Source organism: Corallococcus sicarius (assembly GCF_003611735.1).
Taxonomy (GTDB): Bacteria; Myxococcota; Myxococcia; order Myxococcales; family Myxococcaceae; genus Corallococcus; species Corallococcus sicarius.
Window position 1 is genome coordinate 1 of the sequence record NZ_RAWG01000043.1, and the last position, 43,901, is coordinate 43,901.

Genomic DNA, 43,901 nt, shown 5'->3' on the forward strand with positions numbered 1-43,901 from the left:
AGATGTGTATAAGAGAACAGGAACAGGTGCGCAAGGGCCGCTCTCGCGAGGAGATGTACGCGTACGGCTTCCGCGAGGTGAAGGCGTTCGCGACGTCCGGGGACCTGTTCGTCGTGAACCTGGAGTGCCCGTACACGGACAGCGAGGAGAAGCTGCCCAAGAACTTCAACTTCCGCGCGCGGCCGGAGCTGGTGAACGTGCTGACGGCGGGCGGCGTGGGGGTGGTGAGCCTCGCGAACAACCACATGATGGACTACGGGGCGCAGGGGCTGCTGGACACGCTCACCACCCTGGAGGCCGCGCGCATCCCCTACTTCGGCGCGGGGCGGAACCTCGCCGAGGCGCGCCGCCCGGCCATCGTCACCGCGGGCGGCCTGCGCATCGCGTTCCTGGGCTACTTCTTCCTGGGCACGCGCAACATCGAGCCGCCCCAGGTCTACGCCACGGACACCACGCCGGGCGTGGCCGGGCACTTCTCCGACGTGGAGGTGATGGAGCGGATGCTGCGCGAGGACATCGCCGCCGCGAAGGCCCAGGCGGATCTGGTGCTGCCCTTCTTCCACTGGGGCATCGAGGGCACCACCACCCCGGAGCCGTACCAGGTGCGGCTGGCGCACGCGGCCATCGACGCGGGCGCGGCGGGGGTGCTCGGCAGCCACCCCCACGTGCTCCAGTCCATGGAGCTGTACCGGGGCGCGCCGGTGGTCTACTCGCTGGGCAACTTCGTGTTCGGGGGCAACTGGAACCCCCGGGACAAGCGCAGCGCCCTGTGGAGGGCGCGCTTCTCACCGACGGGCTATCTGTCCAGTGACGTGCTGCCGCTCAGGACCGACCGCTATCCGGAGTTTCCCGTCCAGCCGGTGCCCGTGACGGGTGCCGAGGCCGAAGGGGTGATGACGCTGCTGCGGACCGCGTCGCAGGCGCCGGACCGGGGGCTGGAGCGGATGCTGCCGGCCCTGGAGCCCGGGGAGCCTGGGGCCACCGAAGCACCGGGGGAGGCAGGGGCCCGGCCGCTCCCCTCCTCCAATGTCCGAGGGGGGGAGTAGCCTGGGTGCTACTTGTTGTTGCGCTGGCCGCGCTTGAAACGGTTGCGGCGGCGCTTCAGCTGCGTCTTCCGCGTCTTGGCGCGGTTGGCGAGCTTCTTCTTGGAACGATTTCCCTTCTGTGCAGGCATGATCGAAGGCTCCGTGTTTGGGCGTGAATCGGGCCGCACCGGGCGGCGACGGGGGGCGTTCTTACATGCCCATGCCCAGACGGCCAAGGTTTTCCTTGACGCCCACGGCCCTTGCCACGGGGCGGCCAAAGGGGCAAGACGCCCCGGGACCCACGCATGATTGACAAATTGGAAGAGGTCGAGCGCCGTTTCGAGCGGCTCACGGCCGACCTGTCGAACCCTGAAATCCTCGCCGACACGGCGAAGCTCCAGAAAGTGTCCAAGGAGCGCGCCGCGCTGGAACGGCTCGTGGAGACCTTCCGGGCCTACCGCAAGGTGCTGGCGGACCTGTCCGAGGTGGAGGCCTGGCTGTCCAGCTCCGACCCGGACGAGAAGGCCTACGCGCGCGAGTCCCTGCCCGCCCTCAAGGAGCAGCGGGACGTGCAGGAAGCGGCGCTCAAAATCCTGCTGCTGCCCAAGGACCCCAATGACGAGAAGAACGTCATCCTGGAGATCCGCGCGGGCGCCGGCGGCGACGAGGCGGCCCTCTTCGCCGAAGAGGTGATGCAGATGTACCTGCGCTACGCCGACCGCAAGGGCTGGAAGGCGGACATCCTGGACATGAGCTCCGGCAACGCAGGCGGCGTGAAGGACGCCACCGTGACGCTCTCCGGGGACGCGGTGTTCAGCCAGCTCAAGTACGAGTCCGGCGTCCACCGTGTCCAGCGCGTACCGGCCACGGAGACGCAGGGGCGCATCCACACCTCCACCATCACCGTGTCGGTGATGCCGGAGGCGGAGGACGTGGACGTGCAGATCAACCCGGCGGACATCGAGATGCAGGTGATGCGCTCCACGGGCGCCGGTGGCCAGAGCGTCAACACCACGGACTCCGCGGTGCGCCTCATCCACAAGCCATCCGGCATCGTGGTGAAGTGCCAGCAGGAGAAGAGCCAGGGGAAGAACCGGGCCATGGCCCTGCGCATGCTGCGCGCGAAGCTCTACGACATGGAGCAGGAGCGCATCCGCAACGAGCGCGACTCCATGCGCCGGGGCCAGGTGGGCACGGGCGACCGCAGCGAGAAGATCCGCACCTACAACTTCCCGCAGGACCGGCTCACCGACCACCGCATCGGCCTCACCGTGCACAACCTGCCGGCCATCATGGTGGGCAACGTGGACGAGGTGATCACCGCCTGCCGCACGCACTACCAGGCGGAGGCCCTCAAGGCTCAGACGGGCAGCGGGCGCCCCTCCGGCGAAGCATGAGCGACGTCTGGACCATCCGGCGGGTCCTCACCTGGACGACGCAGCACTTCGAGAAGCGCCAGGTGGACGCCCCCCGCCTCACGACGGAGATCCTCCTCGCGCACGTGCTGAAGACGGGCCGCGTGCGCCTGTACGTGGACCTGGACCGGCCCCTGGCGAAGGAGGAGCTCACCGCGTTCCGTGCGCTGATTGAACGCCGGCTCGCCGGCGAGCCCACCAACTACCTGACGGGCACGAAGGAGTTCTACAACCGCCCCTTCAAGGTGGACGCCCGCGTGCTCATCCCCCGGCCGGAGACGGAGCTGCTGGTGGAGGCAATCCTGCACGCGGTGCCCAAGGACGCGCCTGGCCGGGTGCTGGACGTGTGCACGGGCTCCGGCTGCATCGCCATCAGCGTGGCGGCCGAGCGCCCCCAGGCCACCGTGTTCGCCACCGATTTGTCCCCGGACGCGTGCGCGCTGGCGAAGGAGAACGCCCAGGCGCTGGGCGTGGGCGACCGCGTCACCGTGCTCCAGGGCGACCTGTTCAGCCCCCTGCCCCCGGACGCGCGCTTCCAGGTGGTGGTGTCGAACCCGCCGTACATCGACTCGGGCGACATCGCCGGGCTGTCCCCGGAGGTGCGGCGCGAGCCCCGGCTGGCGCTGGATGGCGGGCCGGATGGCCTGACCGCGCTCAGGAGGGTCATCCAGGGGGCCCGGAAGGTGCTGGAGCCTGGCGGACTGCTTGCATTGGAGATGGGGGAGACCCAGGGAAGCGCCGTCCTGGAGCTCCTGCGTGCCGCGGGGTACGCGGACGCGCGCGTGGAGAAGGACCTGGAGCGGCGCGAACGCATGGCGTTCGGGACACAGCCCGCGGCCTGAGGGCCGCAGGGGTGAGGCACACAAGACATGGACAAGATCGTCATGAAGGGCGGCACCCCGCTGCACGGTGAGGTGGAGGTGTCCGGCGCGAAGAACGCGGCGCTGCCCATCCTCGCCTCCGCGCTGCTGGCGGATGGGACGACCACCTTCCGCAACGTGCCGGACCTGGCGGACGTCACCACGATGCTGGCGGTGCTGCGCACCATGGGGTGCGAGGCGGCGCGGCTGTCCGGCAAGAAGGCGGACACGTGTGAAATCAGCATCACCGGGACCATCACCCCGGAGGCCCCCTACGACCTGGTGAAGACCATGCGCGCCAGCGTCCTGGTGCTGGGGCCGCTCGTGGCGCGCTTCGGCCGGGCGCGCGTGTCCATGCCGGGCGGGTGCGCCATTGGCGCGCGCCCCATCGATCAGCACCTGAAGGGCTTGAAGGCGCTGGGCGCGGAGATCCACCTCACCGAAGGGTACGTGGAGGCCCGGGCGAAGCAGCTCAAGGGCGGGATGATCAACTTCGACGTCATCACCGTCACGGGCACGGAGAACGTGATGATGGCGGCGGTGCTCGCGAAGGGCCGCACGGTGATGGAGAACTGCGCGCGCGAGCCGGAGGTGGAGGAGCTGGCGCGGGTGCTCAACAAGATGGGCGCCAAGGTGGAGGGCGCGGGCTCGTCCGTCATCACGATTGAAGGCGTGGAGTCCCTCAACCCGGTGGACCACGCCATCCTCCCGGACCGCATCGAAGCGGGCACGCTGCTGGTGGCGGCGGCCATCAGCGGGGGCAACGTGCTGGTGAAGCACGCCCGGCCGGAGCACCTGGACGCGGTCATCGACAAGCTGCGCGAGGCGGGCTGCACGATTACGGCCGAGGGCGGCGGCCTGCGCTGCAAGGCGCCGAAGACGCTCAAGTCGGTGAACATCACCACCACGGAGCACCCGGGCTTCCCCACGGACATGCAGGCGCAGTTGATGGCGCTGATGACGGTGAGCCACGGCACGTCGGTCATCTCCGAGAACATCTTCGAGAACCGCTTCATGCACGTGCCGGAGCTGCACCGGCTGGGCGCGGACATCACCATCCAGGGGCACACGGCGGTGGTGAAGGGCGTGAAGGGCTTGAGCGGGGCGCCGGTGATGGCCACCGACCTGCGCGCCAGCGCGTCGCTCATCCTGGCCGGCCTGCGGGCGGAGGGACAGACCGAGGTCAGCCGCGTGTACCACCTGGACCGTGGGTACGAGCGCCTGGAGCGCAAGCTGCGGGGGCTGGGCGCGGACATCCGCCGTGTGAAGGAACGGGCCTGAGAACCCAAGCCCAGGGGGCTGGTTGACGGCACGTTGCCAACAGAAGCGGCGGGATGGGTTGCATCCGAATTTTTGGGCGACCTATCATTCTCCATTCACCGGGGAGCACCGCTCCCCTTTTCAGGAGAATGAGCCGCCCCATGAATTGCCCCGGTTGCAGCGTCGAGATGACTGATCTCGAGGGAGATCACGAGACGTTGCGGGAATGTAAAGAGTGCGGCGGTCTGTGGATCAACGTCGCGGACCTGAACCGGGTCCTGCTCCACAACAACCTGGGCATCCTGGAGAAGCAGGGAGGCAAGGTGGACGCCGAAGCGCTGACGGGCCAGTGCCCGGAGTGCCAGGTCGACCTGGTTCGCGTGGACGGCGGAGACCGGCAGCACCCCCTGCACTACGACACCTGCGAATCCTGCGGCGGCATCTTCCTGGAGTCGGAGTTCGCGGACGCGAACAGCGCCGAGGAAGCCGAGAAGAAGATCATCGACTTCTTCCGCGCCTTCGGTGGGAAGCAGAAGACCCGGGCCGCCATCTAGGCCGCCGCCCGGGCCCCTCCCCGGGGGGCTCAGGGATGGTTGCGGAAGTCGCTCCCCCACTCGGCGGGGAGCGCTCCGTTCAACGTCAGCGAGGCGGACGCCTTCGGTCCGTCGCTGGCGGGGCTCCGCTCGAAGGTCGCCGGCACCCGGCCCTTCTTGGGGATGTCCAGCGTCACGCGCTGGCCGGACACCGTGTAGGTGCCCGTGACGACCGTGGTGGGCTCGCGCGTCTCCAGGGGCTCCAGCGAGAAGCGCCAGGTGCCATCCACGAAGAAGGACAGGAAGCGCTCGGGGGCGCCCTCGTGGCCACCGAACCAGGTGCCCAGGAGCGGCGCCACCTTGGCGTCGTACTTGTACCGGGTGGCGAGCGAGGGAGCGTTGAGCGGCTTGCCCCCCGAGTAGAGGATGAGGTCGGTGAGGCACACCGGCGCGTCCTCCTGGGTGCCGGGGAAGCGGTCGGCGACCTCCAGGACGAAGCGCGCGCCGAACAGCGGCTGGGACAGGGGCACGGCCTGCAGGCCGCGCTTGTCCTGCACGGTGACGCTGCGGGAGGCCTCCACGCTGGTGAGGGTGAACTTGCGCACCCGGCCCTTCGCCTTGAAGGCGTCGCGGGACGTGCCGTCGCCCGTGTAGACGCGCACCTCGTCCAGCGTGACGGGGTCCTTGAAGCCGATGATGATGTTCGTGGGCTTCTCCCCTTCCGCGCACCACGCGGTGGTGTCGCGGCCATCCAGCAGGTTCAGGGGCGCATGGCGCTCCGGGCGCGAGTCCTTGTCCACGTAGGCTTCCGCCTGGGCATACCCGGGCGCGGCCGGCGCGGCGGCGAGGACGGAGGGGGAGACGAGCAGCAGGGAGGCCACGGACAGGCTTCGCATGGGGCGCATCTTGGATCGTCCCCGGGTCGGGGCTCCAGTCCGGCTGCGCACCTTCCGTCGCCACCGGACGCTGGCGCCGCTCCAGGGGCCCCGGGACGCCTCGGGAGAGGGGCCGGATGAAAGCGCCCGGGCGGGGGTTGGGGGTGCTTGACACCCGGACACCCCCGGGCCGACAAGGCGATGCGACCGAGGAGGAAGACGTGATGCGACGTTGGGGCTGGGTCTGTGTGCTGGGGCTGGGGCTGGCGGCGTGCAAGAAGGACGTGCCGCCGGAGCCGGATGCGGGCGTGGTGGAGACGGGCCCCTCGGCGCTCACCGAACAGGAGCCCAACGAGCGCCCGGACCAGGCGCAGGCCCTCACGCGCGCCAGCGTGGTGACGGCGGGGCTGACGGCGGAGCCCAACAAGCTGGACGAGGACTGGTACCGGCTGGCCCCTGGCACCCCGCGCATCGCGGACGTGACGGTGACGGGCCTGCCCGGCGGGGACATCAAGCTGGACGTCTACGACCAGGACCGCAACCGGCTGGTGGGCGTCAACAGCGACGGCGAAGGCAAGGGCGAGCGCATCCCCAACCTCTACGTGGAGAAGGAGCGCTGGGTGGTGGTGTCGCCCGTGCGCAAGGGCATGGGCGGGGCCTACACCCTGGAGGTGAAGTTCCGCGAGCCCAACGACGGCGAGGAGCGCGAGCCGAACGACCGCGCCGTGGACGCCGCCGCCCTGCCGCTGGGGCAGACGGTGACGGCGTTCCTGGGGCACTCGGGGGATGAGGACTGGTACCGGGTGGAGCTGCCCGGCGCGGGTGCACCGGAGGGTGAGGTCCCCGCGCAGGACAGCGGAGCAGCGCCGGCCCCAGGCTCGACGCCCGCGGCTCCCACGGGTGCGGCGACTCCGCCGCCGTCGGTGCCGGACGAGACGCCCGTTGTCGTCGACGATGGTGCAGCGCCCTCCCCTGCCCCGGAGGGCACGTTCGCGGGAGGGGAGCCGCCCGCCGCGCCCCCGGAGACGCCGACCACGCCTGCTGGAGAGATTGGTGGGGCGGTGGCCGCCCAGGTGGTGGACGCGGGCGCGCCGCTGCCGCCCGAGGTGCCGTCGGTCGCGCTGAAGATTGAATTGTCCGCCATCGAAGGGGTGCGTCCGGAGATCTCCGTGCTGTCCGCCGCGGAGGCGCCGCTGTTCACCCTGCAGGGCAAGGAGGGCGAGCCGCTGGCGCTGCGCAACATCGGCGTGCGGGCGACGGACCGGGTCGTCTACCTGGTGGTGAAGGGCGGCTGGGTGGGCACGGGCAAGGCGCAGCGGCGCACCTTCAACGCGCAGGTGCCGTACACGCTGACGGTGTCGCAGGAGGAGGCGGGCGCGCACGCGGAGCTGGAGCCCAACGACGAGCTGCTCAAGGCCACGCCGCTGACGGCGGCCGGCTACCGCGAGGGCTTCCTGTCGCCGAAGTCGGACGTGGACCACTTCATGCTGACGACGCGCGAGCCGGTGCTGGCCAAGGTGGAGCTGACCGGCGTGGACCGGTTGGATTTGACGCTCTCCATGGTGGAGCCGCCGCAGGGTGACGGGCAGAAGGAGACGGTGCTCCTGAAGGCCAACGACGGCGCGCTCAAGGAGCCCGAGCGGCTGAACAACGTGGCGTGCAGCGGCACCTGCTACTTCCGGGTGGAGGGGTCCTTCCGCAAGGTGGGCGGCAAGTTCGTGAAGGACTTCGAGAACGCGGACCAGCCCTACCGCATCACCGTGACGACGGTGCCGGACAACGGCAGCGAAGAGCGCGAGCCCAACAACAGCGCCGAGCGCGCGCAGGACCTGACGTTGGGCAAGGCGGTGCGCGGCACGGTGTACCCGGCGAAGGACGTGGACTACTTCCGGGTGGACCTGTCCGACCGGCCGGTGCGCACGTCGCTGACGGCCACCCTGCTGGGCATCCTCAAGGTGGACGTGGGGCTGTACCTGCACCGCGTGCAGCCGGACGGGAAGCTGACCCTCGTGCAGACGTCCGACCGGGCCAAGGGTGACCAGCCGGAGACCATCCGCTTCAGCGCCGAGCCGGGCGTGTACCTCTTCGAGGTGCGCGACGCGCGCAACCGCGAGGCCAACTTCCAGGACTCCTACCAGCTCACGGTCGAAGAGGGTGAGTAACAGCTCCTTCTCGCCATGAGCGAGAAGGGCAATCGATAGGAGCGTGGCGTCGAGCACGCCAGAAACAACATCAGGGCATCGCTCAAACACCCACTTCAATCAGGCTGGATTGGGGTGTGCCCCCTTGCCTTGCCTTGGCAAGCGAGGTGTCATAAGGCGACCTGATGCATTCTAGCCAGCGTTTGCAACTCCCTTCAGTGAAGATTGTCTTCACGTTCATAGTGGTGCTGTTGCCTCTACATTCGCGAGCAGCACCGCCGGAAGCTCCCGAAGTCCGCGTCGCAAGGGATCTATTGGCGCTGCCCGAGGAGAAGCTCAACATCGGAGAGGCTGCGCTGAAGCTTGGCGCGACGGTGGATGGGGACACAGACCTGGCCGAGGGATTGCGCATCGTGGATGCACTGGCAACCCGGGTCCAAGTGCTTGTCAGCAACCGCACCGACGCCGACTACCGCATCCGAGCCACCAATCAGGTCCTTTTCCGTGTCGCTGGCTACACCTACGACAAAGAAGACCCACTAGGGGCACGGCTGGATGCATCGTCCCTCTGGCGCCTCCTGCGCACGAAGAAGGGCAACTGCGTCAGCCTGCCCATCCTCTGGTACGCCGTCGCCGAGCGACTGGGATATCCGGTAAAAATGGTGGAGGCGCCGCAGCATTTCTTCCTGCGCTACGAATCCGGGGACGACCGCTCCAACATCGAAGCCACCTCGAATGGTGCCGAAGCCAGCGACGAACGCATTGTCCGTGAGCTGAGCGTGACGCCCAAAGCACTGAAGACTGGCGCGATGATGCGCTCGCTGACAAAGCGCGAACTGCTTGGCGCGCTCATCGCGGAAACCGCAGCCCGCCAGCTCCGTGACTGGAACATAGGACTGGGCGCGCAGTTGTCTGAACTGGCGCTCAAGGCGTATCCCAACAGCATCGCAGCTCACTGGAATCTGGCCATTGCCTACAACCACCGAGCCTCCATGCGCAACGCGTTGCGCACTCCCGGCGAAGTGGATGTACCCGGTGGGAAAGTCCAGGCGAAGGAAGACACGCGTGCGGCCCTGGCCCATGCGGAAGAGGCTACGCGCCTTGGGGCACCAGCGCCGTTGACCAGGGACTACTGGACACGCGTTTCGTCAATAGGAGGAACTGAGGTGGGCGGTACTCGGCCCACACCCAAGCCATTCGACGTAGCTTCCCTCTTGCGTCCCGGAGGGCAATCCATCCAGCTGACCCTGGACGCGCCTCCTGCTCTTTTGGAGAGTGCGCGAAGGGATCCCGGGAGCTGTATGCGCATCTGCGCGAATCTCTGTGGTCCGTCCCCAGGCAACCGCTGTGCGAATTTCTAGGATTGGAGCTTCGCCGAGGAGAAGCCGGTCATGTATCCCTTGAAACTCCGATTCCTCGCGGTCGCGCTCCTCGCGCTCCTCCCGCTGACAACCCATGCACGATGGTACCATGTAGGCACTGGCAGATTCCTGTCAGAGGACCCGCTGGGAGCGCAGTCCTTCATCTCCACTCCCACTGAACTGAACCCCTGGTCGTACGCCCGAGGCAATCCGCTTCGATACATCGACCCGACGGGCGAAGGCGTCACTCTCTTCGGGGACAATCAGGAGCAGGTAGCGCGCGAGCACCAGACAGCGCTTGAAGTCGTCAACAATTGTCAGCATGGAAGTTATGCCGAATGCGCGCTGCTTGCTTTCTATGGCGCGACACCCGTCAGCATCGTGGGCGTTCCCGTTCTCTTCGCGACCGAGAGCGGCGCCGCGCTACTGGCGGGTGGAGGGATTGTCGGTAGTGCCATCGCAGTGGACAACGCGATGGAGTGCGTCGGCGGCAATGGAGCGCTGGGTTTCACCAATAACAACGACCATTCCTGCATCGACACCCTGTTCGTCGCGGTGTCAGCGCCACAGGGGCTTTCAGGGAGCGTAGAGGTCCCACTGGGGGCCCCTGGCGTCCAGTCCACGCAAGTCATCCAGCAGAGTCGGGTGATGGCGCTCATGGACGGTTTCGGGCGCAAGGCCTCCCCCCAGCACCGTCAGTTTCTTGCCGCATTGGAAGCGCGATATCCGAGTCGTCCTGGCGGCCTGGAATTGCTGGCATCCATCCGTTCCCCAACGTCTCCTCCTGAGGCTCCAGCGACAACCCAGGAGGAAGCGGTTGCAGCCGCGCGAGCCGCATTCGCCCGTATCGTAGGACAAAGTTGGGCAAAAGAAGACAACAGCCGCAATCCCTGACGGTACAAAAACGCTCAGCGGCTGGAGTGAGAAGCCCGGATACACCCAAACAACCGAGGGGGTGCTAGAACTGTCGGACGCGATGAAGTTCCCTCTCCGAGCAAACAAGCTGCTCGATCAAGGTGTTCCTGGTCGCTATGCCGCATCCCACGCCGAGCCACAAATGAGCGTGGCGAGACCCAACGAGCCCATCGGCGTATCGAAAGAAATGTGCACGAGCTGCCAAGCCTACTTTAAAGTACTCGCAAGCCAGCGCAATGCGACACAGGTTGTCGAGGATCCAGCCGTCGTACGGATCTTCATGCCTAACGGGTCCGTAGTCGTCCTCCCAAAACCTACACTTCCATGAGCGATTTGGAATCATCCAAGACATTGGATCAGTTATTGGCGGAAGCAGACAGCTTCGTCTCCAACGCCATGGATCATGACCTGCCACTGTGGCTGCGCCGACGTATCTGGAGAGCACTGGGCCCTCCGGCGCTTCACGGCCCTGGTCATCGCCGACGGGTTGCACTGGCGCATGTGACAGCACTCAAAGTGCTTGCCTTTTGGGATGCCAGATACCCGACGGACCAAACACCGCAACGCGCCCTCGCGGCGATCCCAGCGCTCATGGAAGGAGCGTTGAGCGCGACGGAAGCGCAGAAACGATGGAACGCATCATGGGAACACATCGCCGAGCTTTCCTATGAGGAGGGCAACGATCAAACAGCATCAGCCGCAGCGTTCAGTGCTGTCCAAGCGCTTAAAACAGCGATTGAGGATGAGCTCGGACTGGATGCACCGGCAGGAGACAAGGCACAGGACAACAGCGTGGAGGCCACTGACATGGACTCCACCTTGTTCGCGGCGACCGCCGTGGCAGGAGGCCCCCCTGGGATGTGGCGGCAAGCGCCGAACGTCGCAAGCAGTTCTGGCAGTGGTGGCTGACATCCGCCGTGCCCTCAGTAGCCGGGATTACATAGAGTTCCTTGACCCTACGGGCAGCAGGCGAGGGACCGTCCTACGCGTGCCACCTGCGGAAAGCCCGTGTCGGCCTCCGGGCACGTGACCACAGCAGGCCCTGTCCGCCTGGCGACGGACAGGCCCGCGCCCGGGGCCGCTTCTTCCCGTTGACAAGGCCGGGCCTCGCCCCTACTTTGGGCCTCGCTTCGCCTGCGGTGGTAGCTCAGTTGGTAGAGCACGAGCTTCCCAAGCTCGGGGTCGAGGGTTCGAATCCCTTCCGCCGCTCACTCGTAAAGGCCGGTAGTCCTTGAGGAAACTCGGGACTACCGGCCTTCGTGTTTCCAGGGCTGGAACGCCGCCGACTGGAAGCGCGCCTCCGGGCGTCTGGCCAGCTGTCGGAGCAGCGCGTGGACCTGGTCGATGAACGGGCCGTCCGGGTCGGATTCAATGTCCGCGAGCGACCAGCGGCGGAAGCCCAGCCGGCCTCCTCGGATGCAAAGCTCGTCCGCGTGCGCGTGGTTGATGTCGCGGAGCATGAACCACACGTCCCCGCTGTGCGGCGCCAGCGCGCGCAGGGTTCCGAGCACGTCCCGGTCATAGCGGCCCAGGCGGTCCGCTGGAGACAGCTCGACGCGGAAGGGGGGCTCCGGCGGTCGTTTGACCCAGAGGGTGAACGGGCCCACCGCGTCGTGCAGGGAGAAGAGCGGGTCGCTGTCGAAATCGTACGGCTCGGGGCAGTAGACGCCCAGCGGGATGGCGGCGCCGCTGTCCCCTGGCTCGGGTGAGAGCTCGAGGATGTTCGAGAGCTGCATCTTCTCGTCCAGCAGCGCCGGCAGCACCGGCGTCTCGGGGCGAGGCGGAGCCACGAAGGGCTGGAAGAGCGGGTCCAGCGTGAGGACGTTCCACAGCTCCGGCCACTCCCGGGTGGCGACCTCCAGCGCGTCCGCCACCGTGTCCCTCACCGGGGCGCCACCGCGGACCGCGAGCACCGCCGTCCACAGCGCCACTGAAGGCTCATACGGGAAGTACCGTGGACCCACGTCGAGGTCCGGCACCGACGCCTGCTTCCGGTCCTCCTCGAAGAGCCAGTTGGACTCCGCCCACCGGGCCGCGTCCAGGGGCGCCGGCCGCGCGTCGAACCTCGCGGCGAGCAACCAGTCGAAGTCGTCCCGGGGCGGCAGGGCCACCAGCTCCCAGCCTCGCAGCTTCGCCATCCAGGAGAACTCGAAGGCGAGCAGCGGGTCCTCACTCCGGCCCCACGCGTCGACGAGCGTGTGCCGGGCCTCGGCGTCCCGTCCGAGGTGACAGAGACACACGGCCCGCCGCACCGCCCACTCCCGTGCCGGCAGCCCGGGAGCCGCGCTGTCGAGCAGCGCGAGCACGCGCTCATACCGGCGGAACGAGGACAGCACGTCGAGCAGCTCGAAGTCCTTCTCCTCGCGCAGCGCCGTCAGCAGCACCACGTCCTTCAGCCAGGAGTGTTCGACATGCAGGGTCCCCGGATACAGCGCCCCCACGGCGCGACGGCGCGTCTTGCGAGTCCAGGCGCGGGTCTCGAAGATCCTCATTGCGCGCAAGCCTACAAGGATCGGGACCTGTAGGAGACGCAGCGGCGTGTCCGCGGCCAGGGTGAGTGCCCGCCTCGTCCTGGAGCCTTCCCTGGCATTGCGTCGGCCGACGTGGCCCCTGCGGCTCGATCAGTGGCAGCTGAAGATGAGCGGGGCGAGCGCGCCCTCCACCTTGTAGGAGAAGGAGTGGCCGCTCTCCTCGGCCGAGGCGTATTCGAGGTCGCTCTGGGCCTGGAGCCACTTCATCGTCGCGGGGAGGTCCACACAGGGGTCGTTGAACTGCTCGGCGAAGCGCTTCTCGAAGGCATCCATCTTCGCGCGGCCTTCGACGACCCGCCGGGTCCGCGCGTCCACCTGCTCCTGGGTGCGGATCTCCCGTGTCTCCGGGGCGCCCAGCCAGGTGGTTCCATCAGCGAAGCGCGCCTCGATGGCCAGTCGCACGGTGTGGGAGGTCGTCGTGTCCAGCGGGACCTGGAACGTCTGCCTCTCGCGCGGATCCGCCGGGATGGGGATCTCCATGATGCGCTTCAACACCTTGCCCCCGGCATCCAGCTCCACGAGGGCGGCTTTCGCGGGACGGGGCATGAGCCGTTCGAGCCATACCTGCACCGTCAGGGGTTCCTTGTCGCCCACGAGGAACTCGTAGGGCTTCTCCAGGAACAGCACTTTCCGCTCGTAGGAGAGGGTCGCCGGCAGCGTGTCCGAACAGCTCACCGTCAGCTTCACGGGGACGTCGCGCTCCAGCGCGGGTCTGCCCTGGCAGGACATGCGGACATGCAGGGTGCGCTCCAGGGACGTCCGGGCGCGGGCACAGGCCTGGACGACGTCCCCGGCCTTCCAGAGCGGAAGGTCCAGGACGAAGCGCTTCCCCGTGCGGTCCGGGGCGTCAGGGCGCAGCGTGAGGGCCTTGAACCCCGCACCACCGCGCAGCTCCACCTTCTCCAGGGGGCTTTGGCATTCGGCATCCAGGATGAGTCGCGGGTGGACCTGGAGGCTCGTGTAGCCGCCGCCCTCCACCCCTTCGAGTCGGCCCTTCACCACATGGGCTGTCGTCTCCTGCTCGGTCTTGAGGACCGGTTGGTTCCGCGCTTCGCTGGCGAACTGCGAGAGCCGCGCGAAGTAGAGGTTCATCTGCAGCGGGGTCAGCCGCTCCAGCTGCTCCTTCGCGAGGGGGACGACGGGAAACGGGTTGTCGGGAAACGGCTCCCGACTCTGGAGGAGGACACTGCCCGGCCCGTCCGACGCCACCCTCAGCTCGAGGAGTTCCCCCGGCGGGGGCGTCAACGCGTCCTGCAGCTCGGCTTTGTTGAGCTGGGCCAGGGGCGTATTGGAGGTGAAGGGGCGGATCGGCATGGTGATGCTCAGCAGCGTCATCCCCTTCTTGAGCCCCGCCTTGTCGGCGAGGCCCTTCTTGATCACCTGGGACACGGTGACCGTCTCTCCATCGGAGCGGGCGGAGTAGCCCGCGGACTTCACCGTGACGGTGAACGGCGCCGCAGCTAGCAGCCAGGCGCCAGCGAATACGGACAGCAGGGAGTTGAGAAACATTCGAGGTACTCCTCAGAGGTTGCGTTCCAGCCGCTCCCGCGCCTTCACGATGGCCGCGGTGCGCGTCGTCACGTCGAGCTTCGCGAACACGTTGCGCAGGTGCCACTTCGTGGTGGAGAGCGCCACGTTGGAGCGCTCGCTGATCTCCTGGTTGCTCAGCCCCTGGGCCAGCAGCTTGATCATCTGGAGCTCCCGCTCGGTGAGCGGCTCCAGCGGCGCGCGGGGCAGTGCCGCGAACCCGGCCGGCCCGCCGCTGCCCAGGGACAGCAGGTCCTGGTACCGCTCGGTGTACCGGGCCGGCAGCACGTGGCTCAGCTTGCGCTGCGTGGCGGCCGCGACGATGACCTCCTGCAGCCCCGGCGTCTCGTCGAACACGCCCCGGGTGAAGCCGAACCGTGGCACCAGCGCGAACCCCCGGTTCACCGCGGCGAACGCCGCCGTGGGGTCTCCGGCGCGCCAGTGACACACCGCCAGCGCGGCCTGCAGCGCCGTCTCCCGGGCAACGCAGCCCGCGTCATGCGCGCTGGCCCGCAGCGTCTCCAGCAGCCCGTGCGCCCGGTCATGCCGCCCGCGCGCCATCAACACCCAGGCCTGCGCCACCCCCAGCTGCTCCCAGGTCTCGTCGTAGAAGCGCCGCTCGCTCCACTCGCCCCGGCGCATGCGCTCGCCCAGGCCGAACTCCTGCGCCACCGCCTTCATCCGCGCGGGGGATTGCTCCAGCAGGCCGAGGCGGATCTTCTCGCCGCAGACATGGGCCAGGAAGCGCGTCTGGTGCCCACACTCGAGCACGCTGTGCAGGTAGTCCAGCAACTGCGAGGCCTCCGCGTACTGGCCTCGAATCGACTTGATGCGGGCCAGCACCAGGTAGGCCATCGCGAAGGTCTCGAACACCGTCGCCTGGGACAGCAGCGGCAGGACCTCCATGCAGAGCGCCTCGGCCTCGGCCAGCCGGTTCTGATCGTAGCGGGTGGTGGCCAGCGCCGTCGCCGCGTTCACCCACACCGGGTTGCGCCGTCCGCGGCTCGCGCGCTCGAACGCCGCCTCGCACCGGTCCGACGCGTCCTTCATGTGGCCCTGCGCCCGGTCCGCCAGCGCGATGAGGACGTCCGTGTAGCCCACCATGTACGGGTTGTTCAGCCCCAGCGTCTCGCGCGCATTCAACGCGAACCGGCGCATCGCATTGAACCGGTTCAGCCGGAGCGCCTGGTACGCCTTCGCCGCCAGCGCCGCGCCCGCCATGAAGACGTCCGGGTCCTCGTCCCCCGGGGCCGCCTCCAGTTCGATGCCGGAGCCCGCGGCCGAGTCCGACAGGACGGCGTGCAGCAGCGCGAGCCGGGAGAGCTGCCGCGACAGCCGCTCGCGCTCCGGGTCGGGCGGCGCCGTCTGGAGCCGCCCCTGCGCGCCCCGCAGGGCCAGGGAGGCAGGCCCGAAGCCGCGGGACAGGATGAGGCACGCGATGTGCGCCACGCAGATGGCCGGTGAGCGGAGGGTCTCCTCCTCCGTCAGCTTCGTCGTCCAATGGAGCACGGAGGCGATCTCACCCTCGCGCATCCACGCCTCCACGCAGCGGACCGTGAGCTCCAGGCACCAGCCCCGGTCCCCCGAGGCGAACGCGTGCGGCAGGGCCTCGTCGGGCATCCCGTGCTCGGCGAACCACGCGCTCGCCGCGCGGTGCAGCCGGGGGATGCGGTCGCCATACGTGCACGCGAGCTGGGTGCGCAGGAAGTCGAGGAACAGCGGGTGGTAGCGGTACCACTGGTGCTGCGTGTCGAGCGACTGGATGAACAACTGCGCCCGCTCCAGCTCCGCCAGCAGCGCCGCCCCGTGGGTGATGCCCAGCAGCGCGTTGCACAACTCCCCGTTGAGCCGATCCACCACCGAGCTCAGCACCAGGAACGCGTGCACCTCCTCCGTCTGCTCGCGCAGCACCACGTCCGCGAGGTACCTCGCCACGTCGTGGTTGGAGCCGACGGCCTTGCGGAGCGCGTCGCTCACGCTGGCGTGCTCGCCCGCCGTCAGCAGGGCCAGCTTCACGCCGGCCACCCAGCCCTCGGTGCGCGCGCGCAGGTACTCGACGTCCTCGGGCGCGAGCGCGGCGCTGCACAGGCGCTGGCCCAGCTCCTGGATGGCCTCCCCATCCAGGCTCAGGTCGCGGCTGTCGAGCGTCACCAGCTGCTCGGTGAGCTTCAGCTTCGCCAGGTCCAGTTCGGGCGGGCTGCGCGACGAGACCATCCAGTGGACGTGCGGCGGAGCGTGGTCCAGCAGGTACGAGAAGGCCCGCACCAACGCGCGCTCCCGCAGCACGTGGAAGTCGTCAATCACCACGACGAGCTCGCGCCCCAGGTTCCACAGACTCCGCAGCACCACCGTCGTCGCGTGGTCGAGCGGGAGCGCCACCTGCGCATCCAGCTGGCTCGCGATGTACGCGTCGAACTCCGGGGCCGTGCGGCGGATGGCCCCGACGAGGTACGAGAAGAAGCGCTCGGGCGCGTTGTCCTGCTCGTCGAGCGACAGCCACGCGAGCAACCGCGACCCGTGCACCTCGCGGTACCACTGCGTCAGCAGCGTCGTCTTGCCCGAACCCAGCGGCGCGGTCACCAGCACGAGCTTGCCGCCGACACCCCGGTCGATCTTCCGCAGCGGCGCGCTCCGCGACACGAGCACCGACGCCGTCTGCGGCGGCGACAGCTTCGTCGGCAGCAGGTGCGAGAGCGGGTCGCCCAGCGGCGCCGGGCGCTCCACGGCCCGCACCAGGGCGGGCGCTGGCGCGTAAGTGCTCCCCGGAGCATTTCGAGAGCTCGGCATGGGCACGTCCCCCCTGCGACTGATTGCAGAATCAAGTAGACCACGGGCGACGCACACGGAGACCGGGACTTTGACGCACGCAGCGTCAGGCAACGGACGACGCGACGCGCCACGGCTGGGCATCAACGCGCCGCGTCAACGCACGCGGGGTGGGTGCGCCCCCCGCCTCTCCCCTCTTTTCCCCTCCCTTCGGTGGGGGCGATGTCGCGGCGCGCCCTGGTAATTCCGGGTGCGCAGTGATTCCCCGTTCCCCCAGGAGGTCCCGATGGTCTGCACCCCGCAAGTGGGCACGAGCAAGAACCGGTGGCGCGCACGAGCCGGTCTGCTGTGCGCCGCCTTGGCGTTGTTCGTCTCAGCCCGTGCCGCTGCGCAGGCGCCCTCGTTCATCGAGTTCGAGAGCGCGCACGTGCGCCCGTTGGCCCTCTCTCCGGACGGGACGAAGCTGTTCGCCGTCAACACGCCGGACAACCGCCTGGAGGTCTTCAACGTCACCAGCGGGGGCCTGTCGCTCGTCGCCGAGGTGCCGGTGGGTCTGGAGCCGGTGTCGGTCGCCGCGCGCAGCAACACCGAGGTCTGGGTGGTCAACCACCTGTCGGACAGCATCAGCGTGGTGAGCGTGAGCGGCACGCCGCACGTGGTGCGCACGCTGCTCGTGGGTGACGAGCCGCGCGACATCGTGTTCGCCGGCGCCAACGGCCATGCGTTCATCTCCACCTCGCACCGCGGCCAGCAGCGCACGGATCCGTCCATCGCCTCCGTGCCCGGCGCGGGGGATCCGCAGCTCACCACGCCGGGCGTGGGCCGCGCGGACGTCTGGGTCTTCAACCCCGCGTCCCTGGGGACGACGCTGGGCGGCACGCCCGTCCGCATCCTGACGCTCTTCGGCGACACGCCGCGGGCCCTCGCCGTCAGCCCGGACAAGAAGACGGTCTACGCGGCCATCGCCCAGTCCGGCAACCGGACGACGACCATCAACATGGACAGCGTGTGCAACGGCTTCGGCAACGCGGGCGTGTGCCTGGTCCAGCCGGACACGTTCCCGTGGGGCAACAACCTCTTCCTGGGCGGGCTGCCCGGTCCGTCCACGAACGTCGCGGGCGCGAAGGCGCCGGAGACGGGCCTCATCGTCAAGTGGAACAGCGCCCTCAGCCGCTGGGAGGACACGCTCGGCCGCAACTGGAACAACGGCGTGCGCTTCAACCTGCCGGACAAGGACGTCTTCGCCATCGACGCGGACGGCCTGCAACAGAAGGCGTTCTACACGGGCGTGGGAACGACCGTCTTCAACCTGGCCACCAACCCGAAGACGGGCGTGGTGTACGCGACCAACAGTGACGCCAACAACCTCACCCGCTTCGAGGGCCCCGGCGTCTTCGGCGGCAGCACGGTGCAGGGCAACATCGCGAAGATGCGCATCACCGTCATCAAGGGGACGTCGGTGTCGCCGCGCCACCTGAACAAGCACATCGACTATTCGAAGCTGGCCGGCTCCCCCGGCTTCGACCCCACGGCCAGGAACCACAGCCTCTCCACCCCCACGGAGATGGCCCTCTCGAGTGACGGCGCGAAGCTGTACGTGGCCGCGTTCAGCTCGAGCAAGGTCGGCGTCTTCGACACCGCGGCGCTGGAGGCGGACACCTTCAACCCCCGGACGGCGAGCGCCAACTACATCCCGGTGAGCGGCGGCGGCCCCAGCGGCCTGGTGCTGGACGAGGCGCGCAACCGCCTCTACGTGATGACCCGCTTCGACAACGCGGTGAAGGTCATCGACCTCGCCACGAAGAGCCAGGTGGCCTCGGCCGCCCTCTACAACCCAGAGCCCGCCTCCGTCGTGCAGGGCCGTCCGTTCCTCTACGACGCGAACTTCTCCTCGGCCAACGGCGAGGCCTCCTGCGCCAGCTGCCACATCTTCGGCGACAAGGACGAGCTCGCCTGGGACCTGGGCAACCCGGACGACGCGGTGACGACCAACACCATCGACAAGCGCCTCGCGAGCGATCTGGAGATTGGCGCGTTCCGCCTGCTCACCGGCCACCCGAGTTCGGACGTCAACGGCACCGGCAAGCAGGACTCCTTCCACCCGATGAAGGGACCCATGACGACGCAAACCCTGCGCGGCATGTCCACCTCGGGTGCCATGCATTGGCGTGGAGATCGCTCGACCGGCTTCTTCGGCGCGGGTGCGTACGACGAGGCCCTGTCGTTCAAGAACTTCGTCGTCGCCTTCCCGGGGCTGCTCGGCCGCGCGGATCAGCCCACCGAGGCGGAGATGAGCATGTTCACCGACTTCCAGCTCCAGGTGCAGTTGCCGCCCAACCCCATCCGCAACCTGGACAACTCGCTCACCTCGACGCAGGCGGCGGGCCGCGACTTCTACTTCGGCAGCCGCCGCGTGGACGGCCTGGCGATTGGCGCCAACACCGGCTTCAACTGCAACGGCTGCCACACCATTGACGCGTCGCAGGGCTTCTTCGGCACCGACGGTCGCTCGAGCTTCGAGGGAATCAGCCAGATCATGAAGATTCCCCACGTGCGCAACATGTACACGAAGGTCGGCATGTTCGGCTTCCCGGACAACAGCTTCTTCCAGCACCCGGACACCGGGCCCACGGGCGACCAGATCCGCGGCTTCGGCTTCACGCACGACGGCGCCGTGGACACGATATTCCGCTTCTTCAGCGCCATCGTCTTCGCCAACACCAGCATCGGTGGGCCCCTGGTGGGCTTCCGGAACGACGCGGATCGCCGAGGCGTGGAGGCCTACATGCTGGCGGTGGACTCCGACCTGGCGCCCATCGTCGGGCAGCAGGTGACGCTCACGTCGACGAACGCCTCCGCGGTGGGTCCGCGCATCGACCTGCTGCTGGCCCGTGCGAAGGCGCCATTCGTGTCGAAGGTCCTCGGCGGCGCCACGTATGAGGCCGACCTGGTGGCGAAGGCCGCCATCGGCACCCGCGTGAAGGGCTTCCTGTTCGACCGCGGGGCCGGCACGTGGAAGCCCGACGACGGCACCGCCAACATCACCACCACGGCCTTGCGCGCGCTGGCGAACACGCCAGGCCAGGAGGTGACCTTCACCGCGGCACCTCCGGGCTCCGGCACGCGCATCGCGCTCGACCGGAACCTGGACGGCAAGCTCGACGGCCAGTAACCGACCGCCGTTCGTGGCCCCCCTCCTCCGGCGCACCTGGGGAGGCGGGGCCTTTTCGTCTCCGCGAGCCCGCTGCGACAGACGCGACAATGGGGCGGTTCGGTCTAGGGTCTGGCCCCATGAACCTCGTCATCACTGGCGCCAACCGCGGCATCGGCCTTGAGCTCACCCGGCAGTCCCTCGCGCAGGGCGACACCGTGCACGCAGGCACCCGTGATCCGGCGCAGGCCCAGGAGCTCACCGCCCTCGTGGGTGACTCCGGCGGCCGGCTGCACGTGCACGCCCTCGACGTGACAAGCGACGAGAGCGTGCGCGCGTTCGCCGCCGCGCTGACGGGGCCGGTGGAGCTGCTCATCAACAACGCGGGCCTGCGCACCCGGCGCGACGACCTGGAGGACCTCTCGCTCGAGGACGCACTGCAGATGCTCCAGGTGAACGCGCTCGGCACGCTGCGGGTGACGCGCGCGGTGCTGCCGCGGCTTCGCGAGGCGCGGGGTGCGAAGATCGCGAGCCTCAGCTCGGGACTGGGCTCCATCGCGGACAACACGTCGGGCGGCGGCTATGGCTACCGGATGTCGAAAGCGGCGCTGAACATGGCCACGCGCTCGCTCGCGCAGGACCTGCGCGGCGAGGGGATCATCTCGGTGGCCATCAGCCCCGGCTGGGTGCAGACGGACATGGGCGGCGCGAGCGCTCCGACACCGGTGTCGGAGTCGGCGGTGGGGCTGCTCGCGGTGATTGGCCGCTTGAGCCTGCAGGACAGCGGTAGCTACTTCGACTTCCGGGGCGAGCGCATCGCCTGGTGAGCGATGCACTGCGGACCGCTACAGCTCCGCGTCCGCCTGCTCCTGGAAGGCGCTGTACTCGTCGCGCGTCGTGTTCTCCTCGGCCCGGGTGCCCAGCAGATGAACACTGCTGGCGAGGACCTTCTCCGCGCTTCCGGTGAACAGCACCACCTCCGGCTTCGGGGGCCGCCGGGACTGGAACACCTTGCCGCTCTGGCACAGCGCATGGACGGCGTTGGCGACGTCCCAGCGCGCGTCGGCATAGGCGTACTTCCGGAGCTGGGGCGTCTGCTCGTGCGCGTCGACGCTCTTGTAGGCGTAGAAGAGGATCCGTCCCCCGGAGTGGTTCCAGAAGTCGCCCACGGCGTCCTGGAGTCGATCGATGGACAGCTTCGCGGGACGCAGCTCCTCCGCGCTCATCTCGTCCGGGTCCTTGTCGCCGGCCCAATCGGAGTTCAGGAGGTTGTTGTCGAAGAGGAAGCCGATGAACGCCTCTGACACGTAGACGCGGGAGAATTCTCGCAGCAGGTCCATGTCAAGAGGCCCGCAGCAGAGGAAGGGCCGCGCGAAGACGGGCGACGATGCGCGGCTCCGAGAGGTTGCCTTCGTCGTCGAACAGCGCGGCATCGAGGACGCGGCGGCGCTCCTCGTCGTTCATGCCCCCCAGGGCCGACACCCCAGCCTCCACCCCGCCGTGAGCGGCGATGACGTTGCTCAGCGAGAGGGCCGCCTGTGCCGACAAGCGCCCCAGCGCCTCGAACGAGTGCCCCTTCTCCAGCAGACAGCGCGCGGTGAGGCTCCCCTTCACCACGCACACCTCGTTGCTGAACGAGTTGCCGTACATGTCACCGACCACCACGTCCCCCAACACGACGATCTTTCCCATCGTGAGCACGGTCCCTGCGCGCACCGAGCCGGTGACGATGAGGCTCGTATGCGGAGGGTTGACCAGGAGCCCATCCACCTGGAGGTCTCCCAGGATGAGGCAGGACCCGTCCTGCTCGAAGTCGGGCAGGTGCACCGGCCCCCGGACGGCGGGCACTCCCTCCGGGAGCGGACCGAGGTAGTCCCCGAACTGGGCGGGGACGCTCGCATTGAGGCTCGCGGCTTCATCAGCGGACAACGGGCGCGGGGAGGGCAGGCTCATGGGCGAGCACCCTAGCGCCCTGCCCCCGGCCCCAGCCTCAACGAACTTGCTGCCATACCGACCGTACGGTATGGACGTCCTCGTGCCACGACCGACGAAACATCAGCCTGAGCGCGGGGATGCCAGGACCCGCCTGCTCGAGGCCGCTCGCGACACCATCCGAGAGAAGGGCTTCGCCGCGACCTCAGTCGATGAGCTGTGTCAGGCCGCCGCGGTGACGAAGGGCTCGTTCTTCCACCACTTCAAGAGCAAGGAAGCGCTGGGCGTGGCGGCCGCGGAGTATTGGGCCGAGACCACCACCGCCTTCTTCGCGGGCGCGCCCTACCATGCGCCGGACGACCCTCTTGAGCGCGTCCTGGCCTACGTGGCCTTCCGCAAGTCGATCATCGCGGGGGACCTGGCCGAATTCACCTGTCTGGTGGGCACGATGGTGGAGGAGGTCTACGCCATCTCCCCGGCCATTCGTGAGGCCTGCGCCGCCAGCATCTTCGGCCATGCCGCGACGCTCGAAGCGGACATCAGCGCTGCCATCCGGGAGCGGGGCATCTCCAGCGACTGGACCGCGGAGAGCCTGGCGCGCCACACGCAGACGGTGATCCAAGGCGCCTTCGTGCTCGCCAAGGCCGGGAATGATCCCGCGCTCGCGCGCGAAGGCCTGGATCACCTCGACCGATACATCCGCCTCCTCTTCGGCGGCCCCAACAAGAAGAAAGCACGGTCATGACACAGGCCACACCCCTCGGTTGCGTTTGCGGACAGGTCCAGCTCGCGGTGGACGGAGCGCCGATCGTCACCGCCGAATGTCACTGCAACAGCTGCCGTGCGGCCGGCGCGAGGCTCCAGGCCCTCCCCTCGGCGCCATCGTTTCTGGAGCCCCACGGCGGGACGCGCTTCGTCCTCTACCGCAAGGATCGCGTCCGCTTCCTCAAGGGCACCGACCTCCTCAAGGAGTTCCGCCTCACGCCCGAGGCGCCAACGCGCCGGGTCGTCGCCACCTGCTGCAACACGCCCGTCTTCCTCGAGTTCAAGAACGGCCACTGGCTCAGTCTCTATGACTGCCTCTGGCCCGCGGCAACGCGTCCCACGCCAGAGATGCGGACGATGCTCAGTGACCTTCCGGCCGGGACCCAACTCCCCGGTGATGTCCCGAGCGGCAAGCGTCACTCCCTCTCATTCTTCGCCAGGCTGCTCGGCGCGTGGATCGCGATGGGCTTCCGGGTCCCGAAGATCACCGTCGTCCACGGAGAGCTTCAGGTCTGAGTCGAAGAAGCCGGCTCCCGAGCCGTGCTGCTCGGGAGCCGGTGGGAGCGGCCCGGGCGTTACCCGAACGTGTCGCTGTTGCGCTTCTCCTCGAAGGCCTTGTTCAAGACACCCGCCACCCCGCCCATCACCCCGGTCCCCGTCGAAGGGGGCGTGGTGCCGCCGGTGGAGGGCTCTTCCTTGCCGCGGGTGTCCGGCTCCTGCGTTGGCGTGGAGCCATTCTTGGAAGCAGTGGGGAGTGGGATGTTCTTGATGTTGATTCCCGGCATGGCGTTCTCCTCGTGTGTGGGACCTTCAATAGGGAGAGCGCTCAAGGCGAGGAGCCGTCCCAGGAATTTCAAATCAGAACGCCTTGACTGAACGCGCATTCAGCCACACCGTGGACCGGTGAAACCCCGTCCCGTCGACAATCCGCCCAACCCCTGGGCGAGCACCGCGGTGGAGTACCTGGATGAAATCCCGCCTGCCCGGCTGGAGATCTACGAGGACCACAGCCGCTCGGTGGTGGCGAAGAACGACAGCCCCGACGTGTGCTTCTCCTGGAGCGTCAACCCGTACCGGGGCTGCCTCCACGCCTGCGCCTACTGCTACGCGCGGCCCACGCACCAGTACCTGGACTTCGGCGCGGGCACCGACTTCGAGACGCGCCTCGTCTTCAAACCCCAGGCCCCGGAGCTGCTGCGCGAGCACTTCGAGCGCCCGTCCTGGAAGGGGGAGACCGTCGTCTTCAGCGGCGTCACCGACTGCTACCAGCCCCTGGAGGCGTCGCTGCGGCTCACCCGCCAGTGCCTGGAGGTCTGCGCCGAGTACCGCAACCCCGTGGGCATCATCACCAAGGGCGTGCTGATTGAACGCGACTTGGACGTCCTCCAGCGGCTCGCGGGCGAGGCGCGGCTGTCCGTGAGCATCAGCCTGCCCTTCCACAACGAGGAGCTGGCGCGCGCCATGGAGCCGCTCGTCGCCACGCCGAAGCGGCGGCTGGGCACCATCCGGAAGCTCGCGGAGGCCGGCATCGACGTGGCCGTGTCCGTGGCCCCCATCATCCCGGGGCTCAACGACGAGGACATCGCGCGGGTGCTCGCGTCCGCGCGGGAGGCCGGGGCTACGCGCGCGCACTACACGCTGCTGCGGCTGCCAGGGCCCGTGCAGCAAGTCTTCGAGGAGCGCCTGCGCGCGAAGCTGCCCCTGCGCGCGGACCGGGTGCTGCACCGCATCCGCGAGACGCGCGGCGGGGAGCTCACCGACAGCCGCTTCAAGCACCGCATGCGCGGCGAGGGGCTGTACGCACAGACCATCCACCAGCTCTTCGCGACCTCGGCGCGCAAGGTGGGCATGCGCGCCTCGTCCATCACGGAGGCCGCGCCGGACACCTTCCGGCGTCCGACGCGGGCCTCCACCTCGCCCCAGCTCTCGCTCTTCTAGGCGAAAGCCGCGGGGCGAGGGGCCCTGCCAGCTATTTCCGGATGGCTTGCAGGATGGACAGCAGGAGGACCGCGCCCACCGTGGCCACCAGCAGCGAGTACAGGTTGAAGCCCGTCACGCCCCGGCCCCCGAAGAAGCTGAACACCCAGCCGCCCAGCATCGCGCCCACGATGCCGGCGACGATGTTGGCGAGCATCCCCATCCGGGCATTGGTGCCCTTGATGATGCTGGCCAGCCAACCCGCGATACCACCCAACACCAGCCACGAGCAGATTCCCATGCCGTCCTCCCTCGAAAAAGGCCGGAGCCTTACCAGACCTCACAGCGATTCGCAGCGGGAGCGACCATCTTCGTTCCCTGCTGGCAGGAAAACGCCTGCTGGAACTGCGGCAGGTTCGTCACCGGACCATTGACGCGCAGGAACGCGGGCGCATGTGAGTCCGTCAGCGCCCGCTGCCTCGCCGCTTCGTTACGAATCTTCGAGCACCACGATTGCGCGTGCGCGAGGAAGAACTGCTGGCCCGGGGTGAAGCGGTAGGACGTCGCCTTCGCCGCCTGGTCCGGGTGCTTCGCCAGGTACGCCTCCATCGCCGCGTACGCCAGCTTGAGGCCGCCCAGGTCCGCCACGTTCTCGCCCAGCGTGAGCCGGCCGTTCACCTTCACCTCGTCCACCGCCGTGTAGCCGTCGTACTGATTCCGCACGCACGCCACGCGCTCGCGGAAGGCCTTGTCGGACGCCGGGGTCCACCACGTGCGCAGGTTGCCCTCCGCGTCGAACTGGCGGCCCTCGTCGTCGAAGCCGTGGGTGATTTCGTGGCCCACCACCATGCCCATGGCGCCGAAGTTCACCGGCGCGGTCGCCTCCCGGTTGAAGAAGGGCGGCTGGAGGATGCCCGCGGGGAAGGCGATCTCGTTGGTGGCCGCGTTGTAGTAGGCGTTCACCGTGGGCGGCGACATGAACCACTCGGTGGGGTCCACCGGCTGGCCCACCTTGCGCAGCTTGCGCGCCTGTTCGAACGCATCCGCCGCCAGGTAGCTGTCCAGGAACGAGTCGCGCCGGATTTCCAGGCCGTCATAGCGGCGCCACTGGTCCGGGTAGCCAATCTTGTTGGTGATCTTCCGCACCTTCACCAGCGCCTGCGCCTTGGTCTCCGCGTCCATCCACTTCAGCGTGTCCAGGTTGCGCTCGAAGGACTGCTCAATCTGCTGGACCATGTCCAGGGTGGTGGCCTTGCCCTCGGCGCCGAAGGTGCGCGCGATGAAGGGCTTGGCGAGCGCGTGCGGCAGCGCGTCGTCGGTGACCTCCACGCACTTCTTCCAGCGCGCCAGGTCCACCTTCGCGCCGGTGAGGACGGAGGACTCGAAGCGGAAGAACTCGTCGCGCACCGCCTTGGGCAGCGTCGTCTGCACCTCCTTCACGAAGTGATAGGAGAGGTACGGGCCCATGTCGGAGGGCCGCTGCTGGCGCACCAGCGCGGACACCTCCGCGAAGAACTTCGGCTGCGTCACGTTGAGCGCGTCGCCCGGGGGCAGGCCCACCTCCGCGAAGTAGGTGTCCCACTGGAAGGCGGGCGCCAGCTTCTTGAGGCCCTGGCGCTCCAGCCGGTGGTAGACCTTCTCCGGCTCGCGCGTCTCCTCCTTGGGGAGCGCCGCGGTGGCGAGCCGCGTCTCGATGGCGAGGATGCCCGTGGCCTTGCGGCTGGCGACGAAGGGCGCGTCACCCAGCAGTTCGAAGACCTTCTGCACGTGCGCCTGGTAGACGGCGCGGGCCTCGCGCATCTTCAGGTCGGGCTTCAGGTAGTAGTCGCGGTCCGGCAGGCCCATGCCGCCCGTGCCCACCACGGCGATGACCTTCGTCGAGTCCTTCTGGTCCTGATCCGAGTACACCTTGAAGAGGGCCTGCACGTCGCGCGCGTGCAGCCACGCCACCGCCTTCGCCACGTCCTGCGGGCTCTTGAGCCCGGTGAGCTTCGACAGGTACGTGCGCAGGACGGGCAGCGACTGCTCCAGCTTCGGCTCGTCCATGCAGGCGCCGTAGTAGTCACCCAGCAGCTTCTCCTCCGGCGTGCCCTCACCCTTGCCTTCCGCGATGCCGGTGAGGATGTCGCGCAGCACGGTCTGGTTGCGCTCGGCCACGGTCTCGAAGCCGCGGCTCCAGCGCGCGCGCTCGGGGGGGATCTCCGTGGTCTTCAGCCAGCCGCCACAGGCGTAGGCGTAGAAGTCCTCACAGGGGTTCGCGGACGGATCCATCACCGCGGCGTCCAGGCCGGGCGGCATCGCGCGCTCGCCCGGGGGCACGGCGGCGGCGGCCGGGGTGGACTGCTGCGCGGCCGGCGCTGAGGCGGTGGCGGCCACAGGAGGGGTGGAGGCCCGGGAAGGCTCAGGGGTGGGCTCCGCCGTCTTGCAGGCGGCGCCAAGGACACAGGAGGCAGCGAACAGGGCCAGTCGCTTCACAACGTTCTCCAGCACGAACAAGGGGTGGGGTCGTCTCGGCGCGCATCAACGCCCGACCTGCCAGGGCATTCCAGCGTCAACTGCAGGCCAGCGGCCCTGACGCCCCGCGCTGTCCACCACTGAAGCAATGGGGCGAAGAAACGACGACGCCCCGCGGAGGGGCCCTCCGGGAAGGAGGGACCTCGCGGGGCGCAGGCCGCAAGACGGGTCAGGCGGGGTGCGTCAGTCTTCCTTGCCCAGCATCCCGTCGCGGAGGCCACCGTCCACGGGGTCCTTGCCCAGCCACACGGAGAAGAGGGCGTCCGCGAAGTCCTTGCCCTCCACGTCGATGGCCGGACCGCCCTTGGTCTGCACGTTGGTGCCCTTGCCGGGGATGTAGGTGAGGATCAGCTCCTCGCCTTCCTTGATCTCCGCGGGGATGGCGGCCTTGAAGGTGTCCAGGCGGGCCTGGAGCTTGGGCAGGTTGGCGCCCGCGTTCTTCTTGAAGCCGTTCTCGATGGCCTCGGTGATCTGGTCCTTCTTGAGGTCGCGCTTCATGAACATGCGCACGCGCTTGATCTCATCCGCGGCGAGAATCTGGGCGGCGTCCTTCGACGGCGTCTCCACGTACAGGCCCACGGTGTAGACCTTGAAGATGGCCTTCTTGCGCAGGCCGACGCCGTTGAGCTTGAGCTCCTTGCCATTCACCGTGGCGGTGTCCGGGTACTTCACCCCGGCGATGTCCTTGGCCATGACGGGCGCGGCGAGCGTCAGGGACAGCAGCACGGCGGTCAGCGTCTTCTTCATGGAATGCCTCCAGGTTGTTCTGCGCAATGTCGACGTGAGCCTACCCGTGCATCTTCACGAAGTGATCCATGAAGGACGTCAGCGTTTTGACGTCCTGCGGCGAAACCGCGTTGTACATCGACACGCGGATGCCGCCGGCGGTGCGGTGGCCCTTGAGTCCCACCATCTGCGCCTGCTTCGCCTGCGCGACAAAGGCCGCATCCAGCTCCTCGGTGGGAAGGTGGAAGACGACGTTCATCACTGAACGGGACTCGCGCTCCACGGGGGCCCGGTAGAAGCCGGCGTTGCGGTCGATGGCGCCGTAGAGCAGGTCCGCCTTCTCGCGGTTGCGCTGCTCCAGCGCGGGCAGGCCGCCCAGCTCCTTCGCCCACGCGAGCACGTTGCGCACCAGGTAGATGGCGAGCGTGGGGGGCGTGTTGTAGAGCGAGTGGTTCTCCGAGTGGGTCGTGTAGCGGAAGTACTTGGGGATGTCCTTGCGGCCCTTCGCGAGGAAGTCCTTCGCCGCGATGATCAGCGTGACGCCGGAGGGCCCCAGGTTCTTCTGCGCGCCCGCGTAGATGAACGCGAAGCGGCTCACGTCGGTGGGCCGCCAGAGGAAGTCGGAGCTCATGTCCGCCACCAGCGGCACGCTCCCCACGTCCGGGAAGGTGTGCCACTGCGAGCCGAAGATGGTGTTGTTGCTCGTCAGGTGCACGTAGGCGGCGCGGGGGTCGAGCTGCAGCTCGGACTGCTTGGGGACGCGCTGGTAGCGCTTGTCCGCCTGCACGGTGGTGGCCGCGACGCGGGGCGTGCCGAAGAACTTCGCCTCGTCCAGGGCCTTCTCGCTCCAGACGCCCGTCATCAGGTAGTCGGCGGAGGCGCCCGGCGACAGGAAGTTCATGGGCACCTGGGCGAACTGCTGGGACGCGCCGCCGGTGAGGAACAGGACCTCGTGCGTGGACGGGATGCCCAGCAGCTCCGTGAGCAGCGCGATGGCCTCGTCGTGGACGCCCTCGTAGTCCTTGCCCCGGTGGCTGTGCTCCATGATGGACATGCCCGTGCCGTGGAAGTCGAGCAGCTCATCCCGGGCCTGCTCGAGGGCTGGCAGGGGCAGACCGGCGGGGCCGGCGTTGAAGTTGATGACGCGCATGGCGGGGACCTCACGGTGGGAAACGACGTCCCCCATTCTTCTCCCCGACCGGGCCCCCGAGGCCAGCGCGAAGCGTCATGCCCGCCTGCCTCCTGTTGGAAATCTCCGATGGCGGATCCGCCCTCCTCCGCCCTACCCCGCGGGCCGCAGCACCAGTCCGTCCACCGCGAAGCGCACCACCTCCGCGTGGACGGCCGTCGCGGCCATGCCGGTGGCCTGGGCGACCGCGTCCTCGGACAGGCCCTCCACGGCCATCTTCAGCACCAGCAGCGCGGGCGGTGTGGCCTCCATGTAGAAAGTGACGAGCCGCTCCGGATGGCGCCACAGCAGCGCCAGCTCGTCACCGGCCACAGGGCCAGCGCCACGGTCCTGCGAGCGCACGTACGCACAGAGCCGATAGGGCTGCTCCAGCACGGCCAGCGTGGGGTTCGGCGTGAGCTGCTCCACGCGCTCCGGGATGACCTCCTCGGAGGCGAACACCGCGAAGTCCGTCCACTCGAAGCGCGCCAGCGCGGGCAGGAACGGCGGCAGCGCCTTCTGCCCGGCGGCCTCCGCGACGAAGGGCGCGAAGCCCTCGCCCAGCCGGTTGAGTTCGTGGTGCCGCGCGGGCCGCGTGCGCGTGTAGCCCTCCACCAGCGCGTCCCACGCCTCGGCCGTCAGCGCCTGGCGCGTGAGCGGGAAGAGCTTCTCCAGCGTGGAGCGCACGTGGCCGCGCACGAACTGGCCGTAGAGCGCCATGCGCTCGGGCGCGACCTCCCAGCCCGGGTGCGCCGCGGACAGCTTCGACAATCCCTCCGCGCCGTGCGGCCCCGCGAGGTACGCATCCATGCTGTCGAAGAAGTGCTTCAGCGCGGGCTTCATCGCGACACCTCCGCGAGCACGCTCCGCGCCTGATCCGCTTCGTCCAGGACGGCGTCCAGCGACGGGATGGCCTGATCCCACTCAATCAGCGTGGACACCGGGCCGGTGCGCTCCAGCGTGTAGCGGTACAGCGCCCACACGTCGTCGCAGACGCGGTCGCCGTGCGTGTCGATGAGCACGCGCTCGCCCACGTCATGGCCGGCCAGGTGCACCTGCACCACGCGCTCCAGCGGCAGCGCGTCCACGAAGGCGCGCGGGTCATAGCCGTGGTTCTTCGCGTTGACCCAGACGTTGTTCACGTCCAGGAGCAGCCCGCAGTCCGCGCCCTCCACCACCTGGCGCAGGAAGTCCGCCTCCTGGAGCGTGCCGCCCGGCATGGCCGCGTAGTAGCTGGGGTTCTCCAGCAGGAAGGGCCGCTCCACGCGCGCCATCACCTCGCGCACGCGCGGCACCACGTGCTCCACCGCCTCCTCCGTGAAGGGCAGCGGCAACAGGTCATGCAGGTGCACGCCGCCCAGGCGCGAGTAGCAGAGGTGATCCGAGAAGAACGGCGCATCCAGGCGCTTCACCAGCCCGGCGAGCCGCGTGACGTAGTCGTCGTCCAGCGCGTCCGGCCCGCCGATGTTGAGCCCCACGCCGTGCGGCAGGAGCGTCCAGCGCTCGCGGCACGCGTCCAGCGCTCGCTGGGGGCGGCCACCCAGCGACAGGAAGTTCTCCGGGATGATCTCCACCCAGTCCAGCGCGCGGGCGGTGCGCGGCAGCGCTTCGTAGAAGTCGCGGCGCAGTCCGATGCCCGCCCCCAGCGGCTTCAACCCATGGCGGTGTGAATAGCGGGGCGACATGCGAAGGGACCTCCGGGCGGAGCCGCGCGCGGGCGGGGTGAAAACAACACGGGCGGCAGGAAGGAGTCTTCCCACCGCCCGCGAGCAAGGGAGGGACCCGACCTTCCGGGCCCTCCGCTGGCGATGCCTACTTCTTGTGGCTGCAGGAACCGGAGCCGCAGCTGCCCTCGGCGCCCTTCTCCGGGGTGGCGGCGGGCTGCGTGGCCTCGGTGCCCTGCGCCTCGGCGGGCTTCGCGCTGCAGTTGGCCTCGGCGGCCTTCTCGGACGAGGCGGCCTGCGTGCCCTCCGCGGCCTTGTTCGAGGCACAGCCGGTGGCCAGCGCGCCGAGGGAGAGGGTGCCGACAACCGCTGCAAGGGCCTTGACGTTCATGGTGTTGCTTCCTTTCGTACCGCGGGGGGATGACTACGGGAAAAGCGTCTACGGCTTGAACTGCGTGGAGCCCCAGGCGTCGACGGTGACATCCGCCTTCTCGCCCACCTTCAGCACCAGCGCCTCGGTGCGCTGGATGCCGTAGGACTCCAGGGGAAGCTGGAACTTCGCGCGCACGCGCAGCAATTCACCGGCGGCGCGGTGCTTCGTCTCCGCCGTCTCCTGCAGGTACGTGGCGGTGACCTCCACCGGCTCCTCGCGCGTCACGCCGTGCACGGTGAAGGAGCCCTTCGCCTTCACCGTCACCGGCTTCGCATTGGCGAGCGGCGCGGGCAGGGCCACGTCCTTGAACTCGAAGATGATGTCCGGCGACTTCGCCGCGTCCAGCCAGCGGTCGTTGCGCAGATGTCCGTCGCGCGTGTCGTTGCCCGTCTTGATGGAGACCACCGGGACCTGGAATCGGCCACTGGCCTTCTGTCCCTTCACCTCCACGCGGCCCTTCACCTGGTTGGACAGGCCGTTGATGACCTCCAGGGGCGCGTCCAGCACGAACATCACCGTGTCGCGGCCATTGGGGTCGTTGAAGACGAACGTCTTCGCGGCGGCGGGTGCGGGGGTGGGCTCCGCGGCGGTCGCGGGGAGCGACAGGACGGCGGCGAGCATCAGGACGCTGCGGAACATGACGGACCTCTTCTACGGATGCCGCGGACCTCGCGGATGCATGCGATACGCGACACCCGCCGGAACGGTTACGGCCCTGCCCCATTCCCAGTGTTCACCCCGCGTCATCCGAGGGCCGTCCACCCTCCACCGCTTCACGCAAGGCGCTCTCCGGGGCAGCGAGCAGCTTGACGCCACCCGGGTCAATCTGGACTCCAAGACGGTCTAACAAAGTTCCCAGGTCAGAGAAAGCCGGAACTGAGAGCTGGTGGGCGAGCAGCGCGTCGAAGAGGGGCTGCCCTGCGACGGTGTCCACGGCGGCGCCGAAGCCCGCGAGCGAGGACGTGGAGCCGCGCGTCGCGAGCAGCTCCAGCACGTCGTCCAGGCGCTGCTTCCCCTGCGTCACGCGCCGCAGCTCCACGTCCAGGAGCAGCGCGAAGTGGGCACCGGTCCAGTAGACGCCCAGCCAGTTGCGCTCCTCCGCGACGACCTCCGCCATGGTGCGCGAGCCCGCGGCGGACTGACCGCGCGCGAAGCCCTCCGTCAGCTCCTGCCACGCGCGCTCGGCCGTCTGACGTCCGGAGCGGGCGCGGGCGACCTCCGTGTAGTAGGTGGCCAGCCCCTCGGTGAGCCACGCCACGCGCGGCATCAGCGTGGGGTGCGTCAGGTGCAGCATCTCGTGCACGGCGATCCAGTCGCCGGTGAAGGACGCGGCGGTGGTGTCCTGGCCCACGAGGATGGAGATGCTGGGGGGAGAGCTTGGCTGGAGCATGCCGAAGAGGGCGGGCTCCGCCTCGCCCGGCACGGGCACGACACGCACGGTGATGCGCGGATGCGGGAACGTCTTGCGCACGGTGCCCACCTCGCGCGCGGCCTGCGCGAGCCAGGCGCACACGTCCGCGTCCGTCAGGTGCGTGAAGTGGCCCAGCAGCGCGACCTCCACGACGGAGGCACCGGCGCGGACTTCGCACCTGCGACCGCCGAAGCCGTGGAAGCCCGAGTCCACGAGGTCCTCACCGCGCAGGTGATACACGCCCGCGTCGTCCGCGAACCAGGGCAGGAGCGCGTCCGTGCCGGACACGGTGAACTCCACGCGCAGGTCGGGCGTCACAGAGCGCGGGCGCAGCAGGTAGGCCTTGCCGGCCAGGTGCCACGCGTCCCCTTCCCCCATGCCGGAGAAGAACGCGCGATGGCCGCCCTTCGCGTGGGACTCCAGCGGGTAGCGGTAGCGCACGAAGCGCGTCCCGGAGGGCACGTGCACCGCGCCGTCATGCACGCGCAGCGAGCGCGCGGAGCCGTCCTCGCGCCAGGCCCATACGGAGTCCACGCGCTCCGGCTCGCGGAAGAGGAAGTCGCGGGGGGACGACGGCAGCAGGACGATCTCCACGTCCAGGCCCGCTGTGGGCTCCCGCGTGTACGTGACGTTGTAGCGAAGCGCCGCCACGTCCCGCCGGGGCAGCGAAGGACGCGCGGTGGCGCAGGCCCCCAGGGTGAGCGCGAAGAGGAGCAGCACCGCGCGAGGCACCCTCGTCTTCAAGCCATCCACGCGGCACCGCCTTTTTCGCTGCCCCCGGTCCGGACAAGAGGACCCCACGGCGTACCCCGTGCCGTCCAGCCCGGAGTGTCAGCACACGGCGATGAGCGTCGGAAGGTGGGCGCCGTACATTGGAGCGGCGCTCAGGCTCGGCTCCGACGCCGCCCTTCCCTCAGCGTGCCTGTTTCTTCCGTGAGGAGCGGACACGTCGCGTGGGCGCGGTTCCCGGTTCCGGCGCCGGTGCGCTGGCGCGCTTTGCCCGAGGCTGTCCGCCCGTCTTCCGCACGGGCCGGGAGCGAGGCACCGCTGCGTCCGGCACCGGCGCACCGGCAATCAGCATCGCCCGGGCCGCGTCGAGGAGCTCCGCCGACACGGCCTGCGAACCGGTGGCCCGCGCGAGCGTCATCGCGCCGAAGCACAGCGCCACCGTCGCCAGCATCTGCTGCCGGGGCGTCGCGCCCTCCCGCTCCGGCAGATGGACTGCCGCCGCGTCCACCAGCTCCTCCAGCCCGTCAGAAAACGACGCCTGGACCTCCGCCGGCGCGCGCGTCAGGTCCGACAGGAGCGACGGCATCATGCAGCTCGTCTGCCCGGTGTCCCGGTTGTAGAGGCTCAGGTAGCGGCGCGCGAAGTGATCCAGGAACGCTGTTCCCCGCAGCCCCTCCAGCCCCGCCAGCCAGCGCGCCTTGCGCTCGTCCATGAACGCGTGCAGCGACTCCGCGAGCAGCGCCTCCTTGGAGGCGAAGTGCGCGTAGAAGCCGCCCACCGTCAGGCCCGCGGCGCGCATCACCCGCTCCACGCTCGCCCCGCTGAAGCCCTCCGCGCGGAACAGCTTCTCCGCGGCCGCCAGGATGCGCGCGTGCGTGGCCTGCTTGTGCTCGGTGGTGTAGCGCATCGCTCCGGCCCCCTACTCCTTCGCGCCCGCCTGCTGTGGCCGGAAGATCATGCACGTCGTGGTGCCGTGGGCGTAGAGGTTCCCCTTCTCGTCCGTCAGCCGGCCCTGCGCCGTGGCCACCCGGCCCCCGACGTGGATGATCTCCCCCCGGCACTGCAAAGGGCCCGTGTCATGCGCGATGCCCCGCACGTAGTTCACGTGCAGCTCCAGCGTGGTGTACCCCGCGCCCACCGGCAGCATCGTGTGGACCGCGCACCCCATCGCCGAGTCCATCAGCGTGGCCGCGAGCCCGCCGTGCACCATGCCAATCGGGTTGTAGTGGTGCTCGCCCGGTTGCACGCCGAACACCACCTTGCCCTCCTCCAGGTCCACGAGCGTGAAGCCCATCAGCTCCGCGATGGGAGGCCCCGGCAGCTCGCCCCGCTGGATGGCGCGCAGGTACTCCATCCCTGACAGCTTCTTCGCCGCCGCGGCACCCTCACGGGGATCCTTCCACGTCACCGTCCGCGTGCGCGGGTTCGTTGCCTGGTCGCTCATCGGGGCTCCTTCACGACTTGAATTCATGGAAGTATGACCGTAATACCATCCCGTTCAGACACCCGGGTCAAGGAGCATTCCATGGAGCAGCGGCGCGTCGTGGTGACAGGGATGGGGCTCATCAGCCCGTGTGGCACCGGCCTGGAGAAGAGCTGGGACGCGTTGATCCACGGCCGCAGCGGCGTGGGGCCCATCACGCTGTTTGACGCCAGCAAGCTCGACTGCCGCTTCGCCGGCGAGGTGAAGGACTTCCAACCGGAGGACTTCATCGAACGGCGCGAGGTGCGGCGCATGGACCGCTTCGCGCAGTTCGCGGTGGCGGCGGCGGACATGGCCATCGCCGACGCCGGGCTCGTCATCACCCCCGAGAACGCGGAGCGCGTGGCGACCATCATCGGCTCCGGCATCGGCGGCATCCGCAGCATGGAGGAGACGTACCAGAAGGCGCTGGAGAAGGGGCCCGACCGCATCAGCCCCTTCTTCATCCTCCAGATGATCATCAACATGGCGCCCGGCTACGTCTCCATGCGCCACGGCATCAAGGGCCCCTCGTGGTCCACCAACTCCGCGTGCTCCACCAGCGCCCACGCCATCGGTGAGGCCCTGCGCGGCATCCAGCGCGGCGAGTTCGACACCGCCGTGGCGGGCGGCGCGGAGGCCCCCATCTCCCTGCTGGGCGTGGGCGGCTTCGCCGCGATGAAGGCCCTGTCCACGCGCAACGACGCCCCCCAGGCCGCGAGCCGCCCGTTCGACCGGGACCGCGACGGCTTCGTGCTCGCGGAGGGCGCGGGCATCCTCATCCTGGAGGCGTACGAAGTCGCCAGGGCCCGGGGCGCCCGCATCCTCGCGGAGGTGGCGGGCTACGGCGCCAGCTCCGACGCCCACCACGTCACCGCCCCCGCCCCGGAGCACGAGGGCGCCCAGCGCGCCATGCGGGCCGCCCTCAAGGACGCGCGCCTGGAGCCGTCCGCCATCGGCTACCTCAACGCGCACGGCACCTCGACGGACATCGGCGACCTGCTGGAGATGCAGGGCATCGCCCGCGTGTTCGGTGACGCGGCCGCCCGGCTCGCCATCTCCTCCACCAAGTCCATGACGGGCCACATGAACGGCGCGGCCGGCGCCGCCGAGGCCGTCATCAGCATCCTGGCCCTCACCCGGGGCGTGCTCCCCCCCACCATCAACCTGGAGCACCAGGACCCGCGCATCCCGCTCGACTGCATCCCCAACGTCGCCCGCGAAAAGCGCGTGGACGCCGTCATGAGCAACTCCTTCGGCTTCGGCGGCACCAACGTCGCCCTCGTGTTCCGCCGGCCGCCAGAGGCCTCCTGAGGGGCCCCGTCATCCTTTGTAAAAAACCGTGCGCGGATTTACTGACTTTTCCCCAGTTCTGCCGCAGCGCGTTGGTAAAGGTTTGACAACGTGCGGCGCGGGCGACTGCTCCCCACACCGGCTACACCTGAAAGCCGCATGATTACATGGGATTACGTAGGCCCTGGCCCAGGAGGGAGGCAGTCAACCCTCTGCGCGTCGCCTGTGGGACAGCGCTCCGGCGAGGCAGAAACGTTTATTGCAAATCGGTAAATCGATTTGCAGAGTGGATCCAGAGACCCGGTGTCGGACACGTCGTCTGACGCGGCCCACCGGTGGCTGGAGCCATGAACAACGACAACGCTCTGAACGCGAACGTGGGGCTGAAGCTTCGAGGCCTGCGGTTGCAGCGCAACATCAAGCAGGCGGACGCCGCCAAGGACCTGGGCGTTTCGCCCGCGTACCTGAACCTCATCGAGAAGGGCAAGCGGGTCATGCCCTTCCCGCTGCTGTGGAAGGCGCTGCGCTACCTGGAGCAGGACCCCGAACAGTTCATGTCCACGCTGGGCGAGGGCCGCGTGGACGAGGCCCTGGCGAAGCTGCTGGATGAACCGCTGCTCAAGAGCCTGGACATCGACTCCGAGTCGCTCCAGTCGCTCTCCGCGGAGCCGAAGCTCGCCGGCACCGTCGCGGCCCTCTTCAACCTCTACAAGAACACGCGCACGCAGCTGGAGAACGTGCTCGCGCAGCTCAACGTGGAGGAGCGCACGCGCACGCAGGGCTCCCCTTCCGGCAACGGCCTGGGCAACACGCCGGGCGTGCGGTTCGACTACTCGCCCTTCGACGAGGTCAGCGACTTCCTGGAGAAGCACCGCAACTACTTCCCGGAGCTGGAGGAGCAGGCGGAGGGGCTGCGCCGCGACTTCCGGCTGGAGCAGCAGATCACCAGCAGCCAGCTCACCCGCATGCTGGAGGAGCGCTTCGACTACAAGGTGCGGATTGAGCGCGCCAACAGCGGCTCGTCCGTGGTGCGCAGGCTGGACCTGGATGCGCGCACGCTCACGCTGTCACCGGACCTCACCGAACAGCCCCTGAAGTTCCAGATCGCCGCCTCCATCGGCTTGATGGTGATGGACCGCGAGAAGCTGGTGGAGCGCATCCTGGGCGCCGGGCGCATGCGGCACGGGGAGACGGAGCGGCTCATCAAGGTCAACCTCGCGAACTACTTCGCGGGCGCGCTGATGCTGCCCTACAGCGAGTTCTTCCGGGAGGTGCAGCGCACGCGCTACGACGTGGAGCTGCTCTCCAACGTCTTCGGCACCACCTACGAGACGGTGGCGCACCGCATCTGCAACCTGTCCGACCCCAAGCGACAGGGCATCCCCTTCCATTTCCTGCGCGCGGACATCGCCGGCAACATCTCCAAGCGCTACAGCGGCACCGGCATCCGCTTCGCGTCGGGCGGCGGCTCTTGCGCGAAGTGGGCGGTGCACCTGGCGTTCCTCAACCCGTCGCAGATTACCCGGCAGTACTCCATCATGCCGGACGGCACGACGTACTTCTGCTTCGCGAAGGTGCAGCTGCAGCCCATTGAAGGCTCCATCGTGAAGGGCACCGCGTACTCCATCGGCCTGGGCACGCACGCGGAGAACGCGAAGTACCTGGCGTACGGCCTGCCCACCAACGACCTGCGCAAGGACGCCATCCCCAGCGGCATCTCCTGCCGCTTCTGCGAGCGCACGGACTGCAACCAGCGCGCGGCGGCCAGCTACCGCTTCGCCTTCGCCTTCGACGAGTACACGAAGAAGGACTGCTTCTTCTCCCCGCTGCTCGTCCACGAGAAGGAGAAGAGCGAGCGCAACGGAAACCCCGAGCCGGACGGCAATGGCGCTGACGGCAGCGAGAAGCATGATTCGCTGGACAGGGCCGCCCGGCGCCGCAAGGGTAGCGAGAGCTGACATGCACCCGCCCGACACCGAACGCGCCCACATCGCCGACGCCATCCAGAAGCAGCAGAACGCGCTCGCCTCGCTGCGCATCACCGGAGCCCCCGCTGAAGTAGGCCAGGGGCTGGTGACGCTCGCGGAGCTGCACGGGATGCTGGAGGACCACGCCGCCAGCCGCGAGCACTACGAAGAGGCGCTGCGCTTCTTCAAGACGGCGGGCAACAAGCCCGGCCAGGCGCAGGCCCTCTTCGGCCTGGGCGTGGTGAAGGCCCACTTCGAGGACCACCGGGGCGCCATCGAGCACATGGCCCTGGCCGCCGGCCTCTTCAACGAGGCGAGGGACCGCGACGGCGAGGCGCTCACCCGCGCCTGCATCGGCGAGTCCCTGCGCGCGATGGGCGAGGTGGACGGCGCCGAGGAGAAGTACCAGGAGGCGCTCATCCTCTTCCGCCAGACGCGCAACACGGAGCGCATGGCGCGGCTGCTGCTGGACATTGGCGATCTGCGCATGGCCAAGGGCGAGTACGAGCCCGCGCGCAAGCGGTTCCTGGAGGCCGTGCCGCTCCTGGAGCAGGGCGAGGATCCGGAGGCGCTCGCGCTGGGCCACCTGCTGCTGGGCGAGTCCGAGGGGCTCTTGGGCCACCACGACAACGCGCGCCCGCACCTGCTGCGCGCGGTGGACGTGTACGAGGGCCTGCATGACCACGTCTACGAGGCCCGCGCCCGCTGGGACCTGGGGCTGTCCTGCTACTACCTCCAGGACTTCCCCGCGGCCCGCGCGCAGTTCGAGGCCGTGCTGCCGCTGTACGAGGACCAGGGCCGCCACGAGGACGTGGCCAAGGTGAAGAACATCCTCGCGCACTTCACCGCGCGCGGCGTGTAGTCACCGCGCGCGGCGTGGGCCTCTACGCCGCGTGTGTCAGGCCTGGAAGCCCGCGCCCACCGCGAGCGCCAGCAGGCCCAGCACCCCCGCGGCGATGGCGGTGTAGCGCCACTCGCCGCGCAGGCCCAGCAGCGTCCCCGCCATCGCGAGCCGCGCCACCGGCGTCACCAGCAGCATGGACGCCGCGCCCTTGCGCAACAGGTCGATGGCCACGTGCACGGACTCGTCGCGCGGCAGCAGCTCCAGCGCGAGCGACGCCACGAACATCCCACCGCTCATCACCGCCCCGGTGCGCAGCATCCGCGCGATCCACCGCTCCCCCCTGCTGGCACGCGCTGCCCACCGCCGCGCGTGGGGCTGGCCCTCCGGCTGGGTGACGGGCTCTTCGGGGAACGCCTCTGGAAAGGACTCCGGGAACGCCTCCGGGAACGCCTCCTGCGCGGGCAGGGCCACGGCCTGCGCCTGCGCGTTGCGCGGTGGAGGCGCGGGCTCAGCCCCCCTCACCGACGGGTGCACACCCTGCATCAAGGGACCGACTTCGTTCATTTCCACAGACTCGGCCACAACCCCTCCCCACCCTTCCAAAGCATCTGGCCGGCCACCAGAAGCAGTACCGCCGCGAAGAGCTTCTTCAAGACCGCGGTTGGAACCTTCGGCATCCAGCGGCTGCCCACCGACGCACCGGCCAGCACCCCGACAACGAGGGGCGCCACGAGCGCGAGGTTCAGGTGGCCGCGCCACGCGTACGCCGCCACGCTCGCGGCCCCGGTGACGCCCACCATCAGGTTGCTGGTGGCGCTGGCCACCTTGAAGGGCACGCGCATGCCGTAGCTCATCAGCGGCACCTTCAGCGGGCCGCCGCCCACGCCCAGGAGCGCCGACAGGCCCCCCGCGACGAACGAGCCGGAGATGCCCAGCGGATAGTTGACGGGCACGTACTGCGTCGTCGTCACCGGCTCCTGCACCGGCGCGCGGAGCAGCAGCATCTGCAGCGACACGAAGAGCGTGAAGAGGCCGAACACCACCGCCACCATCGCCTCCGCGACGAAGGCCGCGACGAGCCCGCCGACGATGGCGCCCATCACCGTGGCGAGCTCCAGCGTGAGCCCCAGCCGCAGGTCACTCAGCTTGTTCTCCACGTAGCTGGCGGCGGCGGCGCAGGAATTGGCCACCACGCACATCAGGCTCGCGGGGACGGCCTGCTCCAGGGGGATGCCGAAGCCCAGCACCAGCACGGGCACCAGCACGATGCCGCCACCAATGCCCAGCAGCGCGCCCAGCCCGCCCGCCATCACGCCCGACGCCATCAGGAGGAATACCGTCATTCCCTATCGAGGATAGGGAACGCTCCCTGGTTCGGATAGCGCGACACCGGCGTCGGTACGTGGCTCGATTGGCCGGATGCCCTCCACGCGAACATCGCCTCCGACGCGCGGCGTGGATGCACGTTCACTAGGCGGCAGTGGCCCCCAGGGTCCCCTCGGGGAACTCCTCGAAGAAGCGCGCGCGCGTGCGGGGCGTGTAGGTGCCTCGCGCCATGTACCCGTGCAGCCTCTTGATCAACCCGCGCGTCACGTCCAACGCGGCGTCCACCTCCGCCGCGAAGTCGAAGACGTCATTGCGGTACAGCTCCTGGAAGGACAGCTGCGTGTACGCCGGCAGCGCCCGCACGCGTCCCAGGGGACTGGAGAGGAAGAGGCCGGAGACATAGAGGCCGCGCACCCAGCCATCCAGGTCCGCCTTGGTGGGCGCCTCGCCCACGCTCCCCTGCGACGCCAGCCGCACGAGTTCGTAGATGCCCCGGCCAATGCCGCGCAGCGGGATGCCCTCGCTCTTCACCACCTGGAACTTCTCGCGCAGGCGCGAGGTGCCCACGCCGTCCGAGCCCTCCAGTTGGCGCAGGTAGAACAGCGTCTGGGCCCACTCCACCTGCCGGCGCGCGTCCCAGGCCCGCTCGCCCTTGCGGCGGTGGCGCAGCACCAGCGCGTCCACCAGCGGATGGAGGCGCCGGTCCAGGCTCAGGTGGGTGAAGTAGCCGGCGAGGATGGCCAGCCCCGCCTCGGTGCCCACGAGGGCCCCGGTGGCGACGAGCTCCGCCATCTTGAGTCCCATGCCGACCGGGGCGCGCTCGTGGTACAGCCGCGCGAAGGGGGGCCAGCCAGCCTCCGGCAGCAGCATGGACAGCCCCCCGCGCACGCCCGCGCACAGCGGCAGGTCCGGCAGCGCCGCCCCGAAGCGCGCATAGGGCAGATCTTCCGACAACGCTCGCACCCAGTCCGCGGGGAGCCCGTCGGGATGGGCCGCCAACCGTTCGATGGCCGTCAGATGGAGCAACAGGGTGGGCATGGAGGACCCAGAGCTATCCAGCGCGCCGGGGCAATGCAATGCCGGAGTGGCAACCAGCGCTTTGCGAGCAACACGGCGCGCGTCTACAGTCGCGCCCTTCGGATCACCTCTTCTTCCCATCCAGTCCAGGAGTCCAAGTCGCCATGCAATTCAGTCTCGTCTCCGGTGACGCCGCGCCGGTGAGCGGTGAGCTGCTCGTCATCCCCCTCTTCGAGGGCGAGCTGGGTGATGCCGCCCCCGCGCCGCTGGCCACCGCCGACTCCGCCCTGGATGGCAAGCTGCGCGCCGCGGCCACCCAGGAAGGCTTCAAGGGGAAGGGGGATCAATCCTTCCTGCTGCACACCCTGGGGCGCCTGGGCTCTGATCGCATCCTGCTCCTGGGCCTGGGCAACCGCGCGCGCTTCCAGCCGGAGGTGCTGCGGCTCGCCGCGGGCCGCGCGGCCAAGACGGCGCAGCGGCTGAAGGCGACCGCCATCGGCTTCCGGCTGCCCGCCACCGACAACGCGGAGGCCGCCGTGCGCGCCGCGGTGGAGGGCCTGGAGCTGGGCGTCTACCGCTTCGACAAGTACAAGTCCGCCGCGCGCGAGGAGAAGGGAGCGCCCAAGCTCACCCGCGCCACCCTCACCCTGCCCCAGGGCACGGAGAAGTCGCGCGCGCTGGAGGACGCGCTCGCGCTGGGCCTCAAGCTGGCGGAGGCCGTCAACTGGGCGCGCGACCTGGTCAACGAGCCCCCCAACGTCGTCACGCCGTCCCGGCTGGCGCAGGCCGCGCAGCAGGCCGCGAAGGAAGCGGGCCTCCAGGCGGAGATTGGCGGGCGCAAGGAGATTGAACGCCTGAACATGGGCATGTTCCTGGGCGTCACCGCCGGCAGCGTGCAGGAGCCCCGGCTCATCCACCTGGTCTACACGCCGAAGAACGCGAAGGACGCGAAGCGCGCCCCGCTGGCGCTCGTGGGCAAGGCCGTCACCTTCGACTCCGGCGGCCTGTCGCTCAAGCCCACCGAGGGCATGGTGGAGATGAAGACGGACATGGCGGGTTCGGCCGCGGTGCTGGCCGCCATGAAGGTCATTGGCAGCGTGGTGAAGCCGCCCTTCCCGGTGCACGCCTTCATCGGCGCGTGCGAGAACATGCCGTCCGGCACCGCATACAAGCCGGGTGACATCCTCACCGCGCGCTCCGGCAAGACGGTGGAGATCACCAACACGGACGCCGAAGGCCGCCTCGTCCTGGGTGACATTCTCACCTGGGCCGGCGAGCACGAGCCGTCCGCCATCATCGACCTCGCGACCCTCACGGGCGCGTGCATGGTGGCGCTGGGCAACTACATCGTGGGCGCGTTCGGCGACGACGACGCCACGGTGAACAGCGTGCTGGACGCCGCGAAGGTCGCGGGCGAGGAGATGTGGCGCCTGCCCGTCACCGACCTGCAGAAGGACGCGCTGCGCTCCGAGGTCGCCGACATGAAGAACTCCGGCGAGCGCTGGGGCGGCGCCATCAACGCGGCCCTCTTCCTCAAGGAGTTCGTCGGCGACGTGCCGTGGGTGCACCTGGACATCGCCGGTCCGTCCAACAGCCCCAAGGAGCGCGGCTACTTCAACAAGGGCGCCACCGGCGTCGGCGCGCGCACGCTGGTGGAGCTGGTGCGCCAGCGGGCCACGGACGTCGCGACGCTGCCTGAGCCCAAGGCCTCCGCGCCCGCGAAGCGCGCGAAGGCGAAGACGGCCCGCTAGCTAGCGCGGGTCGCCGGGCTCGGCTTCGGGCGCGCGGGGCACCGCGCGCACGGCCACGCTCGGCTCCGGGAGCGGACGGACACCCTCCAGCAGGGTGTCCACGCTCTGCATCACGTCCTCGGACACCTCCGTGGGCCAGGTGGCCAGCATCATCAGCACGCGGCCCCCGTTGCCCTCGCGCACGGCCACCTTGCCGCGCACGCCCTCCCCCACCTGGAAGTCGAACCCCACCGAGTTGTCCGACAGCGCGATGGGCTGCACGTCCGACGTGGTGAAGCCCGGCTGCTGGCGCAGGCCCTGCGTCAGCCGCTCGGCGAACTGGGTGGGCGTGGCCACGCCGGGCGCCACCTGGAGCACCACCTGGGCCCCCGAGCCGCGGTGGCGCAGGATGACCGGGATGGCGAGCCCCTCCGGGGTGCGCTCGTTCGTCTCGTCCAGCTGCCACTCCGCCGTGGGGCGGATGATTTCAAAGCCCAGGTCCTCGTCCACGTAGCGCCGCGTGGTGGACGCGAGGCCCGCCTCGGTGGAGCCCGAGCCCCCCGTGCCGGTCTCCGCCTGCGTCACCGCCGGCCGGGACGCGCTACACGCCGTGCTCAGCACCAGCACACCCCACCCCCACATC

40 protein-coding genes, 1 tRNA gene and 1 pseudogene are annotated in these 43,901 nt (G+C 69.1%); 20 read left to right on the top strand and 22 right to left on the bottom strand.

Features of this window, described 5'->3' with window-relative positions; genetic code table 11:
- The 5 genes from D7X12_RS09290 to D7X12_RS09310 all read left to right on the top strand — a co-directional run.
- Positions 1–1,046 (top strand): CapA family protein (locus tag D7X12_RS09290; RefSeq protein WP_147443589.1); only part of this gene is annotated, 1,046 nt, incomplete at its 5' end.
- Positions 1,047–1,330: 284 nt separating this feature from the next.
- Positions 1,331–2,422 (top strand): peptide chain release factor 1, encoded by a 1,092-nt coding sequence (prfA, locus tag D7X12_RS09295; RefSeq protein ID WP_120624909.1) that lies wholly within the window; start codon positions 1,331–1,333, stop codon positions 2,420–2,422.
- The gene (gene prmC, locus D7X12_RS09300; RefSeq protein ID WP_120624910.1) at positions 2,419–3,282 is read left to right on the top strand and encodes a peptide chain release factor N(5)-glutamine methyltransferase; all 864 of its coding nucleotides are present in this window, start codon (positions 2,419–2,421) and stop codon (positions 3,280–3,282) included. Before prfA ends, prmC begins: the two co-directional genes overlap by 4 nt.
- Before the next feature lie 27 nt (positions 3,283–3,309).
- The gene (gene murA / locus D7X12_RS09305; RefSeq protein WP_120624911.1) at positions 3,310–4,581 is read left to right on the top strand and encodes a UDP-N-acetylglucosamine 1-carboxyvinyltransferase; all 1,272 of its coding nucleotides are present in this window, start codon (positions 3,310–3,312) and stop codon (positions 4,579–4,581) included.
- A 140-nt stretch (positions 4,582–4,721) separates the two neighbouring features.
- Positions 4,722–5,114, top strand: a complete 393-nt coding sequence (locus tag D7X12_RS09310) for a zf-TFIIB domain-containing protein (protein ID WP_120624912.1) — start codon at positions 4,722–4,724, stop codon at positions 5,112–5,114.
- A gap of 29 nt (positions 5,115–5,143) precedes the next feature.
- Here D7X12_RS09310 and D7X12_RS09315 read toward each other — a convergent pair whose 3' ends face one another.
- Positions 5,144–5,989 (bottom strand): discoidin domain-containing protein, encoded by an 846-nt coding sequence (locus D7X12_RS09315; RefSeq protein WP_244224448.1) that lies wholly within the window; start codon positions 5,987–5,989, stop codon positions 5,144–5,146.
- A 203-nt stretch (positions 5,990–6,192) separates the two neighbouring features.
- Between D7X12_RS09315 and D7X12_RS09320 the strand changes: the two genes are divergently transcribed.
- From D7X12_RS09320 to D7X12_RS09340, 6 genes and pseudogenes are all read left to right on the top strand, one after another.
- On the top strand, positions 6,193–8,130 hold the full coding sequence (locus D7X12_RS09320; RefSeq protein ID WP_120624914.1) for an ABC transporter substrate-binding protein: 1,938 nt from the start codon (positions 6,193–6,195) through the stop codon (positions 8,128–8,130).
- 197 nt (positions 8,131–8,327) lie between these two features.
- A complete protein-coding gene (locus D7X12_RS09325) occupies positions 8,328–9,470 on the top strand; it encodes a transglutaminase family protein (RefSeq protein ID WP_158620014.1) in 1,143 nt (380 codons plus the stop codon).
- A gap of 30 nt (positions 9,471–9,500) precedes the next feature.
- The gene (locus D7X12_RS09330) at positions 9,501–10,364 is read left to right on the top strand and encodes an RHS repeat-associated core domain-containing protein (RefSeq protein ID WP_120624916.1); all 864 of its coding nucleotides are present in this window, start codon (positions 9,501–9,503) and stop codon (positions 10,362–10,364) included.
- Positions 10,357–10,713, top strand: a complete 357-nt coding sequence (locus D7X12_RS45475) for a hypothetical protein (RefSeq protein WP_439329356.1) — start codon at positions 10,357–10,359, stop codon at positions 10,711–10,713. Before D7X12_RS09330 ends, D7X12_RS45475 begins: the two co-directional genes overlap by 8 nt.
- 68 nt (positions 10,714–10,781) lie before the next feature.
- A pseudogene (locus D7X12_RS09335) lies at positions 10,782–11,329 on the top strand (Imm5 family immunity protein).
- Positions 11,330–11,521: 192 nt separating this feature from the next.
- Positions 11,522–11,594: transfer RNA gene (locus D7X12_RS09340), tRNA-Gly, on the top strand.
- Between the two features lie 38 nt (positions 11,595–11,632).
- Here D7X12_RS09340 and D7X12_RS09345 read toward each other — a convergent pair.
- The 3 genes from D7X12_RS09345 to D7X12_RS09355 all read right to left on the bottom strand — a co-directional run bounded on the left by D7X12_RS09345 (position 11,633) and on the right by D7X12_RS09355 (position 17,230).
- Positions 11,633–12,877 (bottom strand): hypothetical protein, encoded by a 1,245-nt coding sequence (locus D7X12_RS09345; RefSeq protein WP_120624918.1) that lies wholly within the window; start codon positions 12,875–12,877, stop codon positions 11,633–11,635.
- A gap of 129 nt (positions 12,878–13,006) precedes the next feature.
- Positions 13,007–14,425 carry a S41 family peptidase gene (locus D7X12_RS09350; RefSeq protein WP_120624919.1) on the bottom strand — a complete coding sequence of 473 codons (1,419 nt, stop codon included), beginning with the start codon at positions 14,423–14,425 and terminating at the stop codon, positions 13,007–13,009.
- 12 nt (positions 14,426–14,437) lie between these two features.
- Positions 14,438–17,230 (bottom strand): winged helix-turn-helix domain-containing protein, encoded by a 2,793-nt coding sequence (locus D7X12_RS09355; protein ID WP_244224449.1) that lies wholly within the window; start codon positions 17,228–17,230, stop codon positions 14,438–14,440.
- 265 nt (positions 17,231–17,495) lie between these two features.
- Here D7X12_RS09355 and D7X12_RS09360 point away from each other — a divergent pair, with 265 nt between their 5' ends.
- Both D7X12_RS09360 and D7X12_RS09365 read left to right on the top strand, forming a co-directional pair.
- Positions 17,496–20,381 (top strand): YncE family protein, encoded by a 2,886-nt coding sequence (locus tag D7X12_RS09360; RefSeq protein WP_120624920.1) that lies wholly within the window; start codon positions 17,496–17,498, stop codon positions 20,379–20,381.
- Between the two features lie 119 nt (positions 20,382–20,500).
- Entirely contained in the window at positions 20,501–21,187 is a 687-nt protein-coding gene (locus D7X12_RS09365) for an SDR family oxidoreductase (protein WP_120624921.1), read from the top strand.
- A gap of 18 nt (positions 21,188–21,205) precedes the next feature.
- Here the strand turns inward: D7X12_RS09365 and D7X12_RS09370 are convergent, their stop codons facing one another.
- Positions 21,206–21,700, bottom strand: a complete 495-nt coding sequence (locus D7X12_RS09370) for a hypothetical protein (RefSeq protein ID WP_120624922.1) — start codon at positions 21,698–21,700, stop codon at positions 21,206–21,208.
- 1 nt (position 21,701) lies between these two features.
- On the bottom strand, positions 21,702–22,313 hold the full coding sequence (locus tag D7X12_RS09375; RefSeq protein ID WP_147443590.1) for a hypothetical protein: 612 nt from the start codon (positions 22,311–22,313) through the stop codon (positions 21,702–21,704).
- Positions 22,314–22,395: 82 nt separating this feature from the next.
- On the opposite strand from D7X12_RS09375, the gene D7X12_RS09380 reads away from it, so the two are divergent.
- Positions 22,396–23,037 carry a TetR/AcrR family transcriptional regulator gene (locus D7X12_RS09380; protein WP_120624946.1) on the top strand — a complete coding sequence of 214 codons (642 nt, stop codon included), beginning with the start codon at positions 22,396–22,398 and terminating at the stop codon, positions 23,035–23,037.
- Positions 23,034–23,573 carry a GFA family protein gene (locus D7X12_RS09385; protein WP_120624924.1) on the top strand — a complete coding sequence of 180 codons (540 nt, stop codon included), beginning with the start codon at positions 23,034–23,036 and terminating at the stop codon, positions 23,571–23,573. Before D7X12_RS09380 ends, D7X12_RS09385 begins: the two co-directional genes overlap by 4 nt.
- A 59-nt stretch (positions 23,574–23,632) precedes the next feature.
- Here D7X12_RS09385 and D7X12_RS09390 read toward each other — a convergent pair whose 3' ends face one another.
- Positions 23,633–23,842 carry a hypothetical protein gene (locus tag D7X12_RS09390; protein WP_120624925.1) on the bottom strand — a complete coding sequence of 70 codons (210 nt, stop codon included), beginning with the start codon at positions 23,840–23,842 and terminating at the stop codon, positions 23,633–23,635.
- A gap of 118 nt (positions 23,843–23,960) precedes the next feature.
- Between D7X12_RS09390 and D7X12_RS09395 the strand changes: the two genes are divergently transcribed.
- Positions 23,961–24,995 carry a PA0069 family radical SAM protein gene (locus D7X12_RS09395; RefSeq protein ID WP_120624926.1) on the top strand — a complete coding sequence of 345 codons (1,035 nt, stop codon included), beginning with the start codon at positions 23,961–23,963 and terminating at the stop codon, positions 24,993–24,995.
- A gap of 31 nt (positions 24,996–25,026) precedes the next feature.
- On the opposite strand, the gene D7X12_RS09400 is transcribed toward D7X12_RS09395, so the two are convergent.
- From D7X12_RS09400 to D7X12_RS09450, 11 genes are all read right to left on the bottom strand, one after another.
- Positions 25,027–25,275, bottom strand: coding sequence for a GlsB/YeaQ/YmgE family stress response membrane protein (locus tag D7X12_RS09400; protein ID WP_120624927.1), 249 nt, complete (start codon positions 25,273–25,275; stop codon positions 25,027–25,029).
- Between the two features lie 29 nt (positions 25,276–25,304).
- A complete protein-coding gene (locus tag D7X12_RS09405) occupies positions 25,305–27,449 on the bottom strand; it encodes a M13 family metallopeptidase (protein ID WP_244224450.1) in 2,145 nt (714 codons plus the stop codon).
- 222 nt (positions 27,450–27,671) lie between these two features.
- Positions 27,672–28,235, bottom strand: coding sequence for a chalcone isomerase family protein (locus D7X12_RS09410; protein WP_120624929.1), 564 nt, complete (start codon positions 28,233–28,235; stop codon positions 27,672–27,674).
- Between the two features lie 40 nt (positions 28,236–28,275).
- Complete coding sequence (gene serC / locus D7X12_RS09415) at positions 28,276–29,364, bottom strand: 3-phosphoserine/phosphohydroxythreonine transaminase (RefSeq protein ID WP_120624930.1); 1,089 nt, start codon at positions 29,362–29,364, stop codon at positions 28,276–28,278.
- A gap of 132 nt (positions 29,365–29,496) precedes the next feature.
- Positions 29,497–30,225, bottom strand: a complete 729-nt coding sequence (locus D7X12_RS09420) for an HvfC/BufC N-terminal domain-containing protein (protein WP_120624931.1) — start codon at positions 30,223–30,225, stop codon at positions 29,497–29,499.
- Positions 30,222–31,067, bottom strand: a complete 846-nt coding sequence (gene bufB / locus D7X12_RS09425) for an MNIO family bufferin maturase (RefSeq protein ID WP_120624932.1) — start codon at positions 31,065–31,067, stop codon at positions 30,222–30,224. Before bufB ends, D7X12_RS09420 begins: the two co-directional genes overlap by 4 nt.
- A gap of 127 nt (positions 31,068–31,194) precedes the next feature.
- The gene (locus tag D7X12_RS09430; RefSeq protein WP_120624933.1) at positions 31,195–31,437 is read right to left on the bottom strand and encodes a hypothetical protein; all 243 of its coding nucleotides are present in this window, start codon (positions 31,435–31,437) and stop codon (positions 31,195–31,197) included.
- A gap of 48 nt (positions 31,438–31,485) precedes the next feature.
- Positions 31,486–32,118, bottom strand: coding sequence for a YceI family protein (locus D7X12_RS09435; protein ID WP_120624934.1), 633 nt, complete (start codon positions 32,116–32,118; stop codon positions 31,486–31,488).
- 94 nt (positions 32,119–32,212) lie between these two features.
- Positions 32,213–33,643, bottom strand: a complete 1,431-nt coding sequence (locus tag D7X12_RS09440; RefSeq protein ID WP_208718905.1) for a M61 metallopeptidase family protein — start codon at positions 33,641–33,643, stop codon at positions 32,213–32,215.
- 160 nt (positions 33,644–33,803) lie between these two features.
- On the bottom strand, positions 33,804–34,526 hold the full coding sequence (locus D7X12_RS09445) for a TetR/AcrR family transcriptional regulator (RefSeq protein WP_120624936.1): 723 nt from the start codon (positions 34,524–34,526) through the stop codon (positions 33,804–33,806).
- Between the two features lie 12 nt (positions 34,527–34,538).
- Entirely contained in the window at positions 34,539–35,063 is a 525-nt protein-coding gene (locus D7X12_RS09450; RefSeq protein ID WP_120624937.1) for a PaaI family thioesterase, read from the bottom strand.
- An 81-nt stretch (positions 35,064–35,144) separates the two neighbouring features.
- Here D7X12_RS09450 and fabF point away from each other — a divergent pair, with 81 nt between their 5' ends.
- The 3 genes from fabF to D7X12_RS09465 all read left to right on the top strand — a co-directional run bounded on the left by fabF (position 35,145) and on the right by D7X12_RS09465 (position 39,203).
- Entirely contained in the window at positions 35,145–36,395 is a 1,251-nt protein-coding gene (gene fabF / locus D7X12_RS09455) for a beta-ketoacyl-ACP synthase II (protein ID WP_120624938.1), read from the top strand.
- 326 nt (positions 36,396–36,721) lie between these two features.
- Positions 36,722–38,332: a helix-turn-helix domain-containing protein gene (locus D7X12_RS09460; protein ID WP_120624939.1), complete on the top strand. Its 1,611-nt coding sequence runs from the start codon at positions 36,722–36,724 to the stop codon at positions 38,330–38,332.
- Position 38,333: 1 nt separating this feature from the next.
- Complete coding sequence (locus tag D7X12_RS09465) at positions 38,334–39,203, top strand: tetratricopeptide repeat protein (RefSeq protein WP_120624940.1); 870 nt, start codon at positions 38,334–38,336, stop codon at positions 39,201–39,203.
- Positions 39,204–39,239: 36 nt separating this feature from the next.
- Here the strand turns inward: D7X12_RS09465 and D7X12_RS44165 are convergent, their stop codons facing one another.
- From D7X12_RS44165 to D7X12_RS09480, 3 genes are all read right to left on the bottom strand, one after another.
- The gene (locus D7X12_RS44165; protein WP_244224452.1) at positions 39,240–39,749 is read right to left on the bottom strand and encodes a hypothetical protein; all 510 of its coding nucleotides are present in this window, start codon (positions 39,747–39,749) and stop codon (positions 39,240–39,242) included.
- Positions 39,746–40,528 carry a sulfite exporter TauE/SafE family protein gene (locus D7X12_RS09475; protein WP_120624941.1) on the bottom strand — a complete coding sequence of 261 codons (783 nt, stop codon included), beginning with the start codon at positions 40,526–40,528 and terminating at the stop codon, positions 39,746–39,748. The genes D7X12_RS44165 and D7X12_RS09475 overlap by 4 nt, the downstream gene beginning before the upstream one ends.
- A gap of 127 nt (positions 40,529–40,655) precedes the next feature.
- A complete protein-coding gene (locus D7X12_RS09480; protein ID WP_120624942.1) occupies positions 40,656–41,549 on the bottom strand; it encodes a hypothetical protein in 894 nt (297 codons plus the stop codon).
- 143 nt (positions 41,550–41,692) lie between these two features.
- On the opposite strand from D7X12_RS09480, the gene D7X12_RS09485 reads away from it, so the two are divergent.
- On the top strand, positions 41,693–43,279 hold the full coding sequence (locus tag D7X12_RS09485; RefSeq protein ID WP_120624943.1) for a leucyl aminopeptidase: 1,587 nt from the start codon (positions 41,693–41,695) through the stop codon (positions 43,277–43,279).
- Here the strand turns inward: D7X12_RS09485 and D7X12_RS09490 are convergent, their stop codons facing one another.
- The gene (locus D7X12_RS09490) at positions 43,280–43,900 is read right to left on the bottom strand and encodes a hypothetical protein (RefSeq protein WP_120624944.1); all 621 of its coding nucleotides are present in this window, start codon (positions 43,898–43,900) and stop codon (positions 43,280–43,282) included.
- Position 43,901 lies beyond the last annotated feature (1 nt).

Excerpts from the sequence above, each read along its gene's own strand:
- prfA (WP_120624909.1), top strand. The coding sequence starts at position 1,331 with ATGATTGACAAATTGGAAGAGGTCGAGCGCCGTTTCGAGCGGCTCACG.
- prmC (WP_120624910.1), top strand. The coding sequence starts at position 2,419 with ATGAGCGACGTCTGGACCATCCGGCGGGTCCTCACCTGGACGACGCAG.
- murA (WP_120624911.1), top strand. The coding sequence starts at position 3,310 with ATGGACAAGATCGTCATGAAGGGCGGCACCCCGCTGCACGGTGAGGTG.
- D7X12_RS09310 (WP_120624912.1), top strand. The coding sequence starts at position 4,722 with ATGAATTGCCCCGGTTGCAGCGTCGAGATGACTGATCTCGAGGGAGAT.
- D7X12_RS09315 (WP_244224448.1), bottom strand. The coding sequence starts at position 5,989 with ATGCGAAGCCTGTCCGTGGCCTCCCTGCTGCTCGTCTCCCCCTCCGTC.
- D7X12_RS09320 (WP_120624914.1), top strand. The coding sequence starts at position 6,193 with ATGCGACGTTGGGGCTGGGTCTGTGTGCTGGGGCTGGGGCTGGCGGCG.
- D7X12_RS09330 (WP_120624916.1), top strand. The coding sequence starts at position 9,501 with ATGTATCCCTTGAAACTCCGATTCCTCGCGGTCGCGCTCCTCGCGCTC.
- D7X12_RS09345 (WP_120624918.1), bottom strand. The coding sequence starts at position 12,877 with ATGAGGATCTTCGAGACCCGCGCCTGGACTCGCAAGACGCGCCGTCGC.
- D7X12_RS09350 (WP_120624919.1), bottom strand. The coding sequence starts at position 14,425 with ATGTTTCTCAACTCCCTGCTGTCCGTATTCGCTGGCGCCTGGCTGCTA.
- D7X12_RS09355 (WP_244224449.1), bottom strand. The coding sequence starts at position 17,230 with ATGCCGAGCTCTCGAAATGCTCCGGGGAGCACTTACGCGCCAGCGCCC.
- D7X12_RS09360 (WP_120624920.1), top strand. The coding sequence starts at position 17,496 with ATGGTCTGCACCCCGCAAGTGGGCACGAGCAAGAACCGGTGGCGCGCA.
- D7X12_RS09365 (WP_120624921.1), top strand. The coding sequence starts at position 20,501 with ATGAACCTCGTCATCACTGGCGCCAACCGCGGCATCGGCCTTGAGCTC.
- D7X12_RS09370 (WP_120624922.1), bottom strand. The coding sequence starts at position 21,700 with ATGGACCTGCTGCGAGAATTCTCCCGCGTCTACGTGTCAGAGGCGTTC.
- D7X12_RS09375 (WP_147443590.1), bottom strand. The coding sequence starts at position 22,313 with ATGAGCCTGCCCTCCCCGCGCCCGTTGTCCGCTGATGAAGCCGCGAGC.
- D7X12_RS09385 (WP_120624924.1), top strand. The coding sequence starts at position 23,034 with ATGACACAGGCCACACCCCTCGGTTGCGTTTGCGGACAGGTCCAGCTC.
- D7X12_RS09390 (WP_120624925.1), bottom strand. The coding sequence starts at position 23,842 with ATGCCGGGAATCAACATCAAGAACATCCCACTCCCCACTGCTTCCAAG.
- D7X12_RS09400 (WP_120624927.1), bottom strand. The coding sequence starts at position 25,275 with ATGGGAATCTGCTCGTGGCTGGTGTTGGGTGGTATCGCGGGTTGGCTG.
- D7X12_RS09410 (WP_120624929.1), bottom strand. The coding sequence starts at position 28,235 with ATGAAGAAGACGCTGACCGCCGTGCTGCTGTCCCTGACGCTCGCCGCG.
- serC (WP_120624930.1), bottom strand. The coding sequence starts at position 29,364 with ATGCGCGTCATCAACTTCAACGCCGGCCCCGCCGGTCTGCCCCTGCCA.
- D7X12_RS09420 (WP_120624931.1), bottom strand. The coding sequence starts at position 30,225 with ATGAAGCCCGCGCTGAAGCACTTCTTCGACAGCATGGATGCGTACCTC.
- bufB (WP_120624932.1), bottom strand. The coding sequence starts at position 31,067 with ATGTCGCCCCGCTATTCACACCGCCATGGGTTGAAGCCGCTGGGGGCG.
- D7X12_RS09430 (WP_120624933.1), bottom strand. The coding sequence starts at position 31,437 with ATGAACGTCAAGGCCCTTGCAGCGGTTGTCGGCACCCTCTCCCTCGGC.
- D7X12_RS09435 (WP_120624934.1), bottom strand. The coding sequence starts at position 32,118 with ATGTTCCGCAGCGTCCTGATGCTCGCCGCCGTCCTGTCGCTCCCCGCG.
- D7X12_RS09445 (WP_120624936.1), bottom strand. The coding sequence starts at position 34,526 with ATGCGCTACACCACCGAGCACAAGCAGGCCACGCACGCGCGCATCCTG.
- D7X12_RS09450 (WP_120624937.1), bottom strand. The coding sequence starts at position 35,063 with ATGAGCGACCAGGCAACGAACCCGCGCACGCGGACGGTGACGTGGAAG.
- fabF (WP_120624938.1), top strand. The coding sequence starts at position 35,145 with ATGGAGCAGCGGCGCGTCGTGGTGACAGGGATGGGGCTCATCAGCCCG.
- D7X12_RS09460 (WP_120624939.1), top strand. The coding sequence starts at position 36,722 with ATGAACAACGACAACGCTCTGAACGCGAACGTGGGGCTGAAGCTTCGA.
- D7X12_RS09465 (WP_120624940.1), top strand. The coding sequence starts at position 38,334 with ATGCACCCGCCCGACACCGAACGCGCCCACATCGCCGACGCCATCCAG.
- D7X12_RS44165 (WP_244224452.1), bottom strand. The coding sequence starts at position 39,749 with ATGAACGAAGTCGGTCCCTTGATGCAGGGTGTGCACCCGTCGGTGAGG.
- D7X12_RS09475 (WP_120624941.1), bottom strand. The coding sequence starts at position 40,528 with ATGACGGTATTCCTCCTGATGGCGTCGGGCGTGATGGCGGGCGGGCTG.
- D7X12_RS09480 (WP_120624942.1), bottom strand. The coding sequence starts at position 41,549 with ATGCCCACCCTGTTGCTCCATCTGACGGCCATCGAACGGTTGGCGGCC.
- D7X12_RS09485 (WP_120624943.1), top strand. The coding sequence starts at position 41,693 with ATGCAATTCAGTCTCGTCTCCGGTGACGCCGCGCCGGTGAGCGGTGAG.
- D7X12_RS09490 (WP_120624944.1), bottom strand. The coding sequence starts at position 43,900 with ATGTGGGGGTGGGGTGTGCTGGTGCTGAGCACGGCGTGTAGCGCGTCC.